This window comes from Halomonas sp. A11-A, from assembly GCF_003182195.1.
GTDB lineage: Bacteria > Pseudomonadota > Gammaproteobacteria > Pseudomonadales > Halomonadaceae > Halomonas > Halomonas alkalicola.
Map to the genome: position 1 here is coordinate 22,803 of NZ_QGTM01000010.1, position 55,908 is coordinate 78,710.

A 55,908-nucleotide genomic window follows, 5' to 3' on the forward strand; every position below is an offset into this window, starting at 1 on the left:
GGCGCGACGGCGCCATCAACTTCGCCACCGGCATGCTGGTCAGCGAGCTGCAGCTGCAGACCCAGCCGCGCCAGGCCACCGCCGCCATCAACCGCTTCCGGCCGATCAGCGTCTCCCTCGGGGACATGAACCTCGAAGGTGAGTACGCCCTGCTGGTGGCGCCTAACCAGCTGGGCGTCGCCCTGCGCTACTGAGCCGTGACGCACAGGCCGCGACGTCGGATCTAACTTGCCTGCACCGGAGACAATGCTTTGGTCCATCACGGTTGAGCCCCGCGCCTGCGGGGATCGGGGTTCGCGCCGTCCGGAGAGTCTACTTCTAGACGGTTGAGCCCCGCGCCTGCGGGGATCGGGGCGGCGTTGCGCTGGTGGTGGAGGCGCTCGACGGTTGAGCCCCGCGCCTGCGGGGATCGGCTGGCCGCCGGCAGAGCCGCATCCCACGCACACGGTTGAGCCCCGCGCCTGCGGGGATCGGTACCACGTCTGGAAGCGTTCCACGGCCGGCATCGGTTGAGCCCCGCGCCTGCGGGGATCGGACCAGCGACATCAACCTGCCCAGCCGCACCATCGGTTGAGCCCCGCGCCTGCGGGGATCGGATCTCAGGCGTGCCCGGCGACCCCTACGCTGCCGGTTGAGCCCCGCGCCTGCGGGGATCGGGCGAGGACTTCGCGCGTCACATCGAAAAGGAACGGTTGAGCCCCGCGCCTGCGGGGATCGGGCACTGGCCGGGAGGAAGGGATGAGATCTGGTCGGTTGAGCCCCGCGCCTGCGGGGATCGGCGCATCCGCGGCAATCAGGCCGCCATGCTAGCCGGTTGAGCCCCGCGCCTGCGGGGATCGGCTGGGCGCCATCAACGAACTGCACAGCCTGGCCGGTTGAGCCCCGCGCCTGCGGGGATCGGCTCCGCTGTCGCTGATCGACCAGCCGGGGGAACGGTTGAGCCCCGCGCCTGCGGGGATCGGGCGCTGCATGCTGTAGATGCGCTGATACGCCTCGGTTGAGCCCCGCGCCTGCGGGGATCGGCGATGGCGAATAAGATTAATGTGCTCATGATGCGGTTGAGCCCCGCGCCTGCGGGGATCGGTCACCATAGGTGGCGCGTAACCCGTCCAGGGTCGGTTGAGCCCCGCGCCTGCGGGGATCGGTCATCCTCAGTATAAAGATATTCTCTATCCGGGGGTTGAGCCCCGCGCCTGCGGGGATCGGATTGCCGCACAGCGACTAACAGAGGCAAAGGACGGTTGAGCCCCGCGCCTGCGGGGATCGGTTTCTCGTCACGCTTCCGCTGCTCGGCTGCGGCGGTTGAGCCCCGCGCCTGCGGGGATCGGGGCCCCGAGGCGCTATGCACCTCGGGGCCTTCCGGTTGAGCCCCGCGCCTGCGGGGATCGGGAGGCCCCAACTTATCAAGAGCTGGAAGAGTGCGGTTGAGCCCCGCGCCTGCGGGGATCGGCTAAACATGGCGTCTACAGGGTCGGTATCATGCGGTTGAGCCCCGCGCCTGCGGGGATCGGGCACTGGCTATATCTACGCCAACCATTACCAGCGGTTGAGCCCCGCGCCTGCGGGGATCGGGCCCCGCCGCCCGGCACCTATGGCACCTATCACGGTTGAGCCCCGCGCCTGCGGGGATCGGATCTAGCCGCATGGGCCGACGCCAACCGTCACCGGTTGAGCCCCGCGCCTGCGGGGATCGGCGCTAGCCCGCACAATCCACGCCGAGACGGGGCGGTTGAGCCCCGCGCCTGCGGGGATCGGATATGGATGCCGTCTACATGCTTGCTCATGGTCGGTTGAGCCCCGCGCCTGCGGGGATCGGGACAGGCTGGCGTGTTGGCGCCACGGTTGCCCCGGTTGAGCCCCGCGCCTGCGGGGATCGGGAAATCATCCAAGCCACCCTAGCGGCAGGGTACGGTTGAGCCCCGCGCCTGCGGGGATCGGGTAGAGTCTCTCGCTCTCCGCAAGGGAGGGATACGGTTGAGCCCCGCGCCTGCGGGGATCGGTACTTGGACACTGTAAGGTTCAGCTCTTACGGCGGTTGAGCCCCGCGCCTGCGGGGATCGGACTAATTGTAGATAGTTGATCTACAAAAGGAAAATCGCCGGCAGAAATTCCACCGGCGATTTTGCCTATTTTTTATACAGACTGATTTTTTAAAGAGCTTGAATTATCAGTCACTTAGTCTCGATAGGTAGAAAGCGTACCAAACGCAGCCCATCGTGATCCCAGGGCGCACGCCGGTTCGCGCCATAGGTCTGGAACTCGAAGCCGGATTCCTGGTTGCTGGCCCAGGCCATAGCGACGTTACCATCCTCCGCCAGGGCATTGATCTGCTCCCAGATCATTTCCCTGATCCGTCTGCTGACATCACCGACATAGACGCCGGCTCGAATCTCCAACAGCCAAATGGCGAGCCGTCCGCGCAGGCGCGGCGGTACAGCTTCAGTCACGACGACGAGCATGGCCATCATCCACTCCTGTGTCCGGCATCACCGATAGAGGGCGGTTCAGGAATCGCCGGAGGCACGGCTTCCGGAGCAGGGGGAGGCGGCTCGATATCCCCCGCCGCAAGGACCTCCTCGATCATGGGAATCAACCGCTGCAAAATCTTGGCCTGCTTGAAGGCATCACGACACGCGATACGGACTTCGCGCTCCGGCATGGGCGGGTTGCGTGCCGCAACACGAAACGCCGCGGGCACGACCGTCTCGAATTTGACGATATCGGCGATATCGTAGACGAAGCTCTTCGGCTTGCCGGTATGCAGAAAGCCAATGGCCGGGGCATAACCCGCCGCCAGAATGGCAGCCTCACTGATGCCATACAAGCAGGCGGTGGCCGCGGAAAGACACTGGTTGGCAACGTCGGAGGCATCCCATTGGGAGGGATCGTAGCGGCGCCCCGACCACTTGACGCCGTATTGCTTGGCGATCAACTGGTAGGTCTTGCGTACCCTGGCGCCCTCCATTCCGCGGAGCTGCTCGACACTGCGACGCGACGGCGGCGGCTCGCCAAATCGCAGCTCGAACATCTTGCGTACGACCTTCAAGCGTAGCGAGTCGTCCAGCGCCAGCTGTGCCTGGTAGAGCAGCTTGTCGGAGCGTGCCCCACCAGGCTGACCGGCGCTATAGAGCCGCACCCCCGCGTCGCCAACCCAGATCAACAGGGTGCCCACGGTCGCCGCCAACTTGACGGCCGCATGGGAAACCCGGGTGCCTGGCTCCAGCAACAGGCAAGCGACCGAGCCCACTGGGATATGCATGCGCTCGCCATTGACCTCGTCGATGACCACGAAGGCGCCGTCTCGCACATCGATCTGCCCCATGCCGACGAAGATCATCGACATGCGATCCTTCATGGGAATCGGCTTGAGCGGAATAAAGCCCATACTGGCCTCCCTACCCGTGAGTATCGCTATGGCCGGCGGATCAACATCAGTCCACAACCAAAGGCCTTGGCACGCCCGATGCCCCGGGCCAAAGTCTCGATCAGGCGGCCCGGGTCGGCGACCTCCAGCAAGCCCTCGTAGTCCACGCTGGAGTATTGAATGGCGTCACGCCGACCAGGCTTCTGCAGGACATGCTGACGATAGGCTCCAACCTCCGGATCCACCGGTAGCCGGAAGCCCATCGTTTCTGCCCTCATATGCAGCCAGTCTCGCGCCGCCTGATCCATCGCCTGGACGCATTCCGGGCTAGTCCGCTGGCCCGGTGGAAAGGGTTTCTTTGCGGCCATCAGCACATCGCTACGGGGCGAGTGCCTGGCCCCCTCCACTCGTCGCGCCACCGTCGGATTGGCACGCAGCCGGAATGCCAGTTGCTCGCCTTCCCGCAGCGTCGGCGCAAAGGGCTTGCACTGCACATCGAGCAGGCCCGCGATGGAGATAGGCTCCCGGTCGGAGAGCACATAGAAGAGTGGCAGCCCCTTCGGGGGCTTGCCCTGCTCGGTGTCCTCTTCCAGCTCCTGACGAAACAGGAAGGGACGGGCACCCTCGTGGCCGGGAAATGCCTGCCAGAGCAGTTGGTGAGCGCCATAGGCGCCCCCCTGCATGATGTCGAACAGGGCTTCGCGGGAGAGGCCGTTGAGATCGACTCGAACACGTGAAAGATACATCAGCGCCCCTCCTCTGCACGCACATACCGCCGGAACTCGGTACGTGGCCCGAATTGCCAGCGACGCCGATTGAGTGGCCGATCCCACACATCGCTGGACTCCACGCCGCGACTCTCACCATCCAACCGCTCGACTCCACCCTCCCAGGCGTACATCACATCACCTGGGAGTCTTAACGCGACTTCCTCAGCTTTTCTCTCTTTGCCAACCAGCACGGGAAACGCCGTATCCAGAGCCTCACGCAACTGCCCGGCCTGGATCACTCGGGGGGCCAATGGCGCCGCCAGGGGGCAGGACTTGCGACCGAGGTAGAGCGGGTATTGCGGTCGAAGCAGCGCTGCCTGCATCGCTTCGAGGGATATCTCTGCACTCTCAGTAGCCCACACCGCAACAGTCCAGAGGCCGTCGCAGCGGTAGTCACGACTGGAGAGAATGGTATTGATCACCTTCTGTGGGGCACCCAATTCATCGCGTCGCGTGCGATAGGTCACGCCCTTGCGATCACCCGGCACCTGGGCGGTGTGGTAGTCGCGCAAAAGAGTGCCGGGAGAGCGCTGCTTGATGGCAATACACACGCTATCCCCTAGGGCTTTCTGGCCGGCATCGTCCTCGCGCCTGATGCCAAGGGCTGCACCCAGCAGCCCCAGGATGGCGCCGCGTCCGGGATGCGTGGCAGTAGGGCGCGTCTCGCCTACCGCTGCCTCACCCCAGCTGGCAAGTGGAGCATAGAGCCGAAAGACAAGATATTCCGTCATAACGGCTCCTTAATGGTCGGCGCTGAGAAACTCGATCAGCCCATCGAGGTTACCCGTGACGACCTCGCCCTCGAGCTTGGTGCCCTGGTAACCAGGCAAGGCAGAGACGATATAGCGATGATCGGCACCCGCCCCATAGGCTCCATCGAAGGCATTCACCTGAGTCTCGAGCCGTTCCACCGCATCACCGGCCTGATCTTGACCGGCCACCGGTCGCAGGAAGGCCACCGACAGCGAGCGCGGCTGCTGGTCACCCTTCTCGGCCAATACATAGCTGGCATGAGCGCGAGAGCCGAAGCTGTTCTGCTTGCCTTTCGGTGAAGTACGCACGGCGGCCTCCACCAGGGCAGCAATGGCCCGATCGGCCAGCTCGGTATCGCCGCTGAGGTTATCGACCAATTGCTGCCGATCGATGCAGATGTAGCTATAGAACAGTCCGGCCGCGAAGCCTGCCTCGCCGACATGGGCCGCGCCACGATGCTCGTCACCGGTATTGAGATCGTCCACGGCGGTGAAGTAGTCATCCTCCACCTCTGCCGCATGAACGGTGATGGCATGGGCAACCTGGCAGGCCGCCTCGACGTTATACTCCGGTACCGCCGCCAGCATGCGACCGAACAGGGCGATATCCGCGGCGGCCGGCTTGTGGCGCAGGAGATCCAGTTCGGCCTTCTCGGGCGCGCGATTCTCGGCGGCCAGCGTGTCGACCAGAGCATCCACCGCCGCCTGCTCCTCGGGTCCGATATGCACCAGTTGACTGGTCGCCAGCTCCCCCTTGGCGACATCGCCGAATACCTTGGCGATTTCCGTGGCCCAGGCACGCGCCTCTTTCTCCTTCACACCTTTTTCGATCAGGCGTTGCTCTGCCTCGAGACCCACGCGCTTGGTACGCTGGCCGCGGTGCTGACCCAGTGCCTCTTCGAACAGGGCGGAAGTGCGCCAGGTCCGCTTGAGGCTCTGGGAGGAAACACGCAGGCGCTTGGCACCGCCCATGATGGCGGTTTTCGGGCGCCCCAGGTCGTCACGGTTGAGGTTGGCCGGGGGATAGGAGGTCAGCAGATGCAGTTGAATGAAGTGGCTCATGCGTTCAGTTCCCTGTCTTGGATGGAAGTTCGATCAGTCGCTGGCGCGCTGATAGCGGGACAGCGCCTCGAAATAGTCGTTGGCCCATAGGAAGCCGAGGCGTCCCGTAGGCTGGGGTGCCAGCACCCCTTGAGACTCACGCCACCAGAGCGCGATATTGTCGGCGAGATGAACAACGCTGACTCCCTGCTTGTCGATCAGCGCCAAGGCGCGTCGTAATCGCTGCACCAGCTCTTCCGGTGTCTGACAGGTCAGCATCTGCTGGAAACGCAGCTCGCTCATATGGGGTTTGCCGGTTTCCTTCTTCTGTTTGCCTAGCTGGCTGCCCAAGGTGGCACTGGGGGTCTCGGCTCTTACCTCGGCCAGCACCAGCGCAATGCAGGCCCAGGTCTGCAGCCGCAGATTGCGTCGCTTCTCGCTTTGGCCTTCGGACTCCGGCAGCCGGTGCCAAAGATGCCGAAAAGCCTCGGTCAGCATAGCGGCCTCCGGCGATTCACAGCGCCGCAGCATGGCTCGCACCCCCTTCGGCCAGGGGGGCGCCGAGGTAAAGGCCTTCAGTTCCTCGGCGGGCAAGGTCAGGCGCTGCCACCAGCGGCGCACGGCAAAGGCTTCTTCAGGCGTGAGTGCCCGCAGTCGTTCGGGCACCACTGGTGTCGCTTTCTCCACCTGTGGTTCTGCTGTCTCACTCATGGCGCGACCTCCTCCGTTGTTGTGCTTTCCTTGCTACCCGTTAACGCGAATCCACCCTTCTTGGCGAACTGGGTGATGACCTTGCTGCCCTTGCTGCGCCCGGAGAGCCAGGCCTGCAGATTGCGCCGGGCCCCGGTGATGCGTTTCATATCGAGCTCGGCCACAGGACCGCTCAGGGCTTGTGTATCGAACAACCGCAGGGCTTCCCGTTGGAGCACGCGATACCAGCCCTCGGCGATCTCCGTCGGCATATGCGTGCTCTTGCCGTCGAGCAACGCCCGCTGCATGCCAAATAGGGCATGGAAGAAGCCAGCCTGGGTCGCCTCATAGAACTGGCTATCGATGGGGCTCATGTCCCCCTTGGCATCGGCAGGGCGCGAGAACCAGGCAGCCTTGATCTGGTTGCGTAGCATCCACGCCACCTGGCGAGCCAGTTCGGTCACGTCCTGAACCCAGGATCTGAGCACTTCTTGCTGCTCGGACGGCACCGCCACTAGCGGCATCTCGACGCTATACCAGCCGCGAGGCTTCATGTTGTCCATGTCGTAACCGAAGGCCCAGAGCCTGGCATGCCGGAGCAGCGGCTCGAATGCCTCACCTTCGCGCCGCGCCTGCCGATTGGCCGGCACCTTGCCATGCAGGTAGTCATGCACCACGGTTGCAGGCAGGGCGCCACTGTTCTCAGTATCCTCGAGCACCAGGTGCGACCAGTGCCGATACCCCAAGCCTCCCGGCTGCCCCTTGGTGGAAAGCGGCGGCTCGTTGGGTTTCTTGGGGTCACGACGATAGGGGGTCAAAGGGTGCTGCCAGGGGCCGTCGTAGTTGGCGCCATAGTTCTTGGCGCGAATCTCGGCGACAGATCGTGAGGTTTCCCGCCCGCAGAGATCGCACCGGCAGGGGGCGTCCTCGAAGAGCAGGCGAAAACGGCGCGGCATCGCCCAGTAGGCGTGCAGGGCATGCATGGCATCCGGGACGACCACGGCGCCTTTCCTATCGCTGAGCCGAGTTGGCCCCATCCAGGGAAAGAGAGAGTCGTCGTCAGGTCGCGGCGCCTCGGCCTTGCCCTGCCGTGAAAGGGATTGGCTTGGCATCACATTCAGCCATAACCGCTGCCAGAGGCTGGCCTGAGCATCCTCCGGCAAGACCAGAGTCGTCAACGGGCCACCGCCACGCAGCCCCACCCGGTAGCCAGCGCCACCGGATGGGGCATTGATCTGTAGGGTAAACAGGGCCAGGGCCGCACAATCAGGGCAGATCGCCTCGACTCGCCCCCGCTTGACGAAGTGATCGGTGTTGAGCTTGAGGCCATTGGCACCGGGGGAGTCGATCAGCAGCCCCGAGACGGACGTCGGCTTGGCATCCTCCAGAGGATCCCGGTCCTGCATAAAGCGCGGGCCATCGCCATCGAGCTCGAAGGCCGGCGCCAGGTGTTCAAAGGCTGCCTCGAGCGCCTCGCGACTCGGTGGTTCGTCAACGCGATCCAGCCAGTCATCGTGATCCCCGGGAAGAAGCGCGGTCTGCAGCAGGCCTATCAGCCACTGGTAGGCGGCGCCCTGGAAGTCCGCCCGGGGCAGTGCCAGATCGATGACCTCGGGGTCGGCGATGGCCAAGGGTGAGCGGTAGGCGATGCTGCCATCCCTGAAGCGGAAGGGTAGCCACGTGCTTACGAGCAGATTCATGCCACCTCCAATAAATTTGTATATTCAGCTCCAACAACATAGACCATACTTCTCAAGCGGCAACCTCCTCGCTGGCACGGGGCTGAACCGTTTGTGTATTCGAGAGCCGCACAGATCCCCGCCGGGGCGGGGCTTTTTCTCGCTGGTCCAACAACGCCACCGCGCTTATGATGTCCAATGACCGATGTAGCAAGAGCCTTGGAGCCATGTAATGTCGACTCATTACGATCAGGACACCTACGCTTGGGCACTGGAGCAGGCAACACTGCTGCGTTCTGGAAAGCTGGATCAGCTCGATGTCGAACATCTTGCTGAGGAGATCGAGAGCATGGGCAAGAGCGAGCGCCGCGCCCTGATCAGTCAGCTGGCCCGACTCCTGATGCATTTGCTGAAATGGGAATATCAACCTGAGCGCCGCTCGCGCAGCTGGCGCCTGACTATTCAGGATGCTCAAGTTAAAGCCTCTCGACTGCTTGCCGACAACCCAAGCCTGAAGGCAACACTGCCCGAGCTGATGGCCAGTGCTTACGACGATGCGCGGCGGGCCGCCGCCATCGAGACCGACATGGAGCCGGATGCCTTTCCCGATACCTGCCTGTACAGCTTCGATGAGGCCATGGCATTCAAGCCCGATACCCATTGAGGCTTATCTCATCCAACCCCCGAGAACATGAGCCCAAACCGGACGTCATACAGAGCCCCCACCTCGCTCTCAGCCAACCACGGCTGCACAAAGCGCAACGCCTTGTAGCGCTCCTGTAGGGCTTCCCACTGGGCCTGATACTCACCCGGGAGACGTGTCAGCTTGCTTGCCTGACTCTGGCGCAACTTGATCTGGCTGAGCATATCGGCATGGCGCTCGCCCTCGGCCCAAAGCGCCAGGGCATCCTCGGCATCGCGCTTGAGCAGCGCCACATTGACCGTTGGCTCATCGACCTGGCGGGTGCCGATCTCCTGCTCCTCCTGCCACTTGTGGCGATCCCAGACGTAACCAGCCTCGAGCTCCAGGGCATTGAAGTTGGCCATCGAGGTGGCGACCCCCTGGATACCTTTCTGCTCCCAGCGAGCCCCCCGCAGGCCGTCCGGCACCAGGTCGATCACTTCACCATAGACGCCCTCGATCAGCTGGCGCGCCTGCTCGGGCATGCGGATTGCCCCAAGCTCGCGCAGGACTCGTTGGGTCAGCCACAAGAGGGAAGTGTCCCGATAGACGGCATTCGTTCCGGGTAGAGCACGCTTCATCCACTGTTCATCCGGCGCGTCTGACCACTCGGGGGCCAGCACATGGAGAACGGGCAGGCGGCGCGGCCCACGCACGTGGCGCTGAAGCCGCCCGGCACGCTGAATCAAGAGGTCAATGGGAGCGAGATCGCTGATCATCAGGTCGACGTCACAGTCCAGGGACTCCTGGAAGACCTGAGTGCTGATCAGCACCTGCCCGCGACGACGCTCCGGCGTGGACTTTTTGCCCAATCGCTCGATGACATCCGACTCGATACGCTGGCGATCCAGCATGGCGAAGCGGCTATGGAACAGCAGACAGCGCTGCGGCTCGGGGTGGCGCTCACGTACCGACTCGAAGGCGCGGATGGCGTCATCTACAGTGTTGCGCACCCAGGCAACGCACTCGCCGGCCTCGACGGCTGCCAGAATGGTCTCGATGGCCTGCTCTTCCTGGGTCAGCCATTCGACCCGCACCTCCCGCGAGACTTCCGGCCGCGAGCCCAGCGGCACCTCACGAGACGTCTCCTGATCGATCTGCGTCAGCAGCGGAAAGTCACTACGCTCAAGAGCGGCTGGCTCTCTATCCAGTCCGCCACGCCACGCCGTTGCCAGCGATTCGCGCATCGCATTCGGCAGCGTCGCGGTCAACAGGATGGCGCTGCCGCCCTGGCGGGCGTGATAGCTCAGCAACTGGTTGAGCAGGGTCTGCATGTAGTGGTCGTAGGCATGCACCTCATCGACGACCAACACCTTGCGCGCCAGGCCAAAGAGGCGCAGCGATTGATGTCGGAACGGCAACAGCCCCATGAGCGCCTGGTCGATGGTACCTACGCCCACCTCGGCCAGCAGCGCCTTCTTGCGCGAATCGGCGAGCCAGCGGTTGCAATGAGCCGTCGCCGTGGCTTCGCCGGGCTCATAGTCACGGTCACCCGGCTGCGGCCTGTCGATCGCCAGCGAGAACGATTCGTTCAGCCTGCTGGCACCATGGGCCAGTACGAAGGAGGGATGGGAATCAACCGTGAAGAAACGGCGATGCAACAAGCCGAGACGCTCATACATCGCGTTGGAGGTCGCCATGGTGGGCAGCGCGAAATAGAGCCCCTCTGCATGCCCGGCCGCCAACAGTCGCTGGGTGAGGATGCAGGCTGCTTCGGTCTTGCCGGACCCCGTGATGTCTTCGAGGATGAACAACTGAGGCCCAGGCGAGATCGGCAGGGTCTCGGCCTCGCTCTGCAAGGGAGTCGGAGTGATCGGCCCACCATCGAACCAGGCCTCGAGCCCGCTATAGGCAAGCGGCTCCGGCAGTCGATCGAAGCCGGTATCACGCAGCGCCGCCTCGGCGCGCGGCAATGCATAACACTCCCAATACTCGGCGAGCGGCATCTCCTTCTGGCAGTAATGGAAATGCTCCTGATTCGAGCCCAGCCAGTCGCTGAGCGTCGCCCAGCCGGCAATGGTCCAGCTCAGCGTCAAGAAGACTTCTAGCCACTCGCTCGAGACCAATTTCTCCACCGGCCACTCGATGTCGATAAGGCCGGCCCACTCTTCGACGAACTGCCTGGCAGCATCCAGGTCGTTACTATGGGCGTCCTTGGCAAAGAACTGCTCGAGCCGCAGCTGCTCAGCTTCGACCGGCTGGCCATGGTGGCCAAAGAAAGGCGCCAACGATGCCTGCATAGCCTTGCGGCGTTGGCGCACCTCGGAGCGCTCGAGGGACACCTCGGGCCAGCGCAGGATTCCGTCCTCCAGCCAGTCAAACCAACACTCCTGCCATAATAATGCTCCCAGCCGATCATGGCGTACGGTGTATTCGTATCGCTCAATGGGTGGAGCCAGCCCCACACTATCCGGTCGTGCCAGCCCCTGAAAGGTACGGGAGAACTTGCCAAGGTCGTGCAACCCCAGCAGGAAAACGAAGAGGCGGCGCAGCGTCTCAGGCCGCATAGCGAGGCGCTCTGCCAGCAGTTGAGTAAGCGGCCGCTCGGGAGCAAGCAGATACCAGCCCACGGCGGCCACATCCAGGCTGTGGTAAGGCAGAAGATGGCAGCTATCACCTTCATTCGCCGGTTTCGCCTTGCCCCAATAGAGGTAATACGACATCCCTGTCTCCTGTGGTTCTGTTACGTTTTTCTCCTCATACAAGCACCCCTCGCTCTAGCCTGCCAGCCTTGTGGCGCCGCAGCTAGGAGGCACGGCTCGGCTCTCTGGCCGTGAACACCGCCGCGGGGCTGCTGATCGCCGTGGGCGACGGCCGCGAACGCGACGGCGCCATCAACTTCGCCACCGGCATGCTGGTCAGCGAGCTGCAGCTGCAGACCCAGCCGCGCCAGGCCACCGCCGCCATCAACCGCTTCCGGCCGGTCAGCGTCTCCCTCGGGGACATGAACCTCGAAGGTGAGTACGCCCTGCTGGTGGCGCCGAACCAGCTGGGCGTCGCCCTACGCTACTGACCCTTGCCAGGCTCCTCCCCGGGCCGCTCGGGAACGGTGGCCATCCGCCGCTTTGTTATGTTATAACCTTCGCCATTCCGACGGAGGTTTCCCCATGGCACACCGTGCACACCGGCACCGCCCGGAAGGGCCCTGCCACTTCTCGCTGATGTCGCTCTCCGCTACCCGCCGGCTGCTGCTGGCGGCGGCACTGCCCCTGGCCGGGCTCTGGCTGGCGGTTTCCTGGGCCGCCGGGTGGTGGTCCTGATGTCGCGCCTGCAGCTCGAGGACCTGCAACTCGCCCGGGGCGGACGCACCGTGCTGGAGCATCTGGATGGCCGCTTCCAGGATGGCGCCATCACCGCCCTGATCGGCGCCAACGGCGCCGGCAAGAGCACCCTGATCAGCGCCATCATGGGCATGCTGCGTCCGGTGGCCGGCCGCGTGGCCTGCCAGGTGCCCCGGGAGCGCTGCGCCTGGCTGCCTCAGCAGCTGGCCCTGGACCTCACCTTCCCGATGAGCGTGGAAGAGCTGATCATGACCGGCACCTGGCCCAGCCACGGCGCGCTGAAGGGCTACTGTGCGGCCCACTACCGCCGCGGCCGCGAGATCATGGCCCGCCTGGGAATCTCCCACCTGGCCCACCGCCAGCTCGGCGAGCTCTCCGGCGGCCAGCGCCAGCGCGCCCTGCTCGGCCGCACCCTGATGCAGGAGGCCGAGCTGCTGCTGCTCGACGAGCCCTTCGCCAACGTCGACATCGAGACCGTCGACGTGCTGATGGAGGTGCTGCGCGACATGGCCCGACAGGGCGCCACCATCATCGTGGTGCTCCACGACATGGAGCAGCTCTCGCGCCTGGCCGACGACGTGCTGCTGCTGGCCGGTGGCCACGGCCGCTGGGCCAGCCCCGAATCACTGCTCGAACGCTATGCCGGCCAGCCGCCCCGCGCGCCGCGCCTGCCCCTCACCTTCCCGGATACCCTGCATGCTGGAACTGCTTGACGCCTGGCTGCTCGCCCCCTTCGACTACGGCTTCATGAGGCGCGCCCTGGTGGCGGGCCTGGCCCTGTCGCTGGCCGCCCCGCCGCTGGGGGTCTTCCTGATGCTGCGCGGCATGAGCCTGATCGGCGATGCCATGGCCCACGCCATCCTGCCCGGCGTGGCGCTGGGCTTCCTGTTCGCCGGCTTCTCGCTACCTATCATGAGCCTGGGCGGCGTGCTCTCGGGCCTGCTGGTGGCGGTGCTGGCCGGCAGCGTCTCCCAGATGACCGGCCACCGCGAGGACTCCGCCATGGCCAGCTTCTTCCTGATCTCCCTGGCCGCCGGGGTGATGCTGGTATCGCTGGGCGGCAGCAGCGTGGACCTCACCCACGTGCTGTTCGGCTCGATCCTGGCCGTGAACACCACCGCCCTGGTGCTGATCGCCGCCATCAGCAGCCTGATCGTGGTGACCCTGGCGGTGATCTTCCGCGCCCTGGTGGTGGAGTGCCTGGACCCACTCTTCCTGCGCGGCCAGGGACTGCACAGCGGGCTGATCCACGGCATCTTCCTGGGCCTGGTGGTGCTCAACCTCACCGCCGGCTTCCAGACCCTGGGCACCCTGATGGCGGTGGGCCTGATGATGCTGCCGGCCACCACGGCGCGCTTCTGGAGCAAGCGCCTGGAGGGGCTGATCGGCATCGCCGTGGCCATCGCCCTGGTCGCCAGCACCGGTGGGCTGCTGCTCTCCTACCACCTGAGCCTGCCCTCGGGCCCCGCGATCATCCTGCTGGCCGGCGCGGCCTACCTGCTCTCGGCGCTGCTGGGCCGCCACCACAGCCTGCGCGAGCGCCTGCAGCGCCGCGCCGCCCCCCTGGGCGCTCCTGAATCCCACTGACGCCTCCGACTCCACCGATACGACACTAGAGGACCCCTGCCCCATGCACATCGTGAACGCCTCCGCCGCCCTGCTCGGCGTCTCCGCCCTGCTGGCCCTGCCCACCGCCTTCGCCGCCGAGCGCGTGCAGGTGGTCACCAGCTTCAGCATCCTCGCCGACATGATCGAGAACGTCGGCGGCGAGCACGTCGAGGTGACCTCGCTGGTGGGCCCCGACAGCGACGCCCACGTCTACTCGCCACGCCCCACCGACGCCCGCGCCCTGGCCGAGGCCGACCTGGTGGTCTTCAACGGCCTGCAGTTCGAGGGCTGGATGGAGCGCCTGATCGACGCGAGCGACTACGCCGGCCCGCTGGTGACCACCACCGAGGGGATCCGCAAGCTGGCGTATCACGGCCACGACCATGGCCATGCTCACGGCCATGACGATCACGGCCACGACGATCACGGCCATGACGATCACGGCCATGACGATCACGGCCACGACGATCACGGCCACGACGACCATGATCATGGCGACCACGGACACGACGACCACGGCCACGACGACCACGGCCACGACGATCACGGCCACGACGACCACGGCCACGACGACCATGATCATGGCGACCAGGATCCCCACGGTTGGCAGGACCTGGCCATGGGCCAGATCTACGTGGCCAATATCCGCGACGGCCTGATCGAGGCCGACCCGGACAACGAGGCGGCCTATCGCGAGAACGCGGAGCGCTACATCGCCGAGATCCAGGCCATGGACGAGGAGATGCGTCGCCTGCTCGGCGAGATTCCCGCCTCCACCAGCGTGATCACCGGCCACGACTCCTTCGGCTACTTCGCCAACGCCTACGGCCTGCGCTTCCTCTCGCCGGTGGGTCTCTCCACCGAGGCGGAGCCGAGCGCGGCCAACATGGCGCGGCTGATCGACGTGATCCGCGAGCAGAACGTCCAGGCGCTGTTCCACGAGAACATGACCAGCCCGGCGATCATCAACCAGCTCGCCGAGGAGACCGGCCTGGCCATCGCCGGCACCCTCTACGCCGACGCCCTGGCCGCGGAAGGCGAGGCCAGCACCTACCTGGGCATGATGCGCCACAACGCCCAGACCCTGCATGACGCCCTGGCCCAGCCCGGCCATGATGATCATGACCATGGGCACGACGACCATGATCACGACAATGGTCATGGGCATAGCCACTGACCGAAAGGCTTGGCCAGCAGACACAGGGGCGCCTCCGGGCGCCCCTTTACGTCTGCGTCAACCCTGCTCCCGCCATCCCGCCAGCCTGGCCGTATATGTCGACTATCGGCCTAATCCATTAGTCTTCTCGATAATACTGCCGCCTGAATTGGCAGGAAATGCAAAAAATATGGCCCGATAGATCAACCCCTCCCCGATCTTTCCTCCTACCATGGGGCCAGAGCATCAAGTCGCCACATGCTCCTCTCCACACAACAACAACGCAAAGGTCTTGCCATGATCACAACCCGCCAGTTCGCCCTGGGTGCCCTCGCCGCCTCCGTCATGCTTGCCAGCCAGGCCAGCATCGCCGAGATCACCGACAACGAGATTCGCATCGGCTACCTAGTCGACATGTCAGGCGTCTACCGCGACCCGATCGGCCCCCTGGGGCTCGACGCCATCCAGATGGCCATCGAGGACGTCGGCGGCAGTGTGGCGGGTGCCGATATCGTGGTGTTCAGCGCCGATGACCGCAACAGTGCCGACGTAGGCTCCAGCGTCGTTCGCGAGTGGATCGACCAGCAGAACGTCGACATGGTCACCGGCCTGGTCGCCTCCTCCGTGACCCTGGCCGCCGTCCGCCTGCTGGAAGAGGAGAACCGCCTGGGGCTGGTCAATGGCGCGGTCTCCTCCGGGGTGACCAACGAGAGCTGCTCGCCCAACCATATCCACTGGGTCTACGACACCTGGGCCATGTCCAACGGCACCGCCCGTGCGATCACCCAGGAGGGGAACCCCAACTGGTATCTGCTCAGCGCCGACTACTCCTTCGGCCACGCCCTGGAGAGCGACGTGGAGCGGGTGGTCCTCGAGAACGGCGGCAACATCGTGGGCAAGGCGCGCCACCCCTTCCCGAGCACCGACTTCTCCTCCTTCATGCTCCAGGCCCAGGCCTCGGGCGCCGACGTCATCGCCCTCAACAACGCCGGTGGCGACACCATCAACGCCATTGCCACCGCCAGCGAGTTCGGCATCACCCAGGCGGGCCAGATCCTGGCCGGCATGGTGCTGTTCAGCACCGATGTGCGCAGCATCGGCCTCGAGGATGCCCAGGGCCTGCAGTTCACCAAAGCCTGGTTCTACGACCGCGACGAGGAGTCCCGCGCCTGGGCCGAGCGCTTCCGCGAGCGCACCGGCAGCATGCCGACCATGGTCCACGCCGGCCTCTACTCCAGCACCCTGCACTATCTGCAGGCGGTCGACGCCATCGGCACCGACGAGGCCCAGGCGGTGCGCGAGCAGATGGCGGCGACTCCCATCAACGACATCTTCGCCAAGGGAGGCTATATCCGCGAGGACGGCCGCATGGTGCACGACATGTACCTGGTGGAGGTGAAGTCACCGGAAGAAGCCGCCGACGAGGACGACCTCTTCCGGCTGGTACGCACCATCCCCGCCGAGGAGGCCTTCCGCCCGCTGTCCGACAGCCAGTGCCACCTGGTCAACAACGGCGCCTGAGGGGGGAACGACATGAGCCTCAACCCGAAGATCCAGCAGAACACCATCGGCGCCGCCCTCAACCGCAGCGCCCGCAAGCACGCCGACCGGCTGGCCCTGGCCTTCCACGACCGCGAGTGGCGATACGCCGACCTGAACCGGGCCGTGAACCGGGTGGCCAACGCCCTGCTCGGCGCCGGCCTCGCCCCAGGCGACCGCCTGGCGGTCTACGGCAAGAACTCCGATGCCTACGTGATCGCCTGGCTGGCAGCGACCCGCGCCGGCCTGGTGCATGTGCCGGTGAACTACGCCCTCACCGCCGACGAGCTCGGCTACATCCTCGAGCAGTCCGGCGCCGCTGGCCTGCTCAGCGATCTCGGCCTGGCCGACACGGTGGCCGCCGCCACCGAGGGCATGACGCTGACGCTGTCGGGCACCCTCCATGCGGGGGAGAGCAGCGGCTTCGACGTGCTGGCCACGGCCGTCGGCGAGAGCAGCGCAGCCGAGCCGGAGATCGCCGTGGAGGGCGCAAGCCTCGCCCAACTGCTCTACACCTCCGGCACCACCGCCGCCCCCAAGGCGGCGATGATGACCCACCAGGCGCTGCTCGCCGAGTACCTGGCCTGCATGGTGGAGCTGGACCTCAAGGGCGACGAGCCGATGCTGGCCGCCCTGCCGCTCTACCACTCCGCCCAGATGCACGTCTTCCTGATGCCGGCGCTGCTGCTGGGGGCGCCGGTGCACCTGCGCGAGGCGCCGCTGCCGGACGACTGCCTGGCCCAGATCAGCCGCCAGGGCATCGCCTCCTTCTTCGCCCCGCCCACGGTGTGGATCAGCCTGCTGCGCCACCCCGACTTCGCACGCTCCAACCTCAGCCGCCTGAAGAAGGCCTATTACGGCGCCTCCATCATGCCGGTGCCGGTGCTGGAGGAGCTGCGCCAGCGAATCCCCGGCGTGGGGCTCTACAACTGCTACGGCCAGAGCGAGATCGCCCCCCTGGCCACGGTGCTGCGCCCGGAGGAGCACGACGCGCGGCCAGCCTCGGCGGGCCGCCCGATCCTCACCGTGGAGACCCGCATCGTCGACGCCGAGATGAACGACGTCGCCCCCGGGGAGCACGGCGAGATCGTCCACCGCTCGCCCCAGCTGCTCACCGGCTACTGGGACAAGCCAGAGATGACCGAGGAGGCCTTCCTCGGCGGTTGGTTCCACTCCGGCGACGTGGGCTACTTCGACGAGGCGGGCTACCTCTACATCGTCGATCGCATCAAGGACGTCATCAATACCGGCGGCGTGGTGGTGGCCAGCCGCGAGGTGGAGGAGGGGCTCTTCCAGCACCCCGCCGTCTCCGAGGTGGCAGTAATTGGCCTGCCCGACGAGAAGTGGATCGAGGCGATCACCGCCGTGGTGGTGCTCAAGGAGGGCGAGGAGGTGAGCGAGGAAGCGCTGATCGCCCATGCGAAGGGCGTCATGGCGCCCTACAAGGTGCCCAAGCGGGTGCTCTTCGCCGACGCCCTGCCCAAGAGCACCGCCGGCAAGATTCTCAAGCGACACCTGCGCAAGGAGCTGAACGCGTGACCGAGGCCATCCCCCAGGACGAGCTGACCCCGCTCTTCCACGACATGATCTGCCGCTTCCTGGAGCAGGAGGTGGCGCCCCACTACGAGGCCTGGGAGGCGGCCGGCGAGCTGCCCCGCGAGCTCTGGCAGCAGATGGGCGAGGCGGGGCTGCTGGGCATCGACATGCCGGAGCCCCTGGGCGGCGCCGGGGTCGACTTCACCATCACCCAGCTGGTCATCGAGGAGATCTCCCGGCAGGGCTTCGGCGGCCTGGCCAGCGCCTACAACATCCACGCCAATATCGTGATGCCCTACCTGCTGCATATCGCCACCCCGGCCCAGCAGCAGCGCTGGCTGCCGGCCATGGCCCGCGGCGAGGTGATCGGCGCCATCGCCATGACCGAGCCCGGCGCCGGCAGCGACCTGGCCGCCATGAAGACCCGCGCCCAGCGCACCGAGGGCGGCTGGCGACTGGACGGCAGCAAGCTCTTCATCACCAACGGCCAGGTGGCCGACCTGGTGATCGTCTGCGCCAAGAGCGACCCGGAGGCGGGCGCCAGGGGGGTCTCGCTCTTTCTCGTCGACACCACCCTGCCCGGCTTCTCCCGGGGCCAGCCGATCAAGAAGATCGGCCAGCACGCCAGCGATACCGCCGAGCTCTTCTTCGACGGCATGGAGCTCCCCGCCGACGCCCTGCTCGGCGAGGAGGGCCAGGGCTTTGCCTACCTGATGCAGGAGCTGCCCCGGGAGCGGCTCGGCGTCGGCGCCCAGGCCCTGGGCGCCATGGAGGGGGCCCTGGCGCTGACCCTCGCGTATGTCCAGGAGCGCCGCGCCTTCGGCCAGCGGGTGGGCGACTTCCAGAACACCCGCTTCACCCTGGCCGAGGTGCAGGCCGACATCGAACTCGGCCGCGCCTACCTCGAGAAGTGCATGGCGCAGTATCGCCAGGGAGAAATGGGGCCCACCGAGGCCGCCATTCTCAAGCTGCGCCTCACCGAGATGCAGTGCGCCACCGCCGACACCTGCCTGCAGCTCTTCGGCGGCTACGGCTACACCCGCGAGTACCCCATCTCGCGCTTCTATCTGGATGCCCGGGTACAGACCATCTACGCCGGCACCTCGGAAATCATGAAGGAAGTCGTTGCCCGCTCGCTGCTGGGCAAGGCCTGAACCGGGAGAGACCTCATGCAACTGGACTCCGTTGTCATTCTGGGCGGTGCCCGCACCGCCATCGGCGGCTTCGGCGGCAGCCTGGCCGGCCTCGCCCCCCACGAGCTCGGCACCATCACCGCCCGGGAGGCGCTGGCACGCTCGGGCGTCGAGGCGGCGGCCATCGACCACGCCGTCTACGGCCATATCATCACCACCGGCCCCGAGGACGCCTACCTGGCGCGCCATATTGCCAGGGAGGCCGGCGTGCCCGACGAGGCCGGCGCCTTCAACGTCAACCGCCTGTGCGGCTCCGGGGTGCAGGCGCTGCTCTCCGCCGCCCAGCAGATCACCCTGGGCGACAGCCGCCTGGCACTGGCCGGCGGCGCCGAGTCCATGAGCCGCGGCGCCTACCTGCTGCCGCCCCAGGCGCGCAGCGGCCTGCGCATGGGGCACGCAGCGGTTGCCGACCTGACCCTCGGGATTCTCAGCGACCCCTTCGGCAGCGGCCACATGGGCTGCACCGCCGAGAACATCGCCAGCCGCCACGGCCTGACCCGCGAGGCGGTGGACCGCTTCGCCCTGGAGAGCCACCGGAAGGCGGCAAGGGCCATCGCCGAGGGCCGCTTCGCGGAGCAGATCGTGCCGGTCACCGTGCGCGAGGGCCGCCAGGAGCGCGTCTTCGCCCAGGACGAGCACGTGCGCGACGGCGTCACCCTGGAGGACCTGGCCCGACTCCGACCCGCCTTTCAGAAGGAGGGCATCGTCACCGCCGGCAACGCCTCGGGCCTCAATGACGGCGCGGCCAGCCTGGTGCTGGCCCACGCCGACGAAGCCGAGCGGCGCGGCCTCTCGCCCCGCGCACGCTTCCTGGTAGGCACCACCGCCGGGGTCGAGCCCCGTCTGATGGGGCTCGGCCCGATTCCCGCCGTGCGCCGCTGCCTGGAGCAGGCCGGCATCGCCATGGCCGATATCGACGTCATCGAGTCCAACGAGGCCTTCGCCGCCCAGGCCATGGCGGTGGCCGACGAGCTGGGCTTCCCGGCCGAGAAGCTCAACCCCAACGGCGGCGCCGTGGGGCTGGGCCATCCGGTCGGCGCCACCGGTGCCATCCTGACCATCAAGGCGCTGGCGGAGCTGGAGCGCACCGGCGGCCGCTTCGGCCTGATCACCCTCTGCATCGGCGGCGGCCAGGGCATCGCCCTGCTGATCGAGCGCTGCTGAAGGAACCCCGGACAACCACGAGGAGACACGCCGATGACCACCGTCCACCCGAAGATCCTGCCGCCCACGCCCTCGGCCACCAACCCGCCGCTGCTGATCGGCGAGCTGCTGGAGAGCGGCGTGCGCATGGCCGGCGACAATCCCATCGTCTACCGCGACCTGAGCCGCCACAGCTACCGCCGCTTCCGCGAGCGGGTGCACCAGCTCGCCCACCTGCTCACCGCCCGGGGCGTGCGCGCCGGCGATGTGGTGGCGGTGCTCGACTGGGACAGCCACCGCTACCTGGAGGCCTTCTTCGCCATCCCCATGCTGGGGGCCATCCTGCACACGGTGAACGTGCGCCTCTCGCCGGAGCAGGTCCACTACACCATGGAGCACGCCGAGGACGACTTCGTGCTCGTGCATCGTGACTTCGTGCCGCTACTGGAGGGGCTCCACGAGCGGCTGCCGCGCATTCGCGGCTACCTGCTCTGCCAGGAGGAGGAGGCGCCCCTCGAGACCCGCCTGCCCCTGGTGGGCGAGTACGAGACGCTGCTGGCCGAGCAGCCCGGCCACTACGACTTCCCCACCTTCGACGAGAACGCGGTGGCCACGCTGTTCTACACCACCGGCACCACCGGCAACCCCAAGGGGGTCTACTTCACCCACCGCCAGCTGGTGCTGCACACCCTGGGCGAGGCCAGCACCTTCCAGGCGCCGGGGTTCGAGCTGCTCGACCGCGACAAGGTCTACATGCCGATCACGCCGATGTTCCACGTGCATGCGTGGGGCGTGCCCTACACCGCCACCCTGCTCGGCGCCACCCAGGTCTACCCCGGGCGCTACGAGCCGGAGATGCTGGTCAAGCTGCTGGTCAGCGAGAAGGTGGACTTCTCCCACTGCGTGCCCACCCTGCTCGGCATGGTGGTGGGCGCCGAGCCGGTCGCCTCGGGCCGGGTCGACCTCTCCGGCTGGAAGCTGCTGATCGGCGGCAGCCCCCTGACCCAGGCGCTGGCCCGGCGAGCCCATGAGCTGGGCATCGACACCCGCAGCGCCTACGGCATGTCGGAGACCTGCCCGCTGCTCACCGCCGACATCCTGCCCCGGGATATCGCCGAGGCCGACTTCGAGACCCAGCTGCCGTGGCGCTGCAAGGCGGGCGTGGCGGTGCCGCTGGTGCACCTGCAGGTGGTGGACGAAAGCGGCACACCGCTGCCCCAGGACGGCGAGAGCGTCGGCGAGGTGCGCGTCCGCGCCCCCTGGTTGACCCAGGCCTACTACAAGGAGACCACCCGCAGCGAGGAGCTGTGGCGCGACGGCTGGCTGCATACCGGCGACGTGGCCACCCTCGACGAGCGCGGCTTCCTGCAGATCCGCGACCGCATCAAGGACGTGATCAAGACCGGCGGCGAGTGGATCTCCTCCCTGGAGCTGGAGAACCTGATCGCCCAGTGCCCCGGCGTGGCCGAGGTGGCGGTGATCGGCATGCCCGACGAGCAGTGGGGAGAGCGCCCCGCCGCCCTGGTGGTGCCCCTTGACCTCAACGCCCCGCCCACCGGCGACGAGGTGCTGACCTTCCTCAAGCAGTTCGTCAACGAGGGGCGCATCAACCGCTGGGCGCTGCCCTCCTCCATCCGCTTCGTCGACGAGATCCCCAAGACCAGCGTGGGCAAGCTCGACAAGAAGCGCATCCGCCAGGAGGCGTAAGGGACGAGCGCTGGCTTCACCGGGGTACCGCCAACGCCCGCCGATAGGCGGCGGGCGTATCCCCGGTCCAGCCGCGGAAGGCGCGGCTGAAGCAGGCCTGGTCCTGGAATCCCAGCGACTCGGCCAGGGTCGTCAACGGCTGCTCGCTGCGGGTCAGCGCCTGGATAGCGAAGTCCCGCCGACACTCGTCCTTGACCGCCTGGAAGCGGGTCCCTTCCGCCGCCAGGCGCCGCGAGAGGGTGCGCACCGACAGGTGCAGCGCCTCGGCCACCTCCGCCACGCTGGCCGAGTAGGCGCCGTGGCGGGTCAAGTGCTCGCGCACCCGGTGGGCGAGCAGGCGCTCCTCGAAGGAGACATAGAACCAGTCCGCCGGGGCGCGCTGCAGGAAGGCGCCCAGGTGCTGCTTGGTCTGGCGGATCGGCTCGTCGAGCACCGCTCGATCGAAGTAGATGGCGGTCTGGGGACAGTCGAAGAGCACCCGGCCCGGATAGAAGTAGCGATAGTCGGCACTATGAGCAGGCTGGGGGTAGGCGCACTCCATCAGCAGCGGTGGAATCTTGCGGGCAATCATCCACGACGCGATGCCGTGGAGCAGCTTCAGCATCAGCTCGTGCACCAGGATGCGGCTGCCCGCCGGAGCGCGGTGCTCCACCAGGCCGATGCGCACCCGCTCGTCACCGTGGCTGACCTCGTAGCCGAAATCATCCAGCAGGATGCGGAAGAACAGCCGATAGCGGTGGAGCGCCACCCTGAGGGTCGGCGCCTCCAGCAGGCTCAGGCAGAGCAGCTTGAGGGTGCCGCCACGCAGCGGCCGGGAGAAGAACCCCGGCGTCTCGTCATCGCACTCGTTGACCAGCAGGCGATAGAGGGTGGCAAACTGCTCCACGGTGACTCGCCCGTGCCGGGTGTCCAGCCAGCCCGGCGAGATGCCGGCGCGGCGCAGCAGGCTGCCGCGCTCGCGGTGAAGCTGTGGCACCCCCCGAAACAGCTCGCCGACGAAGTGTCTCGACACCGTGACCGTCACTCTGCCCTCCCTTGGCCATCAGGCCGCATGCCCCGGCATGCCCTCGGTTATACGCGATCGCCTTGCCGGCTTCACTTCTCCGTGAGTCGCCTGTGGCGGCGGAACGTTCTGTGCCACCATGCCGGAGGGAACGCCACCGGGAACTCCCCATGCTCGAATTTCGCCAGGTCCACAAGGCCTATGCCACCCCCCAGGGGCCGCTGACGGTGCTGGACGGCGTCGACCTGACCCTGGCGGCCGGGCAGAGCCTGGCACTGATGGGCGAGTCGGGCAGCGGCAAGTCGACCCTGCTGCACCTGGCGGCGGGGCTCGACCTGCCCGATGCCGGCGAAGTGCGCCTGGCCGACCGGCCGCTGTCGGCGCTGGCCGAACCCGACCGGGCCCGGCTGCGGCGCGAGGCGCTGGGCCTGGTGTTCCAGCAGTTCCACCTGGTGCCAAGCCTCACCGTGATCGACAACCTGCGCCTCCAGGCACGGCTGGCCGGTGTGGAGGATCCCGACTGGACCGCCGAGCTGGTGAGCCGGCTCGGCCTGGCCGGACTGGAGAAGCGCTATCCGGAACAGCTCTCCGGCGGGCAGCAGCAGCGCCTGGCCATCGGCCGTGCCCTGGACCCGCGCCCCGCCCTGCTGCTCGCCGACGAGCCCACCGGCAACCTGGACGAAACCACCGCCGGCGAGGTGCTGGCCCTGCTGCTGGAACTGGTACGCAAGACCGGCTGCAGCCTGCTGGTGGTCACCCACAGCCCCCAGGTGGCGGCGCCACTGGACCGCTGCCTGGTGCTCTCCCACGGCCAGCTTCACCCGCCGACGGACCGCTGATGGCCACGGTTCTCACCACCCTGTTCTCCCACTATCGGCGCCACCCCGGCCAGCTGCTGATGCTGCTGCTCGGCCTCTGGGTGGCCAGCGCCCTGTGGAGCGGCGTCCAGGCGATCAACGCCTCGGCCCGGGACAGCTACGCCCGCGCCGAGGCGCTCTTCACCACCGGCCTGGACCGCCTGGAGCGCCGCGACGGCCAGGCGCTGACCCGGGAGGAGTTCACCGCCCTGCGCCGGACGGGGGTGCCGGTCTCGCCGCTGCTGGAGGGCGAACTGGAGCCTGCGAACGGCACCCGGCTGACGGTGATCGGCATCGACCCGCTGACCCTGCCCGGCGACAGCGCCTTCGCCACGGCCGACAGCCTCTCTTCAAGCCCGGGCGAACTCACCGGCTTTCTGTCACCCCCCTGGCAGACCCGAGTGGCCCCGGACTCCCTGGCCGCCCTGGGCGTCACGCCAGGCGATGCCATCGGCAGCGAGCCTGCGCTGAACGACGGGAAACGCCTGCCGCCGCTGAGCCTGGCGCCCTCGCTGCCGCCGGACACCCTGGTGATGGACATCGCCGCCGCCGCGGCCCTGCTGGAGAGCGGCGAGCGGATCAGCCGGCTGGTGGTGGCGCCCGGCGCGCTTGCCGAGGCCCCGGACGGGCTGGTGCTGACGCCCGCCACGACCCTGGCCTCGCCGGGCCAGCTCACCGAGAGCTTCCATCTCAACCTCACCGCCCTGGCGCTGCTGGCGCTGGTGGTGGGGCTGTTCATCGTCCAGGCCGCGCTGGGCCTCGCCCTGGAGCAGCGCCTGGAGATGCTGCGCACCCTGCGCGCGCTGGGCGTGACCGGCCGGGCCCTGGTGGGCCTGCTGGCCCTGGAGCTGCTGATCCTGGGCCTGGTCGGGGCGCTGGCAGGCATCGCCAGCGGCGTCTGGTTGGCCCGGGCACTGCTGCCCGACGTGGCGGCCACCCTGGGCAGCCTCTACGGGGCGGGGGTCGGCGCCGAGCTGCGGCTGCCCTGGCACTACTGGCTGGGCGGGCTGGCGGTGACCCTGGGCGGCCTGCTGCTGGCCGGCGCCGGCGTGCTGTGGCGGGCGGCCCGGCTCAGCGTGCTCGACCTGGGCCAGGCCCAGGCATGGCGGGCCGGCTTCCACCGCCAACTGCGGCTGATGGCCATGGCCGGCGGCCTGGCGGCGCTTGTCGGCCTGGCGCTGTGGGCCTGGCTGGCCCGCCTGCCGCCGGGCGAGGGACTGCTGGCCGGCTTCGGCCTGGTGGCCGCCCTGCTGCTGGCCAGCGCCCTGTGGCTGCCGCCGGTGCTGGCCGCGGCCCTGGCCGGTCTGGCGCACCTGGCTCGGCGACGCCCGCTGGCCCAGTGGGCCCTGGCCGACCTGCAGCTGCAGCTGCCGCGGCTCACGCTTGCCATGATGGCCCTGCTGATCGCGCTCTCCGCCAACCTGGGGGTGGGCAGCATGGTGGGCGGCTTTCGCCTCACCTTCCTCGACTGGCTGGACCAGCGCCTGGTCGCGGACCTCTACCTGCGCCCGCCGGCGGAACGGTTCGACGAGGTTCACGCCTGGCTCGGCGAGCATCCGGGGGTGGCCGAGCGGCTGGCCACGCGGCGCAGCGAGGCCACCCTGCTGGCGGCCGAACGCGAGGGGGCCTCGCGGCCCCTGGAGCTGCCGGTCGGCCTCTACGGCATCACTCCCGGGGCGACCCTGATGCCCGCCTGGCCCCTGCGGGAGACCCTGGCGGGGCGCCAGGCGGCCTGGTCGGCGTTCGCGGCCGGCGACGCCTTCATCAACGAGCAGCTGGCCACCGCCGAGGGGCTCGCCCCCGGCGACCGCCTCACCCTGGCCGGCGCGGGCGCCCGCGGCGGAGCCCGCCAAACGCTGACCGTGGTGGCGGTCTACCCCGACTACGGCAACCCCCGCGGCGAGGTGCTGCTGGCCACGCCCCGGCTGGCCGAGCGCTTCCGGGCGCCGCCGGGCTCGGTGGGCATCGTGCTGGCGCCGGGCGCCGACGCGGATGACCTGCGTCGCGCCCTCGCCGAGCGCTTCGCACTGGGCCGCGACAGCCTGCTGGACCAGCGCGAGGTGAAGCGTGTCGCCACCGGCATCTTCGAGCGCACCTTCGCCATCACCCGGGCGCTCAACGCCCTGACCCTGGGCGTGGCGGCCCTGGCGCTGCTGGCCAGCCTGCTCGCCCAGGCACGCGAGCGACGGCGCCAGCTGGCGCCGCTGTGGGCGCTGGGCGTGCCCCGCGCCCGGCTGGGCCACCTTCAGCTGGCCCAGCTGGGCGGGGCGGCCCTGGCCACGGGCCTGCTGGCGGTGCCGCTGGGCATCGCCATCACCTGGGGGCTGGTGGCGTTGATCAACGTGGCGGCCTTCGGCTGGCGCCTTCCGCTGCACGTCTTTCCCGGCGAGATCATTCTGACCCTGGCCACCGCGGTGGCGGTGGCGCTGCTGGCCGCCGCGCTGCCCGTGCTGCGGCTGTGGCGGGCACCGCCCCGCACGCTGCTGGCCGAGGAGAGCGCATCATGAGCGCCCCGACCCGCGGCCCGTTGGCGGCACTGGCGCTGGGCCTGGCCCTGCTGCTGGGGGGCTGCGAGGAGGGTACTGCGCCCGAGCCCTCCGCCGGCTTCGCCGGCCTGGGCGAGAGCGCCGAGGGCTTTGCCCAGGCACGCCCCGGCACGCCGCTGCGCTTCCCGGAGGACCACGGCGCCCATCCCGACCACCGCATCGAGTGGTGGTACCTCACCGCCAACCTGGAGGACCAGGCCGGCGAGCCGCTGGGCCTGCAGTGGACGTTGTTCCGCCAGGCCCTGGTGCCCCCTATCGAGCGCCCTGCCCCCGGCCCCTGGGTCGCCGACCAGCTGTGGATGGCGCACCTGGCGGTCTCCCGGGGCGAGCGGCACGCCGTGGCCGAGCGCTTCGCCCGCAGCCACTCCGCCGACCCGAGCGAGGGCCGCGCCGGCCAGGCCGGCGCCGTGGCCCAGCCCTTCCGCGCCTGGCTCGACGACTGGACGCTGGCCACCCGGGTGGAAGACCCGGACGCCGACACCTTCGAGCGCCTCACCCTGACCGCCTTCGACGGCGAGGGGCAGGAGCGCGTCGGCTACCGCCTCGAGCTCACCGCCGAGGGCCCGCTGGTGCTGCACGGCGACGCCGGCTTCAGCCAGAAGTCCGCCGATGGCCAGGGCTCGATGTACGTCAGCCAGCCCTTCTGGCGCGTGGAAGGCGAGGTGGTACTGGCAGGAGAGACCCATGCGGTGAGCGGCCAGGGCTGGCTCGATCGGGAGTGGAGCAGCCAGCTGCTGGGCCCCGAGCAGGCGGGCTGGGACTGGTTCTCGCTGCACCTGGAGGACGGTCACCGGCTGATGGCCTTCCAGCTGCGCGGCGGCGGGGAGGCCGGCGGTGACTACCGTTCCGGCACCTGGATCTCGCCCGAGGGGGAGCCCCGGGCGCTGGCACCCGGCGAGCTTGCCCTCACGCCGCTGGCCACCTCGTCGGTGGCCGGCCGCGAGGTGCCTACTCGCTGGCGACTCGAGGTGCCCGCAGCGGGGCTTGACCTGATCGTCGAGGCGCCTCATGCCGAGCGCTGGATGGCCACCACGGTGCCCTACTGGGAGGGCGAGGTGGTCGCCCGAGACCCGCGGAGCGGTGAGCGGCTGGGGGTCGGCTACCTGGAGATGACCGGCTACTGAGCCGCTTGCGGGGCGGGGAACACAGGATTATCGCCGAGTGAGCGATAATGTTTCTCGCCAAACCCCGATTATCTTCTCCCGGGGTGCTGGTAGAGTGGCCGGCATCACCGACGTCACCCATCCAAGGAGAGCCAAGATGCTGCCCAGCCTGTTCATCTCCCACGGTTCACCGATGCTGGCCCTGACCGAGACTCCGGCCCATGACTTCCTGCGCGGGCTCGGCCAGCGGCTGCGCCCGAAGGCGGTGGTGGTGGTCTCGGCCCACTGGGCCAGCCGCCAGCTGCTGGTGAGCACCAGCGCCCACCCCGAGACGATCCACGATTTCGGCGGCTTCCCCCGGGAGCTCTTCGAGTGCCAGTACCCCGCCCCCGGCGAGCCCGAGCTGGCGCTGCGCCTGGCCCGCGAGCTCAACGCCGTCCCCACCGAACGCGGCCTGGACCACGGCGCCTGGGTGCCGCTGTCGCTGATGTTCCCGCAGGCGGAGGTGCCGGTGGTGTCGCTGTCGCTGCCAGTGCAGTGGTCCAACGCCGAGCTGGCGGCCCTGGGCGAGCGGCTCGCCGCGCTGCGGAACGAGAACATCCTGGTGATCGGCTCCGGCAGCCTGACCCACAACCTCTACGAGATGCAGGCCCGCGACGCCGCCATGCCGGCCTGGGTGGGCGAGTTCGCCGACTGGGTCGAGGCGCGGCTCGCCGAGGACGATCGCGAGGCCCTGCTGGCCTGGGAGTCGGCCCCGAAGGCCCGCGAGAACCACCCCACGCCGGAGCACTTCCAGCCCCTGCTGGTGGCCATGGGCGCCGGCGGCCAGGCCGAGCGCCTGCACCACAGCGTCGAGCACGGCGTACTGGCCATGGACGTCTACGCCTTCGGCTGAGGCAAGCGCCGGCCCTGAAACGCACGACGGCGCCGCCCCGGTGGGGCGGCGCCGTCGCATCGGGCCATGCCCGGGTCAGTCGCCCAGGGCGGCCAGCCGGTCGGCCTGGACCACCTCGATCCAGTAGCCGTCGACGTCCTTCACGAACACCACGTTCTTCATCTTGCCCTGGTCTGCGCGCTTGACGAACTCCACGGCGTTGGCGTCGAACCAAGCCTCGGCGGCCTCGAGATCCGGCACGCTGAAGCAGATATGGCCGAAGCCCTGGGGCTCGGCATTGCCGTCATGGTAGGAAAAGTCGGCCTGGTTCTCGGTGCCCCAGTTGTGGGTCAGCTCCAGCACCCCCTTCTGGCTGAAGGTCCAGACGGTGCGCTCGCCGGTCGCCTCGGGGACCGGCTCCCCCTCCTCCACCCGGGCCAGGAAGTAGAGCGAGAACTGCATCTCCTCGAAGTCGAGGCGGCGCAGCACTCGCATGCCGAACACCCGGGTATAGAAGGCCAGCGCCTTCTCGGGGTCCTTCACCCGCAGCATGGTGTGGTTGAGGCGAAAGCCGGCGCTATCGGCGGTGGGGGTCTGGACGCCGGGATGCTGCTCTCCCTTGAAGCTCATGGGCTACTCCTGTCTGCCATGGGGAAACTGTCTTGTGTAGATGGGGACAGCGGCAGGAGTTTTCCAGTTCCGGCGGCAGGCGATTTTTACGGTTCTACGCAGACTGGCGTGAAAACGAAGTTATCTTAGGGAGCGGTGGGGCACGCCATGACGCCAGACGAGATGCTCGCCAACGGGACTCGCATCGCCTTTCGCTGAGGCTTTCCGAGCCAGGCGGCAGGCGCTAATGTAGCGGCATGTCCGTCTCTGCGGAGCTCCCCGCATGCCCACCCCCCGTCCGGCCGCCTGGCGGCTCACCGCAGCCCTCGCACTGCTCCTGCTGCTGGCCGGCTGCGCCGGCCGTGAGCTTGCCGTGCATGACCCGACCCCCGCAGAGGGGCTCTCCATCGAGCGGGCGCTGATCCTGGCCGCTGCCCAGAACGCCCTGGGCACCCCCTATCGCTTCGGCGGCAACTCCCCCGCGGGGCTCGACTGCTCGGGTCTGGTGGAGCTGGCCTACCGCGCCGCCGGCATCCCGGTGCCGCGCACCGCCGACGACCAGTTCCGCGCCCTGCCCGCCACCCCCAGGGCCCGCCCCGGGGACCTGCTCTTCTTCGATATCACCGGGCGCGGCAAGGCCAGCCACGTGGGGATCTACCTCGGCGACGGCCAGATGATCCACGCCCCGGGCCGAGGCCGCCAGGTGGAGACGGCGCCGGTGGAGATCGCCTACTGGCAGGAGCGCTTCCTGGGCGCCGCCGCCGCGGCGCCCTGAGCCTTCGACAGGGGCCCCGCCGGCAGCCAGACCCGGGCCGCCAACCCGCCGAGTGCTGCGCGCCCGAGCGTGAACCGCCCCCCGTACAGGGCCACCAGATCGCCCACGATGGCCAGGCCCAGGCCGCTGCCGGGCTCCTGCTCGTCGAGCCGCACCCCTCGCGCCATGGCCTGATGCCGCTGGCCCTCGCTCATGCCGGGACCATCGTCCGCCACTTCGAGCCAGCACTCGTCCCCTTCCTCGCCGCCGCTCAGCAACACCCGGGTGGCCGCCCAGCGCAGGGCATTCTCGAGCAGGTTGCCGACCAGCTCCTGGAGGTCCTGGGGGTCCATGCGCAGCGTCATCGCCTCCGGCAGCGAGTGGCTCAGGCGGATGCCGCGCCGCTCGGCCAGCCGGCCCAGCCCCTCCAGCACCGGCGCCAGCACCTCGAGGCAGCGGCTCGGCCGATGCAGCCCGGCGTCGCCGGCGGCGGAGGCCCGGGCCAGATGGTGGCGCACGGCCTCGTCGATGCGCCGAAGCTCGGCCTTCATGCGCTGGCGCTGCGGCGCCTCGAGGCCATCCGCCTGGGTCGAGAGGACGCTCACCGGGGTCTTCAGCGCATGGGCCAGGTTGCCGGCGGCGTGGCGGGCCCGCTCCATCAGGCGCCGATCCCGTTCCAGCACGCCGTTGATGGCACCGGCCAGTGGCGACAGCTCGGCGGGCAGCCGGGTATCCAGGCGCTCGATCTCGCCGTTCTCGACCTCCCGGAGGCTGGCCTGCAGCCGGCGCAGCGGCGCCAGGGCCCAGCGTACCTGAGCCGCCAGCGCGGCCAGCAGCAGCAGGGCCAGCCCCAGCAGGGAGAGCACCAGCAGGCGGGAGAAGCCGGCGAGCTCGGCATCCAGCTCCTCCCGGCTGAGCGCCACGCCGATGTGCAGCGGCGCCTCGAGCGGGGCCAGCCGGATGTCGCGCTCGATCAGACGCAGCGGCACCCCCCTTGGCCCCAAGACGTCACGCACCTCGGGGCCCGAGGCCGGCACCACCGGCAGCCGCTGGTCCCACAGCGAACGCGATGTCAGCACCCGATCGGCGCCGTCGCTGACCTGCCAATACCAGCCGGAGAAGACCTGCTCGAAGCGCGGATCGCCCAGCGAGCGCTCGTGCTGGAGCCGCTGCTCCAGCTCGTCGTAGCGCACCTCGACGATGACCACGTTGAGCAGGGCCTCGAGGCGCTCGTCGAAGGCGGCGGTGGCGGACGCGCGAAAGTGGTGGGCGAGGCCGAGGCCCGCCAGGGGCAGCGAGACCAGGATCACCAGCAGGGCGGCCACCAGCAGGCGGGTGGCCAGGGAGGCGTGCGCCAGCGAGGGCAGGCGACTCATCCGCTCTCCTCGCCGCCCGTCAGCCGGTAGCCCTGGCCACGCAGGGTCTCGATATGCGCCGCACCCAGCTTGCGGCGCAGCCGGCTGACCTGGACATCGATGACGTTGGAGTCCGGCTCGTGGTCGCGGTCGTAGACGTGCTCGGCCAGCTCGCTGCGGCTGACCACCCGCGGGGCGGCATGGGCCAGGTAGGCGAGCAGCCGCGCCTCCTGGGCGGTGAGGCTCACCGGGCAGCCGGCACGGGTCACGCTGCCGGTGTGGGTATCGAAGGCCAGGTCGCCGATGCGCAGCACCGGATGGGCGTGGCCATGGCTGCGCCGCACCAGGGCACGCAGCCGGAACAGCACCTCGGCGGTCTCGAAGGGCTTGGTGACATAGTCGTCGGCGCCCGCCGTGAACCCCGCCGCCTTGTCGGCCCAGCGGGTGCGAGCGGTGAGCACCAGCACGGGCAGCTCGATGCCGTCCTCGCGCCACTGCCCCAGCCAGCGGGTGCCGTCGCCATCGGGCAGCCCCAGGTCGAGGATCACGGCATCATAGGTCTCGGTGCGCACCAGGAAGTCGGCCTCGCCGCCGCTGGCCGCCCGCTCGACCAGCACCCCGCCGCCGGCCAGCGCCTCGCCCAGCGCCTCGGCCAGGGCGCGATCATCCTCCACCAGCAGCACCTTCACGGGCGGCGCCTCATGTCGTCGATACCCACCCCCTCGATGCCGATGAGCTCGCCGCTGGCGGCGTCGAACTCGGACTCGACCCGCTGGCCCCGAGGACCGAGCATCTCCACCTCGTACACCAGCCGGCCATCCTCGCGCTCCAGCTCCACCTCCAGCACCTGCCCGGCGTAGTGGGCTTCCAGCCAGTCGAGGACGGAAACCATGGGCACCAGCTCACCGCGACTCACGCGCCCATGGAGGTCGTGCCAGTCGTTGTCGGCCGACGCCAGGGGCGGCAGGCAAGCCAGCGCCAGCGCAAGGAGCAGGACGGCGCCACGACGGCCCTGATGGAACGGACGGGGAGAGAGCTGGCATCGAGTCATGGAAAGAGCTTGCCACTCGGAAGATGAATGCAGCATGAACGACGCCGTCAGCTTCCGGCAAGGTCGCGGGTGATACAAGGGTGTCGTACCCAACAGAGAGGAGTTCACCCCATGACCATCAAGATGCTGATTGCCGGTTCCCTCACCGCCCTGGCGCTGGGCGTCACCGCTGCCCATGCCGGCGATGCCCTGCCCGCGGGCAGCCTCGACGCGGTGCTGGAGCGAGGCGCCGCCTACGGCTTCACCCACTATCTGGAGATCGAGGCCAAGGAGCGCGGCCAGGTGGAGATCGAGGGCTGGCTCGACGACGAGTGGCAGGCCGAGGTGCGGCTCTCCCTGGAGAGCGGCGAGCTCTACAAGGAGGAGCGCAAGCGCAAGGAGGACGGCCCCTGGGGCATGAGCGAGGCCGAGGTGCGGCTGGCCATGGAGGTCGCCATGGCCGAGGGCATGGCCGAGTTCGAGGAGATCGAGTTCAAGCGCGACGACCTGATCGAGATCGAGGGGCGCGACGAGGACGGCCGCGAACTCGAGGTGACCACCCGCCGGGGCGAGGAGGAAGCGCTGAAGGTCGAGCGCGACTGACCGACAGCCGACCACCGCAGGAAGAGGCCCGGGGCGCCACCAGCGCCCCGGGCCTCTTTCATCCGTACGCTCGGAAGCCCCTCGAATCGCTTAAGCCTTCGTTAAGCTGCCGGGGCCAGGGTATCGATGACACGTCATGGAGACGCCCCGATGCCCGACTCGAAATACCCTGCCTGCCTGCCGGCGGCGCCGACGCTGCACTGGCAGGAGGCCCGCCACTGGACCCAGCGCCGACGCCTGGCGCACCTGGTCCGCCGCCGCTTCGCCGAGGAGCATGACGCCACCGTCACCCAGCTGCTGCCGCGCCTCTTCGGCCTGTGGCAGGGCGGCTGGCCCCAGGCCGCAGTGGGGGTGCGCTCGGCGGCAAGCGGCCCGCTGTTCCAGGAGCGCTACCTGGACATCGCCGCCGAGCGCCTGCTCGCCGAGCGCTTCGCCCGCCCGGTGGCCCGTCACCAGGTCGCCGAGATCGGCAACCTGGCCAGCCGCCGTCCCGGCCTGCAGCGCCCGCTCTTCCTGCACCTGGTGGACCAGCTCGGCCGCGAGGGCATCGGCTGGCTGCTGTTCACCGCCACCCCCGAGGTGGCCAACGGCATCCGCCGCCTGGGCCTCACCCTCGAGCCGGTGATGGTCGCCGACCCGGCACGCCTGGGCGACGACCAGGCCCACTGGGGCCGCTACTATGAGCGCCGCCCCTGGGTCATGGCCGGCGACCTCACCCGCGCCCACCGGGAGCTTGCCGAACGCGGCCTGCTGCCCTCGGCGCCTCCCCGCGCGACGGAGATGGCCCATGCGCACCTCGCCTGAGGCCTTCCTGGCGCGGCTGGCCCGCCACGCCGAGGAGCGGCCGACCACCATCGCACTGGACGACGGCGCGCGCCACGTCATCTTCGCCGAGCTGCCGGGCGAGATCGAGGCGCGCCGGCAGCGCCTGGCCGCCGCCGGGGCGACGCGGGTCGCTCTGGCGCTGGACAATGGCATCGATTGGGCGCTGTGGGATCTGGCGCTACTGCGGGACGGCCGCGTGGCGGTCCCGGTGCCCGGCTTTTTCAGCCAGGCCCAGCGATGCCACCTGGTGGCGAGCGCCGGGCTCGACGCCTGGATCGGCCACGGTGGCGAGGCCCACGGCTTCGCCGCCACGCGGGACCCGGCCATCGCCACCCGGCGCGTCACCTCGCCCCCGGCCCTGCACGCCGGCACCACCCGCATCACCTTCACCTCCGGCACCAGTGGCACGCCCAAGGGGGTCTGCCTGGATGGCCTTGCGCCGCTGACCGTGGCCGAAAGCCTCGCCGAGGCGGTGGCCGGGCTTGCCATCGAGCGCCACCTGGCGATGCTGCCGCTCTCCACCCTGCTGGAGAATATCGGCGGCCTCTACGCACCGCTGTGGCTGGGGGCCAGCGTCCACCTACCCGGGGTGGCGGCGCTGGGCTGGCGAGGCGCCAGCGGCTTCGACCCACGGCGGGCACTGGCCACCCTCGACGCCTGCCGCCCCCACAGCCTGATCCTGGTCCCCCAGCTGCTGCAGGCGCTGGTGGAGGCGCGCCCGAAGGCCCCCGAGAGCCTGCGCTTCGTGGCCGTGGGCGGGGCGCGGGTCGCCGGCACCCTGCTGGGGCGCGCCCGTCGGGGCGGCTGGCCGGTGTTCGAGGGCTACGGCCTCTCGGAGTGCGCCTCGGTGGTCTGTCTCAATCGCCCCGGCGAGCCCGCCCGCGGCGTCGGCCGGCCGCTGCCCCATGCCGAGGTGCGCCTTGATGCCAGCGGCGAGGTGTGGGTGCGCGGCGCCACCATGCTGGGCTATCTCGGTGAGTCGGCGCCCACCACCCCCTGGCACGCCACCGGCGATCTGGGCCGCTGGGAGGGCGATGCCCTGGTGCTGGAGGGGCGCCGTCGCGAGGTCTTCATCACCGCTTACGGCCGCAACGTCGACCCCCAGTGGGTGGAGGGCGAGCTCTGCGCCCGCCCCACCATCGCCCAGGCCCTGGTCCATGGCGAGGCGCTGCCCGCCAACCGCGCCCTGCTGGTGCCCGCCTCGGCGGAGGTCGACGACGCGGCACTTGCCGCCGCGGTGGCCGAGGCCAACGCCGGCCTGCCGGACTACGCCCGGGTCCACGAGTGGCGCCGCAGCGCCCCCTTTACCCCTGAGAACCGCCAGCTGACGGCCAACGGCCGCCTGCGGCGCGACGCCATCCTCGCCGCCCATGGCGACTGGCTGCGCACTACCTCGTCCTGCCCACGGCTCGAACCGAGCTCGACCCTCAAGAAGGAGTGCCCCATGACCCCCTACCAGCAACTGCAGCAGGCCACCCGCGACGAGCGCGACTGGCTGCTCGCCACCCCGCTGCTGACCCGCGCCCTGGAAGGCCGCGTCAGCCGCGACGAGTACCTCGCCTTCCTCGGCCAGGCCTACCACCACGTGCGCTTCACGGTGCCGCTGATGATGGCCTGCGGCGCCCGCCTGCCCGACCGGCTGGGCTGGCTGCGCGAGGCCCTGGTGGAGTACATCGAGGAGGAGCACGGCCACGAGCGGTGGATCCTCGACGACATCCGCGCCGCCGGCGGCGATGCCGAGGCGGCCGCGGCAAGGCCGGCGGATCCCGCCACCCGGCTGATGGTGGCCACGGTGCGCGACACCATCGAGCACGGCAACCCGGTGGGCTTCTTCGGCATGGTCCAGGTGCTCGAGGGCACCAGCACGGCGCTGGCCACCCAGGCCGCCGAGAAGCTGCAGGCGAGCCTCGCGCTGCCCGACGAGGCGGTGCGCTACCTGACCTCCCACGGCAGCCTGGATATCGGCCACCTGGCCTTCTTCGAGGGGCTGGTGAACCGCCTGGAGGCCGACGACCTGGCGGCGGTAGTCGACACCGCGAGGCTGGTCTACCGCCTCTACGGCGCCATGTTCCGCGGCGTCGAGGCACGCTGTGCCGGCGGCAGCGCCGCCCGGGAGCTCTGCGATGCGCTGGCCTGATCGCCTCACCCGGCACCCGCGGCTGCCGGCGGGGGGCTGGCCCGCCCAGCGGGTGCTGATCACCGGCGCCAGCGGCGGCATCGGCCAGGCGCTGGTGGACGAGCTGGCCGCCGCCGGGGCGCAACTGCTGATCACCGGCCGCCGCGCCGAGGCCCTGGCGGCCACGGCGGCCCGCCACCCCGACCGGGTCACCGCGCTGCCCGCCGACCTGACCCGCGCCGAGGAACGCCAGCGGCTGGTGGCCGCCGCGGACCAGGCAGGTATCACCATGCTGATCAACGCCGCCGGGGTGAACCGGGTCGCACTGTTCACCGAGGGCTCGGATGCCGAGCTCGAGCGGCTCATCGCCCTCAACCTCACCGCCACCCTGCAGCTGACCCGGGCCCTGCTCCCCCGCCTGATGGCGGCGCGCCAGGGCTGGGTGATCACCCTGGGCTCCACCTTCGGCACCCTGGGCTACCCCGGCCAGGTCGGCTACTGCGCCACCAAGTTCGCCCTGCGCGGCTTCAGCCAGGCCCTGCGCCGGGAGCTCGCCGACACCCGGGTGCGGGTGCTGCATGTCTCGCCCCGGGCCACCCGCACCCCCATGAACGCCCCCGAGGTGACGGCCATGAACGCGGCCCTGGGCAACGCCATGGATAGCCCCGCCCGGGTCGCCCAGGCGGTGCGCCGCGCCGTGGAGCGCGGCCGGCCGGAGGCCCAGCTGGGCGGACCCGAACGCCTCTTCGTTCGCCTCAACGCCCTGCTGCCGGGGGTGGTCGACCGCGCCCTGGCCCGCCAGCTTCCCGTCATTCGCCGATTTATCGGCACCCCGGAGACCACGCCATGAACGCTGGACGACGCTTCCACTTTACCCTCCTGCGCCTGGCCGCCATGCTGCTTGTCGCCGGCCTCGGCGGCCTGTTCGCCATCGCCGCCCTGGCCGCGGGCGACGAGACCGTCACCGACCCGGCGGTGGTCCGGCTCCAGGCCCGCTGGGCCGAGATCCGCTACGAACTGCCGGACGACCAGCATGCCAGGGCCCTGGCCGCGCTGGGCGACGAGGCCGAACGCCAGCTGGCCGAAGCCCCCGACTCCGCCGAGCGGCTGATCTGGGCCGGCATCGTGCGCTCCAGCCAGGCCGGCGCCGAGGGCGGGCTGGGGGCGCTCGGCCTGGTCAAGCAGGCGCGCCGTCACCTGGAGGCCGCCCTGGCGCTGGACCCGCTGGCGCTGGAGGGCTCCGCCTATACGAGCCTCGGGGCGCTCTACTATCAGGTACCGGGCTGGCCGCTCGGCTTCGGCGACGACGACAAGGCCGAGTGGCACCTCAGGCGGGCGCTGGCCATCGACCCCGACGGGCTCGACAGCCTCTACTTCTGGGGCGACTATCTGCACCAGCAGGGTCGCGACGCCGAGGCGCGCCAGGCCCTGGAGAAGGCCCTACAGGCGCCGCCCCGACCCGGCCGCGAGCTCGCCGATGCCGGCCGCCGCGAGGAGATCCGCCACCTGCTGTCACGACTGGAGAAATGACGACCCGATGCGCATCCTGCTGGTCGAGGATGACCCGAGCCTGGCCTCGGGCATCCGCCTGGCCCTCAAGCCCGAGCACTACACCGTGGACCACCTCGCCGACGGCGCCATGGCGCGGGCCGCCCTGCAGGGCGACGAACCCTTCGACGCGGTGATCCTCGACCTGGGCCTGCCCGGGCTCGATGGCATGCGGGTGCTGGAGGGCGCACGGCGCGACGGCAACCGGGTGCCGGTGCTGGTCCTCACCGCCCGGGACGCCGTGGACGACCGCATCAAGGGCCTCGACGCCGGCGCCGACGACTACCTGGTCAAGCCCTTCGAGGTGGCCGAGCTCAAGGCGCGACTGCGCGCCCTGCTGCGCCGCAGCCAGGGCCAGGCGAGCCCGCTGCTGGAGTGTCGCGGCATCCGCCTCGACCCCGCCAGCCGGGAGGTGAGCTACCAGGGCGAGGCGATCGTCCTGTCCCGCCGCGAGTTCACCCTGCTCCAGGAGTTCATGGGACACCCGGGGCGGGTCTTCACCCGGGACACCCTGACCCGGCTGGTCTACGGCTGGGAGGAGGACGTGGAGAGCAACGCCATCGAGGTGCATGTCCACCACCTGCGCCGCAAGTTCTTTCCGGGGCTGATCCGCACGGTGCGCGGCATCGGCTACGTGCTGGACCGCGCCCCCCGGGAGGCCGAGGCGTGACCTCCATCCGGCGCCGCACCCTGGGGCTGGTGCTGCTGGTGTTCGGGGTCAGCATTCTGGCCATCGGCCTGGTCAGCTACCGCTACGCCGCCCACGAGATCGAGGAGCTCTACGACGCCAGCCTGGCCCAGAACGCCCGCCTGCTGGAGGGGCTGATCCAGGCGCCGCTGCCGGAGGCGCAGCGCGAGGCGCTGCTCGCCAGCCTGGAGAGCGCCCTGGCGCGCGCCGACCAGTCGGACAAGGACCTGCCCGGCCACCGCTACGAGAGCAAGCTGGCCTTCCAGCTGTGGGAGGGGGAGCGGCTGCTGCTGCGCTCGGCCAGCGCCCCGCCCGAGCCCTTCACCGAGGCGCCACCCGGCTACGCCAGCAGCCGGGTGGCGGACCACGACTGGCGGGTCTATGTGCTGGACGTGGCCGCGTCGTCGCGGCGTATCATGGTCGCCGAGCGCGACGATGTGCGCGGCGAGCTGACTCGCGCCGTGGCCCTGCGCACCCTGCTGCCGGACCTGGTCGGCCTGCCGCTGCTGGCGCTGCTGCTGTGGTGGGCCACCGGCCGGGGGCTGCGCCCGCTGTCGCGGCTGGCGGCGGCGATCCGCCAGCGCGACCCCCACAACCTGCAGCCTCTGGTGATGCGCCCCCTGCCCCGGGAGCTGGACACCATCGTCGGCGCCCTGAATCGGCTGCTGGAGCGCATCCGCCGGCTGCGGGTGCGCGAGAAGCGCTTCATCGCCGACGCCGCCCACGAGCTGCGCACCCCGCTGGCGGTACTCGACCTGCACGCCCAGAACGCCCTGGCCGCCGAGGACCCCGCCGACCGGCGCGAGGCGCTGGAGGAGCTGCGCAGCGGCGTGGCCAGGGCCACCCGGCTGGTCACCCAGTTGCTGACCCTGGCGCGCCTGGAGCCCGAGGAGGAGGAGCAGGAGGCGGGCGCCCGGGTCGACGGCGACCTGCTGGCCGAGGTGCGCGAAGCGCTGGCCGAGCTCTCGCCGCTGGCGGTGGAGCGCGACCAGACGCTGGATCTCGCCGCCGACGAGGGCAGCGACTGGCGGCTGGCGACCGAGCCGGGCGCCATCGCCACCCTGGTGCAGAACCTGGTCGGCAACGCCCTGCGCTACACCCCGGACGGGGGCCAGGTGACGGTGACCCTGGCGGCCGACGACGCCCGGCTGATACTGAGCGTGGACGACCAGGGCCCGGGGATTCCCGCCGCGGAGCGCGAGCGCGTCACCGAGCGCTTCCATCGCGCGGGTGCCGGGGCCGGCGCCGGCCTGGGGCTCTCCATCGTCGAGCGCCTGCTGGCCCGCCACGGCGGCACACTCCGCCTGGAGGAGGCACCCGGTGGCGGCCTGCGCGCGGTGGCGACGCTGCCGCGGGCCGACAAGGCCAGCCGGGCCTGACACCTGCTCGTGAGCGGGTTATAAGGGTTCGTTAAGGCGGGTCCCTCAGCATGGCTGCGTTGCCTTTCCGGACGCCACCATGACACCCCTCGACACTCGCCCTCTCGACCGGCCCATGAGTCTTCCCCCCATGCCTGAGTCCACTCGCTCTCCCCTGGAACGCTTCCTGCGGTTCCGCTCGAGGCTGCCGGCACTTTCCCCCCAGGCCCTGACCCTGTTCGCCTGCCTGGGCTTCACGCTCTTCTACAACCGGCGCTTCTGGTCGGCGGTGATCGCGGCCGAGCCGCCCGGCGGGCTTGGCGACTGGGGGCAGCTGGTCGGCTACGGCGTGGTGATGACCGCCCTTCATCTGGGGGTCTTCCTGCCGCTGGTCGGCCGCATAACCGTCAAGCCGCTGCTGACCGCCCTGGTGCTGGTCGCCGCCGCGGTCAGCTATTTCACCGGCCACTACGGCACCTACTTCGATACCCACATGATCGATAACGTGCTGCAGACGGATACCCGGGAGGCCGGGGAGCTGCTTACCCCGGGCCTGGCGCTCTATCTGCTGCTGTTCGGCCTGCTGCCACTGTCACTGGTATGGGGCTGGCCGCTACGCCGGCGCAGCTGGCAGCACGGCCTGGGGGCCGGCGCACTGTGGTGGCTGGGTAGTGTCATCGTGCTCGCCGGGGCGCTGCTGCTCTCGTTCCAGAGCCTCTCCTCACTGATGCGCAACCATCACGAACTGCGTTATCTGGTGACACCGGGCAATGCCATTATCTCCACCGGCCAGGTAATGGCGGCGCCGCCGCCACTGCCCGAGGAGCGCCTGCCCATCGGCGAGGATGCACGACGCCTGCCGAGCGCCGACGGCACGCCACGGCTGCTGGTGCTGGTGGTCGGCGAGACGGTGCGCGCCGCCAACTGGGGGCTGTCCGGCTATGCCCGGCAGACCACCCCGCGGCTGGCCGAGCGAGATGTCATCAACTTCCGTGAGGTGGCCAGCTGCGGCACCAGTACCGCCGTCTCGCTGCCCTGCCTGTTTTCCCCGCAGGGGCGAGCCGACTACGACGAGCGCTTCACCCGCAGCCACGAGTCGCTGCTGGACGTGGTGCAGCGCGCCGGCTATCGCGTGGAGTGGATCGACAACCAGTCGGGCTGCAAGGGGGTCTGCGACGGCGTGGAGCGAGCGTCACCGACGCCTGGCGATTACCCCGGGCTGTGCGAGGCGAGCGGCTGCCTCGATGGCGTGCTGGTCGAGGAGCTGGCAAGGCGCATCGGCGCGATAGGCGAGGATACGGTGATCGTGCTGCACATGCTGGGCAACCACGGCCCGAGCTACTTCCAGCGCTACCCGGAGAGCTTCCGGGCCTTCACCCCCACCTGCGAGTCGGCCGATCTGGCCCAGTGTGCCCCGGAGGCGATCGTGAACAGCTACGACAATGCGCTCCTGTATACCGACAGCGTGCTGGACGGGATCATCGGCGTACTGGAGGAGAGCCAGCCCCTGGCCACGGCCATGCTGTATGTCTCCGACCACGGGGAGTCGCTGGGCGAGAAGGGGATCTACCTGCATGGCCTGCCCTATGCCATCGCCCCCGAGGAGCAGACTCGGGTGCCGATGATGTGGTGGGCCTCCGAGGGTTTCCTGAATAGCCAGCAACTGAGCAACGACTGCCTCGCCGCCCGGCGCGACGCCTCACTGAGCCATGCCCACCTGTTCCATTCGCTGCTGGGGCTGCTCGGCGTGCAGAGCGAGGTCCGCCAAGACGCCCTGGACCTGGCAGCCAACTGCCGCGCCCCGGAGGACTGAGCCCCCGGGACGCGATCATAGCGTCGTGATCAGGCCACCGGGCTCACAGCTCGTGGCCGGTCACCACCCGACAGATATCGGCGAAGCTGTGCGCCAGGGGCACACCCGGCGCGGCCCTGTCGCCGGCTCCCATCGCGCGGCGGATGTCGGCCGCCGAGACCAGGCCGCGAATCCACTCCTGCCCCTGGTTGTCACGCTCGGTCACCAGCAGGTGCTGGTCGGCCATCGACTCCAGTGACAGCAGCAGGTCCTCGATGGTAAGCGAGGCAAGCTGCTCCAGCGACATGGCCGCCAGCTTGTGCCAGGGGGTCATGATCATGCCCACAGTGATCTCGTCACGGGGCAGGTCGCGCTCTTGCATGGCGAGCGTGATGCGCCGGTCGCCGATCACCTCCCGAGCGGTCAACGCCCCGAGGCAGTGCCTCTGCTCGTCGATGACCAGCAGCAGGCGAATGCCTCCAAAGCGCATGATCAGGTGCGCCTCGTCGACGCCGACCTCCGCATCGATGGTGCGTGGCATCAGCTGAGAGAAGTCGGTGAGCACCTCGAGAGCGGAACTCGATGCGCTCAGCCGCGGACGGTACGGGGTAACCAGCGACGGCGGGGCCGCGAGCTGGCGAAGCGGCTTGTGGGAAAGGTGCAGGGTGTTCATGGGAGGAACTCCTCATCAGGGTAAGCGGGGTGCCAATGGCACCTCTCGCCCCCAGGCTTTCAGAGCTCGCTTAAGGCAGGCTTAAGCCGGCGATACACCCGGCCTCGCGTGGGGCCTCCCTGTCTGTCCATCACGTCCTGTCCCCAGACCGGCGCAGCGGCGCCACACGACCGTGAACGTCGCTGGGTGGCGCCGCTGCCTGGCTTAGGCCATGCGTTTCAGGGTGTTGTCATGCAGCCAGAACTGGTGGGCCAGGCTGGCCAGCACGTGCACGCCGATCAGCAGCCACAGCAGGTTAGCCAGCACCTCGTGGGTCTCCTCGGCGGCCTCCTCCAGCCACTCGATCTCCGCCCCCGGGGCGAACAGTGGCAGCCCGAAGAACTCCACGCCGTGGCCGCTGCCCAGGGCGGCGAGCAGGCCGCTCGCGGGGATCAGCAGCATCGCCGCATAGAGCGCCAGGTGCCCCAGCCGTGCCGCCCACTTCCAGTGCGCATGGGCCTCGAGCCTGCCGTGGTTCACCCCGCGCCACAGCAGCCGGAACACCAGCAGCCCCAGCAGCAGCAGCCCGACGCTCCTATGCAGCGACATCGCCTCCCGCTCGCTCATCCCGAAGAGCTCCGCCAGCCACTCCGTGCCGAGCATCAGGATCAGCAGCACGGCCATGCCCCAGTGAAGCGCCCGTGAGACGGCGCCGTAACGTTGTGCGGAATCCAGCCAGTTCATGTCGTCATCCTCCTCGTTCGATGGACAACGACAGTCTTACGCCAGCGCGGCTGTCAGGAACCTTAACGCCCCGTTCATGGGGCGTTCATCCTTGCATCACGCCGCCCATGACGGCTCCGAGCCGCGCAATCCGCAACGGCGGTGTCACACGCCGGTCATGCCGCCGTAAGCCATCCTTAAGGAAGGGGCGCCACAGTCGGAGGTGATGACCGATCCCTGACGCGAGGCAACGCCATGACCCGGAGCGCAACGCTGTTACTCGATGCCACCCCCATCACCGAGACTCGCGCCATCCTGCCGCTACTGCTCGCCGGCCTGGCGCTGCTGGCACTTGGCGTGCTGGCCGCCGGCTGGGATCCCGTGGAGCTGCCCATGGGCCTGGTCGCCCTGGGGGCCGCAACGGCCGTCCTGATGGGCCCCGAACCGTGGCGGGGCGAGGAAGCGCTGGAGGCCACCAACTGCCTGGTGCTGGCCAGCCTGATCACCCTGGTGGGCTTCCACCTGCTGGGCTGAGCCACCGCCCGAGAACTCGCTGCCCTCGCGGGTCGACCCGCAGGGCCAGGCGTGCCGACTCCTTTTCCATGATTATTCTCCTCGGTCGATTAACATGGAACGTCAATGTGCGAACGACACGCAGCGAGGATCCCCGGCATGGCACGCACCCCTCTGCCCTTCAAGCTCCCCGGCATCGCCACCGGCCTGCGCGCGGCCTGGCGAGACGGCTACGGCCTGGGCGACCTGCGTCGCGACGTCCTGGCCGGCCTGACCATCGGCACCGTGGCCGTGCCGCTCTCCATGGCCCTGGCCATCGCCACCGGCGTGCCCCCCCAGCACGGGCTCTACACGGCCATCGTCGCCGGCGCCATCATCGCGCTGACCGGCGGCTCACGCTTCAACGTCTCGGGGCCGACCGCGGCCTTCGTGGTCATCCTCTTCCCCATCGTCCAGCAGTACGGCCTGGGCGGCCTGCTGATTGCCACGATGATGGCGGGGCTGATCCTGGTGGCGCTGGGCCTCAGCGGCATGGGGCGGCTCATCCAGTATGTCCCCTATCCCGTGATACTGGGCTTCACCGCGGGGATCGCGGTGGTGATCGCGGTGCTGCAGGTGCCCGACTTCCTGGGGCTGGAGGCCGGCCCGCTGGGCGAGCACTTCGTCGACAACCTGGGGCGCATCCTCGCCGCCCTACCCAGCCTGAGCCCGCTGGAACTGGGGGTCGGCGCCTTCACCCTGGGCATCATGCTGCTCTGGCCGCGGCTGCAGCTGCCGATTCCGGCGCCCCTGATCGGGCTGGTCGTGGGTGCGCTGGCCGCCTATGCCGTCAACCACGGGATTGGCGACCCGAGCACGGGGAATCTGGTGGAGACCATCGCCTCGCGCTTCACCTGGGAGGCCCACGGCGAGGCGGGCGCGGGCATCCCCCCGATCGCCCCGAGCCTGGTGGCCCCCTGGCACCTGCCCGGCGCCGACGGCGACCCCCTGGTAGTGGATTTCGCGCTGATTCGCGCCCTGCTGGGACCGGCGTTCGCCATCGCCATGCTGGGGGCCATCGAGTCCCTGCTCTGCGCGGTGGTCTCGGACGGCCTGACGCGCACCCGCCACGACCCCAACGCCGAGCTGGTCGGCCAGGGGCTCGGCAACCTCGTCGCACCGCTGTTCGGCGGCATCACGGCCACCGCCGCCATCGCCAGGACCGCCACCAATATCCGCAGCGGCGCCCGCTCGCCGATCGCGGCGGTGGTGCATGCGCTGGTGGTGCTGCTGGCGGTGGTCGCCCTGGCGGGGCTGCTGGGGCTGGTGCCGATGGCCGCGCTCGCGGCGCTGCTGTTCATCGTCGCCTGGAACATGAGCGAGGCCCGCCACTTCCTGCATACCCTGCGTTCGGCCCCGCCGGGCGACGTGGCCATCCTGGTGACCTGCTTCACCCTGACCGTGCTCTTCGACATGGTGCTGGCGGTAGCGGTGGGCATCGGCCTGGCCGCCGCCCTGTTCATCCGGCGCATGTCGCTGCTGACGGAGACCCGCCGCGTCGATGCCGAATCGCCGGCCGCCAGCGGCGAACTGCCCGAGGCGGTCGCCCTCTACGATATCGATGGGCCGCTGTTCTTCGGCGCCGCCGAGAAGGCGCTCACCTCGCTGCACCTGGTGGCCCCGAAGGTAAGGGTCGTCATCCTCGACATGCACGACGTGCCAAGCATGGACGGCACGGCGATCGTCGCCCTCAAGTCCCTGGTCGACGAGATGCATCGCGAAGGCGTCGGGCTGGTGATGGTCGGCCTGCCGGCGCGGATCATCGTCAAGCTGCGCCGCGCGGGGCTCCGCAAGACCGCCGGCCGGCTGACCTGGTGCCGCGAGCTGTCCCACGCCCGCGCCGTGGCGCGGCGCTGGCTCGACCGCGCCGGCTGAGGGAGGGCCGCGCCGATGGTGGGCATCGGCCGGCCCCGGGCCTTTACAGCGGCGCGGCGGCCGGGGATAGTGGCCCTGACGACAGGGGCGCCGCGGTGCAGAACCGCGGCTGAGAGGCACCCTTGGAACCTGACCCGGATAATGCCGGCGTAGGGAGTCGTGCGGTCCCGGCCCTGGCGCCTGCCCGCACCTCCCGCGCCCGGGAGGACGCATGTCCCACACGACGTTTCCCTCGATCGACCCCGCCGCCCACCTGGCGCGGGTGCGCGAACGCAGCCCGCTGATCCACAACATCACCAACCTGGTGGCCATGAACACCATGGCCAACGTGCTGCTGGCCATCGGCGCCTCGCCGGCCATGGTCCATGCCCGGGAGGAGGCCGCGGAGTTCACCGCCATCGCCGACGCCCTGACGGTCAATATCGGCACCCTCTCGCCCCACTGGGTGGAGGCCATGATCGAGGCCGCCGAGGCGGCTCGCCTGGTGGGCAAGCCCTGGGTGCTGGACCCGGTGGCGGTGGGGGCCACCGCCTACCGCCGCGAGACCGGCGCGCGCCTGCTGGAGCGCCTGCCCACGGTGGTCCGCGGCAACGCCTCGGAGATCATCGCCCTGGAGGCCGGCGGCGCCGGCGGGCGCGGCGTCGACAGCAGCGACCCGGCCGAGGCCGCCGAGCAGGCCGCCGTCCGCCTGGCCCGCCGCACCGGCGGCGTGGTGGCGGTGACCGGCGAGGTGGACCTCGTCACCGACGGCCGCCGGCTGGCCCGGGTGCGCGGCGGCCACCCGCTGATGCCGAGGGTCACCACCCTGGGCTGCTCGCTCACCGGCGTGGTGGCCGCCTTCGTGGCCGGCGCCGAGGATGCCTTCACGGCTACCGTCGCTGCCCTGGCCTGCTATGCCGCGGCAGGCGAAATCGCCGGCGAGACGGCACGCGGGCCCGGCAGCTTCGCCGTGGCCTTCCTCGACGCCCTGCATGCCCTGGAGGGCGAGACCCTGGGGCCCCGCCTGCTACTGGAGATGACCGATGCGACTTGATCTATCCCTGTACCTCGTCACCGACCCCGGCCTGTGCGCCGAGCGCGGCCTGGTGGAGACCGTGGTGGCCGCGGTGCGCGGCGGGGTGACGGTGGTGCAGCTGCGCGACAAGCACGCCGCCGACGGGGAGATGATCGACCAGGCACGGCGGCTGAAGGCCGCGCTGGCCGGCAGCGGCGTGCCACTGATCATCAACGACCGCCTCGAGGTGGCCCTGGCCGCCGAGGCCGACGGCCTGCACCTGGGCCAGGACGACGGCGACGTGGCCGCCGCCCGCGCCGCCCTGGGCGAGCGGGCACTGCTCGGGCTCTCGGTGCAGACCCACGAACAACTCGCCCGCCTCGACCCGGGCCCGCTCGACTACCTCGGCCTGGGGCCGGTCTTCGCCACCCACAGCAAGCACGACCACGCCAGCCCGCTGGGCGTCAACGGCCTGACCTCGCTGGTCGCCGCCAGCCCCCTGCCCGCGGTCGCCATCGGCGGCCTCAAGGCCGAACACGCCGGCGCCGTGCGGTCATCGGGGGCCCGGGGCCTGGCGGTGATCTCGGCGATCTGCGGCCAGCCCGACCCGGAAGCCGCGGCGCGGGCCTTCTTCACCCGCCGCTGATCGCGCTCAGGAGGAGGGGCGGCGCTTCAGGGTCGTGCGGCGGTCGTGGTAGGCGATCGCCAGGCCACTGCCGATGATCAGCAGGCTGCCGACGAAGACCCACAGATCCGGCATCTCCCCCCAGAACCACCAGCCCAGCAGCACTGCTGTCGCACTGGCACCCGATCGTATGTCGCAATGACGGGGCGGTAGCAGACATCCGTCGATTCCAAGGCACACAGCCAGAACCTTGCAGGAGCTTCAGTGAATCATGCACCAAAACAACAAAATCCTGATGAGCTACCGTAGAAAGAAGCACCAGAAAGAAGCACTAGGCCACTTTAGATTGCCTCAAACCTTAGTTTTGTCATCCGGTGATTGCTCGATCAATTTCTGGGGGATATGCTAAATCCCAAAAGGAAGACAACCACATAACATGCCAAGATGAAGGGTTGTTCTAAAAGAGCCAGATGAAAAAGTGGTTATATGACCAACTATAACAGGAACAATAAAATGAAGATCCTCTATTTTCCCAAGAAAAAAGCAACGATCGCGACACTTCTGTGCGCCTCCGCCATAATCCTGCCCGGCGTCTCTACCGCTCAGGACAGCGAGACGATCAACATCGGGCTCAACGTATCATGGCCCGGGTTTTCCTTTCTGGAAGTGGCGCGACAGAAAGGACTCGCAGGCAACCATGATCTCAACCTCACTATCTTCGAGGATCCTCTTGGGGGCCATGCAGCGCTGGCAGCAGGCCAAATAGACGTATACCTCAGTACCGCTGAATATGCCCCATTTGCCATTGAACGTGGTACGGACACGGTTCTGGTTTCACACCTCAACATCTCTTACGGCGTCGACAAGGTACTGGTTGTCGAAGACATGACGACGGAGGAGCTGAAAGGACAGAAAGTCGGCGCGCCACAAGCCTACATCGGTGAAATATTGATGGGCATGTGGCTCGACAAGGAAGGCCTTACGCCGGACGACGTGGAGTGGGTCAACCTGAATGCCGACGAGGCTGTCGGGCCGGTCATGTCGGGAGATCTGGCGGCGGCTTACATGTATGAACCCTGGGTAACGCGTGTTCTGGACAATCTCGATACCGCCGAGATTGCGGCGGATACGGCTGATCCCTATTACCTCGATACCGGCATCTTCATGGATGCAATGTACATGAACAAGACGTTCATCAAGGAGCAAAGGGAAGCGGCCGTGGACATGATCCGGGCCCGCTTCGATGCCTTGCAGTACTGGCATGACCATACCGAAGAAGTGAATCAGTTGTTTTCGGACTATCTCCAGTGGCCGGTGTCCGATATCGAGTCGGTCGTGGGTACCAATGGCAAGTACCTGGACGATGGACTATATATGCTGGATTTTGACGAAACGGCGCGAATTTGCGGTGCGCTTGACGGAGAACCGCCGCATGGCATCGAGCAGGGTTCCATCGTCCAGAGCGTCGCACAAACCAACGAGTGGTGGGTCAAGCTGGGCCTGATGGATGGAGTGCAGGACGCAGCGAAGGGCGTCGACTGCAGCCTGATTGCCGACCTGGTCGACAGCGGTTATCGCCAGTCAATGTCTGCACGTTGATGCCGTAGGGTGAGCATCGGTGCCAACGGTGCTTCCCGCGACATGATCCAATCCGGCCGATGGGCCGATAGCATCTGACAGATGGGGAATGGGAATGGCGGGTGAATCCAGACAGGGTGCCTATCGATCACGCTGGTTCGAGTTCCTAGCGCCGATACCGAAGGGGTGGCGCCTCATCCTGGGCGCGCTGGTGTGGGTGATATTTTTCGGTCTCTGGGAAACAGCGGTATTACGCGGCTGGGTCAATACCTTGCTGGTACCTTCACCCCTCGAGGTGGTCGGCACGCTCTATGAGTTGTTCGCAGAGCGCGGTTTCCTGGGGGATGTCGGCATCAGTATTGCGCGCATCGTCGGTAGCTTTCTGGCGGCCTGTCTTATCGCGATCCCCCTCGGCATCCTGATGGGATCCTTCAAGACGGTCGAAGCGCTGTTCAATCCCTTCGTTTCGGCATGGCGGTATCTGCCGGCCCCCGCCTTCATTCCCATTCTGCTGATGTGGTTTGGCACGGGCGAGGCGCCCAAGCTGGCTCTGTTGTTTCTGGGGGTCATTTTCTTTCTGATTACCTTGATCATGGATCATACGAGCCAGGTGCGTGCAGAGCTTATCGAAACCGCGATGACACTTGGCGGCAAGCGGTGGCAGATCCTCTGGACGGTCGTGGTGCCAGCAGTGATGCCCAACATCGTGACGTCCATGAGACAGATGCTGGCGATCGCATGGACCTACCTGGTCATTGCCGAGATCATCGCCTCGACGACCGGCATAGGCGCGATGATGATGCGGGCACGCCGTTTCCTGAATACTGATGAGATAATGGCCGGAATCCTGATCATCGGTGTGCTTGGGCTAGCCTTCGACCTGCTTTTCCGCTGGTTGCAGCGCACCCTATTCCCCTATCTCAGCCAGGAGGGTGACTGATGAACGGCACAGTGAATGATGCAATGCTCTCCACAGCCGACCAGACATGCGCCATCAGCCCCCCCCCAAACTCAGGCTAAAAGAGGTCGGCAAGTCGTTTCATGTCCCGCGCGGGGAAGACATCCAAGCAATCGCGAACGTGAGCTTCGACACCCATGAAAATGAGGTGTGCGTGTTGCTGGGTCCTTCCGGCTGCGGTAAGTCGACCGTGTTGCGCATGGTGGCGGGTCTTGAGCAACCCACCACGGGCGAGCTCATGCTGGACGGGGAGAGGATCATTGGCCCGGCTCAGGAACGGGGGATGGTGTTTCAGGCCTACACCTCCTTCGACTGGCTGACCGTCCAGCAGAATGTCGAATACGGCATGCGATTGAACCGCGTTCCCAAGCAGGAGCGACGCGATCGCGCCGAGCACTTCATCGAACTGGTCGGGCTGAGTCGTTTCGCGGGGACGTACCCCCGTCACCTTTCCGGCGGCATGAAACAGCGAGTGGCGATCGCCCGAACGCTTGCCAACCAGCCGGCAATCCTGCTGATGGATGAGCCCTTCGGGGCACTGGACGCTCAGACACGCTGGCAGATGCAGGAACTGATGATGAATATCGTCGAGGCGGCCAATACGACAGTGCTGGTGGTGACGCATGATATCGAGGAAGCCATCTTCCTGGCCGACAGGATCGAATTCATGTCACGACATCCGGGCAGGGTTCATGAAGAGATCATCCCGGCCTTCAAGCAGGGACAGCGGATCGGCCAGAAGGAGGATCTGATCGGCCTGGCCGGGTACGGCGACCTGGAGCGCCACATCCTGCAGCTGATGCGCGAACAGGGCACCGATGAGACGTCACCGTGACATCGCATGGCGGTCGTGAACCGGATCAACAGAGAGGTCCCATGAAACAGGCGACGGTATTGATGGCAGAAATGACGTGGCCGGAGTTCGGCGCGCGTCTGGAGAACGAGCCGGTCGTGTTTCTCCCGACCGGCATGCTGGAGCAGCACGGACCGCATCTTCCCATGGGCGTGGACCACCTGTTGCCCACCGCCATCGCGGAGATGGTGGCGCAGGAAGTCGACGGTATCGTGGCCCCACCGATCAATTATGGTTACAAGTCGATGCCTCGCACCGGGGGAGGTCCCGCGTTTCCCGGCAGCACCGGACTCGACGGAACCACGCTGATCCATATAGTGCGCGACGTGATCCGTGAACTGGCGCGCCATGGTGTGCGTCGCATCTGCGTCATCGACGGTCATTTCGAGAACCTGTGGTTCCTCAACGAAGGGATCGACCTGGCAATGCGCGAGGTTGGTAGCACCGGGCTGAGGGTGATGTGTCTTCAGCACTGGGAGTTTCTGACTCGGCATACCCTCGATCTGGTCTTCCCCGATGGCTTTCCAGGGATCGAACTGGAACATGCCGCGGTACTCGAGACGTCACTGATGATGCATTTCTATCCCGACCTGGTGCGTACCGACCGAATTCCCGACAACGCCCCCATGGAAGCCCCGCCCTATGACGTCTGGCCGGCACACACGGAGTGGGTACCGGCATCGGGCGCACTCACCTCGGCTGCCCTGGCCTCGCCCGAGAAAGGGGCGGCCATGGCGAAGCAGTATCGCGACGATATGGCGGCTGCCGTGCAGAGAGAGCTCCTCTCGTGAATGGGCCACAGACGAGATGTCCTCGCATTCCACTTGAGGTAGTGGCACCCAGGTCCGGTTCGGGAGGGAATGATGGCGATTTCCTTTGATTTCAGTGGCCAGACGGTGCTCGTGACCGGGGCCAGCCGCGGCATCGGATTTGCCGTGGCGAAGGCTTTCGCTACTACCGGGGCGCGAGTCTGTGTGCTAGCCGATGATGCCGGCATCGTTCAGGCGGCGCGCCTACTGGCGGCGGAAACCGGTAGCGAGGTCTGGGCCCAGCGCTGCGACATCACCGATCGCCATGCCGTCAAGAGCGCCCTGGAGGGTATCGAACGAGTCGATGTGCTGGTCAACAATGCCGGCGTGGAACTTCCGACGCCGGTGGAAGAGGGCCATGACGACATCGATGACGCCTTCGAGCGCATCATCGACGTGAATGTCCTGGGCACCTGGCGGGTGACGCGGGCCGCGCTGCCGAAGATGACCGCAGGGGGTCGCATTCTCATCACGTCGTCGATCTGGGGGCGCACCGCCGTTCCCGGTTTTGCCGCCTACGTGGCCTCCAAGCATGCGTTGATCGGCCTCGCGCGGACCCTCTCCCGGGAGCTCGGGCCACGCTCGATCCACGTCAATGCCGTCTGCCCGGGGTGGGTGCGCACCGAGGCTTCGCTTCGCTCGCTGGCGGTGATGGCCCGGGAGCAGGCGGTCAGCGAGGAGGCGCTGGCCGACTCGATTGCCGCCGACCAGTCCCTGGGCGGCCTGATGGAGCCTGACGATGTGGCGGGACTGTACCTGTACCTCGCCTCCGAGGCCGCCGCCAACGTGACAGGGCAGGCGATCCCGATCGACCGCGGGGAGGTGATGGCATGAATGACTCACTGACAGGCGTTCGCATCCTGGTGACCGGAGGGTCACGGGGTATCGGACGTGCTACCGCCGTCTCGCTGGCCTCGGCAGGGGCCCGCGTGGCGTTTGGCTATCACGGTGATGACGCCGCAGCGGCGGTCACCCTGGCCGAGGTGCAGGCACACGATGCGTCGGCATTCTCGATCGAGTCGGATGTCGCGGTGGAAGCCGAGGCCATCGAGATGGTACAGCGTGCCGTCGAGGGGCTCGGTGGTCTCGATGTGGTGGTCAACAATGCCGGCATCCTGCATGAAGCGAGCTTGCTAGAGACTTCCATCGATGCCTTCGACAAGGTCATCGCGGTGAATCTTCGCGGTACCTTCGTGGTGGGACGTGAGGCAATCCGACACATGGTCCAGCAAGGCAGTGGACGCGTGATCAATATCGCTTCCGACCTGGGCTATCTCGGCAGGGAGCGCAACAGCGCGTATTGCGCATCCAAGGCTGGTATCGGTGCCATGACGCGCGCCTGGGCCTTGGAGTTCGCGCCGCAGATTCTGGTCAATGCCATTGCGCCAGGCCCCATCGACACCGACATGCTCGGAGCCGAGGTGATGAGCGAAGCTCAGCGCCAGAAGGAAAGCACTATCCCGCTGGGGCGCATCGGCCGTCCCGAGGAGATCGCCAACATGGTCACCTTCCTGGCAGGGCCACAGGCCACCTTCATTACCGGCCAGACCTACGGCGTCAACGGCGGTAGCGTCATGTTATGAACACACTGACAACCCATAAAGGACAATGACGATGGCTCACGACGCCGCTTTTTTCCGGCCACTTGGGGGCAGCGAAGTGCCGCGCTTCGCAGGACGCTCCACCTTCATGCGACTGCCACAGATCGAGGACCCGTCAGAGGTCGATATCGCCCTGGTAGGCCTGCCCTGGGACAGCGGCTCGACGAATCGCGTCGGTCAGCGTCACGGACCTCGCGAGATCCGCAACAATTCGACCATGATGCGGCTGGTGCACCAGGCGAGCCGCATCGCGCCCTACGACCTGTGCCGCATCGCCGACCTGGGGGACGTACCGGTCAACCCGATCGATATTCGCGATACGCTCGAACGGACCCGTGCGTTCTATCGACAGATCCACAATGCCGCTGCCGTACCGTTGACCGCCGGCGGTGACCATCTCGGCACCCTGCCGATACTGCGGGCCATCGCCCGCGATGAGCCCATGGCGCTGGTCCAGTTCGACTCGCATTCCGATACCAACGACACCTACTTCGGCGATAATCCCTATACCCACGGCACGCCGTTCCGACGAGCCATCGAGGAAGGCATCATAGACCCGGTGCGCATGATCCAGATCGGCATTCGTGGCTCTCTGTATGGGACTACTGACCTGGATTGGGCACGAGAACAGGGCATTCGCATCATCGAGATTGATGAATATTTCGATCTGGGCCCGGCAAAAGTGAATGCAGAAATCGCCCGCGTGGTCGGCGATGTGCCGACCTACGTCACCTTTGATGTCGACGCCCTAGACCCCGTCTACGCGCCAGGCACTGGCACGCCCGAGGTAGGCGGTTTCACCACGCGTGAGGCCCAGCTGATGATACGCGGCCTGCGGGGACTCAACCTGGTGGGGGCAGACGTGATGGAGGTGGCGCCACCGTTCGACTCCTCGGGCATCACCGCCCTGACCGGGGCGACACTGATGTTCGAGTTGCTGTGCGTCCTGGCGGACGCGATCTCCAGGCGAGACGCGTGATGCAGGGGCCCCTGCTCTTGCTTTTATCATGCCCTCGATGTGCCGGCATGAACGGCGAGCATATTGTCCCGCCTTGACCTCAAGGGCCTGGTGGCCGGCGGAGCACGCCCGAACTCCGCCGCCGCCTATCACCGCTTCGCCACCGGCCACAGCGGACCCCGTCAGGATGCGGCGTCTGCCCTGTCCGACAGCACATCGATCATGCAGTCACGGAGCAAATCGGCCGAGCGGAAGCTATGATGCTTGCTGGTGCAGATATAGAAACGCGTTTCATTCCCGAGGGTATCGGGCAGAAGCACCCTCATGTGGCCCGCGTCGACCCAGTACTCGGCATAGTGTGCTGGCAGGTAGCCGATGTAGCGTCCACTGAGTATCAGTAGGGCATTGCTTTCCATGTGGGAAACCGTCGGCCGCTCGATGGAGACGCAAAGGTCATCGTTTTCGGGAAAGGACACGTAACTCTTGCCCGTCAACGTCGTGCTCTTCAGTGCCTCCAGGATTCGAGCAGGATCGGATTCGTAGAACAGCGGGTGGTCGGCCCCGCAATAGAGCTGTTGGGACTCCGTGAAGACGGGCACGCTGTCGACAGAGTCGTGAGCCGGTTCGACGGGTGTCAAGATGCAATGATATCGCCCCTCGACCAGCCCCTGGATGAGCTCTTCCGGGGAGGAGATATCAACGTAAAGATGCACCTCGGGCGCAAGCTCGGTGAAATTCTGGAACCCCCTGGGCAAGGGTGCCACCCGATTCGTCGCCAGGGCGTCCACGACGCCGAAATGCAGATCGCCGGTCAGATGACCGCGTACCTCCGCCACCACGTCGCAAAAGCCGGCGACGGAATCGAATAGCGGTTTCAGGCTCAGGTGGATCCGCTCACCCTCCTCCGTCAGGGCGAAGCCTTTCCTCCCACGCTCGCAGAGGGTGAATCCCAGGCGTTCCTCGAGCGTTTTCAGCTGGACACTGATCGTCGAAAGCGACAGCCCCAGCACCTGCTGGGCCGGAGCGAGCCCCTGAGCCTGCACCACAGCATGAAAGACGCGAAGCAGTTTGAGGTCGAAGTCGGTCAGATTCGGAACATTGGAATGACGTGCAGTCATGAGAATCGCCAGAGTCGGCCAGTAGGAGTCGCCGGACAGTCCGTTGCCACGACGATCAACTTAGCAAAGAGGTATGTCCAATGGAACGTGCGCCATGGAAATGACCGAGATGACGCCTGCCGAGCACCGCGCGGGCGGGACCCTGGACCGGCGGTCTCCGGTTCCAGAGGGGCATCAGTCGTCGTTTCAAGAGGTCGGCCGGCGCTTGAACGAGGTGCGGCCCTCCCGGTAGGCGATAGCCAGGCCGCTGCCGATGATCAGAGCGCTGCCGACGAACACCCAGAGGTCCGGCATCTCGCCCCAGAACCACCAGCCCAGCAGCACCGCCCAGAGCATGGCGGTGTAGTCGAAGGGGGCGGCGATGGCCGCCGGGGCATGGCGGAAGGCCAGGGTGATGAAGGCCGTGGCGCCGACGCCGAACAGCCCCGAGCCGAGAAAGCCCAGCCAGTGCCCGGGGTGGGGCGTCTGCCACACCCAGGGCAGCGCCAGGCCGGTGATCACGAAGGGCACCAGGGTCATGTAGAAGACCATGGCCCAGAGGTGCTCGCTGCCCCCCCAGCGCCGCGCGGTGATCATCATCAGCGCATAGAAGACCGCCGCCCCGATCAGCACCAGCGACCCCGGATGGAAGGCCTCACCGCCCGGCCGTACCACGATCAGCACGCCCAGAAAGCCCACCAGCGACGCCACCAGCACCGGCCCCTCGATGCGCTCGCCCAACAGCGGCACCGAGAGCAGGGTGACGAACAGCGGCGCCACGAAGGCGATGGCGGTGGCCTCGGCCAGGGGCAGCAGGGTCAGCCCCAGCACGAAGCAGAACATGGTGCCGGTGTAGATCAACCCGCGCAGCAGGTGCACGCCTGGTCGCCGGGTGCGCAGCTTGCGCAGGCCGCCACCGAAATAGGCCAGCAGCGCAATCAGCGGCAGCGAGACCAGGGTGCGGAAGAAGATGATCTGCAGCGGCGAGTGCACCTCGCCGAGCCACTTGGCGATGGCATCACCGATGGCCAGGCAGAGGACGCCCAGGCACATGAAGCCGATTCCCTTGAATGACGATGACATGCTCCCTCCCTGCACGACGCAACCGCGAACCCAAAGCGACCACCCCGCCGACCAGTGGGCGGCGGGGTAGTGGTCCCGTGAGGCTAGCGACTCTGCCGGCAGGCGGCAAGGCTGTGCGGGGTCGGGTCAGAGGCCGGCGTTGATCACCATGCAGTCGATGCCCTCGCGCGCCAGGTTGCGGCAGGCGCGATAGGCCTGGTTCTCGTCGAGGTTGACCAGCCGGGCGCGGAAGATGGCCTGGGGGCCGCTTACCTCGTTGATATCCACCCGAGCATTGAAGAGCTCCTGGCTCAGGCGGTCGGCGGCGCGGCTGGCGTGCTGGCGGGCGTTGTCGGGATTGGAGAAGGC

The 55,908-nt window shown here is 68.2% G+C and carries 53 protein-coding genes, 2 pseudogenes, 1 CRISPR repeat array and 1 riboswitch (1 of these 57 cut by a window edge); of the genes and pseudogenes, 36 read left to right on the forward strand and 19 right to left on the reverse strand.

From position 1 onward, the window contains the following. Positions 1–194, forward strand: a pseudogene (locus DER72_RS08815) (hypothetical protein); the annotation flags it as partial. A gap of 68 nt (positions 195–262) precedes the next feature. Then, a CRISPR array of direct repeats spans positions 263–2,061; the repeat unit is 29 nt; unit sequence CGGTTGAGCCCCGCGCCTGCGGGGATCGG. Between the two features lie 110 nt (positions 2,062–2,171). Here DER72_RS08815 and cas2e read toward each other — a convergent pair. From cas2e to casA, 7 genes are read right to left on the reverse strand one after another with little or no spacing between them, the layout of a single operon-like run. After that, the gene (gene cas2e, locus DER72_RS08820) at positions 2,172–2,465 is read right to left on the reverse strand and encodes a type I-E CRISPR-associated endoribonuclease Cas2e (RefSeq protein WP_110069626.1); all 294 of its coding nucleotides are present in this window, start codon (positions 2,463–2,465) and stop codon (positions 2,172–2,174) included. Then, on the reverse strand, positions 2,465–3,385 hold the full coding sequence (gene cas1e / locus DER72_RS08825) for a type I-E CRISPR-associated endonuclease Cas1e (protein ID WP_110069627.1): 921 nt from the start codon (positions 3,383–3,385) through the stop codon (positions 2,465–2,467). The genes cas2e and cas1e overlap by 1 nt, the downstream gene beginning before the upstream one ends. Before the next feature lie 26 nt (positions 3,386–3,411). Further along, the gene (cas6e, locus tag DER72_RS08830; protein ID WP_110069628.1) at positions 3,412–4,110 is read right to left on the reverse strand and encodes a type I-E CRISPR-associated protein Cas6/Cse3/CasE; all 699 of its coding nucleotides are present in this window, start codon (positions 4,108–4,110) and stop codon (positions 3,412–3,414) included. Beyond that, the gene (gene cas5e, locus DER72_RS08835; protein ID WP_110069629.1) at positions 4,110–4,865 is read right to left on the reverse strand and encodes a type I-E CRISPR-associated protein Cas5/CasD; all 756 of its coding nucleotides are present in this window, start codon (positions 4,863–4,865) and stop codon (positions 4,110–4,112) included. The genes cas6e and cas5e overlap by 1 nt, the downstream gene beginning before the upstream one ends. A 9-nt stretch (positions 4,866–4,874) precedes the next feature. Then, on the reverse strand, positions 4,875–5,948 hold the full coding sequence (cas7e, locus tag DER72_RS08840) for a type I-E CRISPR-associated protein Cas7/Cse4/CasC (protein ID WP_110069630.1): 1,074 nt from the start codon (positions 5,946–5,948) through the stop codon (positions 4,875–4,877). Between the two features lie 33 nt (positions 5,949–5,981). Further along, positions 5,982–6,638, reverse strand: a complete 657-nt coding sequence (gene casB / locus DER72_RS08845) for a type I-E CRISPR-associated protein Cse2/CasB (protein ID WP_110069631.1) — start codon at positions 6,636–6,638, stop codon at positions 5,982–5,984. Then, entirely contained in the window at positions 6,635–8,317 is a 1,683-nt protein-coding gene (casA, locus tag DER72_RS08850; RefSeq protein ID WP_110069632.1) for a type I-E CRISPR-associated protein Cse1/CasA, read from the reverse strand. Before casA ends, casB begins: the two co-directional genes overlap by 4 nt. 211 nt (positions 8,318–8,528) lie before the next feature. Between casA and DER72_RS08855 the strand changes: the two genes are divergently transcribed. Beyond that, entirely contained in the window at positions 8,529–8,960 is a 432-nt protein-coding gene (locus DER72_RS08855) for a DUF29 domain-containing protein (RefSeq protein WP_110069633.1), read from the forward strand. Between the two features lie 8 nt (positions 8,961–8,968). Here the strand turns inward: DER72_RS08855 and cas3 are convergent, their stop codons facing one another. Next, a complete protein-coding gene (gene cas3 / locus DER72_RS08860; RefSeq protein ID WP_110069634.1) occupies positions 8,969–11,641 on the reverse strand; it encodes a CRISPR-associated helicase Cas3' in 2,673 nt (890 codons plus the stop codon). A 110-nt stretch (positions 11,642–11,751) separates the two neighbouring features. Here cas3 and DER72_RS08865 point away from each other — a divergent pair, with 110 nt between their 5' ends. The 10 genes from DER72_RS08865 to DER72_RS08905 all read left to right on the forward strand — a co-directional run bounded on the left by DER72_RS08865 (position 11,752) and on the right by DER72_RS08905 (position 22,141). After that, positions 11,752–11,991 carry a hypothetical protein gene (locus DER72_RS08865; RefSeq protein WP_181395634.1) on the forward strand — a complete coding sequence of 80 codons (240 nt, stop codon included), beginning with the start codon at positions 11,752–11,754 and terminating at the stop codon, positions 11,989–11,991. Between the two features lie 94 nt (positions 11,992–12,085). Then, positions 12,086–12,238, forward strand: coding sequence for a hypothetical protein (locus DER72_RS16155; protein ID WP_162899924.1), 153 nt, complete (start codon positions 12,086–12,088; stop codon positions 12,236–12,238). Beyond that, entirely contained in the window at positions 12,238–12,972 is a 735-nt protein-coding gene (locus tag DER72_RS08870; protein ID WP_110069635.1) for a metal ABC transporter ATP-binding protein, read from the forward strand. Before DER72_RS16155 ends, DER72_RS08870 begins: the two co-directional genes overlap by 1 nt. Continuing rightward, on the forward strand, positions 12,956–13,846 hold the full coding sequence (locus DER72_RS08875) for a metal ABC transporter permease (RefSeq protein ID WP_110069636.1): 891 nt from the start codon (positions 12,956–12,958) through the stop codon (positions 13,844–13,846). Before DER72_RS08870 ends, DER72_RS08875 begins: the two co-directional genes overlap by 17 nt. A 43-nt stretch (positions 13,847–13,889) precedes the next feature. Next, positions 13,890–15,044, forward strand: a complete 1,155-nt coding sequence (locus DER72_RS08880; protein WP_110069637.1) for a metal ABC transporter solute-binding protein, Zn/Mn family — start codon at positions 13,890–13,892, stop codon at positions 15,042–15,044. A 276-nt stretch (positions 15,045–15,320) separates the two neighbouring features. After that, the gene (locus tag DER72_RS08885) at positions 15,321–16,544 is read left to right on the forward strand and encodes an ABC transporter substrate-binding protein (RefSeq protein WP_110069638.1); all 1,224 of its coding nucleotides are present in this window, start codon (positions 15,321–15,323) and stop codon (positions 16,542–16,544) included. Between the two features lie 12 nt (positions 16,545–16,556). Further along, a complete protein-coding gene (locus DER72_RS08890) occupies positions 16,557–18,101 on the forward strand; it encodes a fatty acyl-CoA synthetase (protein ID WP_110069639.1) in 1,545 nt (514 codons plus the stop codon). A gap of 44 nt (positions 18,102–18,145) precedes the next feature. Next, positions 18,146–19,252 (forward strand): acyl-CoA dehydrogenase family protein, encoded by a 1,107-nt coding sequence (locus DER72_RS08895; RefSeq protein ID WP_110069683.1) that lies wholly within the window; start codon positions 18,146–18,148, stop codon positions 19,250–19,252. Between the two features lie 15 nt (positions 19,253–19,267). Next, positions 19,268–20,455, forward strand: coding sequence for a beta-ketothiolase BktB (bktB, locus tag DER72_RS08900; RefSeq protein ID WP_110069640.1), 1,188 nt, complete (start codon positions 19,268–19,270; stop codon positions 20,453–20,455). 33 nt (positions 20,456–20,488) lie between these two features. Continuing rightward, complete coding sequence (locus tag DER72_RS08905) at positions 20,489–22,141, forward strand: fatty acid--CoA ligase (RefSeq protein WP_110069641.1); 1,653 nt, start codon at positions 20,489–20,491, stop codon at positions 22,139–22,141. A 16-nt stretch (positions 22,142–22,157) separates the two neighbouring features. Here the strand turns inward: DER72_RS08905 and DER72_RS08910 are convergent, their stop codons facing one another. Further along, positions 22,158–23,165: an AraC family transcriptional regulator gene (locus DER72_RS08910; protein WP_110069642.1), complete on the reverse strand. Its 1,008-nt coding sequence runs from the start codon at positions 23,163–23,165 to the stop codon at positions 22,158–22,160. A gap of 149 nt (positions 23,166–23,314) precedes the next feature. Here DER72_RS08910 and DER72_RS08915 point away from each other — a divergent pair, with 149 nt between their 5' ends. The 4 genes from DER72_RS08915 to DER72_RS08930 all read left to right on the forward strand — a co-directional run bounded on the left by DER72_RS08915 (position 23,315) and on the right by DER72_RS08930 (position 28,545). Continuing rightward, positions 23,315–23,983 (forward strand): ABC transporter ATP-binding protein, encoded by a 669-nt coding sequence (locus DER72_RS08915; protein ID WP_110069643.1) that lies wholly within the window; start codon positions 23,315–23,317, stop codon positions 23,981–23,983. Beyond that, a complete protein-coding gene (locus DER72_RS08920; protein WP_110069644.1) occupies positions 23,983–26,508 on the forward strand; it encodes an ABC transporter permease in 2,526 nt (841 codons plus the stop codon). Before DER72_RS08915 ends, DER72_RS08920 begins: the two co-directional genes overlap by 1 nt. Continuing rightward, positions 26,505–27,671 (forward strand): lipocalin-like domain-containing protein, encoded by a 1,167-nt coding sequence (locus DER72_RS08925; protein WP_110069645.1) that lies wholly within the window; start codon positions 26,505–26,507, stop codon positions 27,669–27,671. Before DER72_RS08920 ends, DER72_RS08925 begins: the two co-directional genes overlap by 4 nt. Before the next feature lie 136 nt (positions 27,672–27,807). After that, positions 27,808–28,545, forward strand: a complete 738-nt coding sequence (locus tag DER72_RS08930) for a dioxygenase (protein ID WP_110069646.1) — start codon at positions 27,808–27,810, stop codon at positions 28,543–28,545. 75 nt (positions 28,546–28,620) lie between these two features. Here the strand turns inward: DER72_RS08930 and gloA are convergent, their stop codons facing one another. Then, positions 28,621–29,154, reverse strand: a complete 534-nt coding sequence (gene gloA / locus DER72_RS08935) for a lactoylglutathione lyase (protein WP_110069647.1) — start codon at positions 29,152–29,154, stop codon at positions 28,621–28,623. Positions 29,155–29,416: 262 nt separating this feature from the next. Between gloA and DER72_RS08940 the strand changes: the two genes are divergently transcribed. After that, complete coding sequence (locus DER72_RS08940; RefSeq protein ID WP_110069648.1) at positions 29,417–29,908, forward strand: C40 family peptidase; 492 nt, start codon at positions 29,417–29,419, stop codon at positions 29,906–29,908. Here the strand turns inward: DER72_RS08940 and DER72_RS08945 are convergent. The 3 genes from DER72_RS08945 to DER72_RS08955 are packed head-to-tail and all read right to left on the reverse strand — an operon-like array spanning position 29,863 to position 32,293. After that, a complete protein-coding gene (locus DER72_RS08945) occupies positions 29,863–31,263 on the reverse strand; it encodes a HAMP domain-containing sensor histidine kinase (protein WP_110069649.1) in 1,401 nt (466 codons plus the stop codon). The two genes, DER72_RS08940 and DER72_RS08945, sit on opposite strands and share 46 nt — an antisense overlap. Continuing rightward, entirely contained in the window at positions 31,260–31,931 is a 672-nt protein-coding gene (locus DER72_RS08950; RefSeq protein WP_110069650.1) for a response regulator transcription factor, read from the reverse strand. Before DER72_RS08950 ends, DER72_RS08945 begins: the two co-directional genes overlap by 4 nt. Continuing rightward, positions 31,928–32,293, reverse strand: a complete 366-nt coding sequence (locus DER72_RS08955) for a PepSY domain-containing protein (RefSeq protein WP_110069651.1) — start codon at positions 32,291–32,293, stop codon at positions 31,928–31,930. The genes DER72_RS08950 and DER72_RS08955 overlap by 4 nt, the downstream gene beginning before the upstream one ends. 111 nt (positions 32,294–32,404) lie before the next feature. On the opposite strand from DER72_RS08955, the gene DER72_RS08960 reads away from it, so the two are divergent. The 8 genes from DER72_RS08960 to DER72_RS08995 all read left to right on the forward strand — a co-directional run bounded on the left by DER72_RS08960 (position 32,405) and on the right by DER72_RS08995 (position 41,223). Beyond that, entirely contained in the window at positions 32,405–32,875 is a 471-nt protein-coding gene (locus DER72_RS08960) for a PepSY domain-containing protein (protein WP_110069652.1), read from the forward strand. A 150-nt stretch (positions 32,876–33,025) separates the two neighbouring features. Next, complete coding sequence (locus DER72_RS08965) at positions 33,026–33,679, forward strand: thermostable hemolysin (protein ID WP_110069653.1); 654 nt, start codon at positions 33,026–33,028, stop codon at positions 33,677–33,679. Next, on the forward strand, positions 33,663–35,837 hold the full coding sequence (locus DER72_RS16595) for an AMP-binding protein (protein ID WP_110069654.1): 2,175 nt from the start codon (positions 33,663–33,665) through the stop codon (positions 35,835–35,837). The genes DER72_RS08965 and DER72_RS16595 overlap by 17 nt, the downstream gene beginning before the upstream one ends. Then, positions 35,824–36,666 (forward strand): SDR family oxidoreductase, encoded by an 843-nt coding sequence (locus DER72_RS08975; RefSeq protein WP_110069655.1) that lies wholly within the window; start codon positions 35,824–35,826, stop codon positions 36,664–36,666. The genes DER72_RS16595 and DER72_RS08975 overlap by 14 nt, the downstream gene beginning before the upstream one ends. Beyond that, complete coding sequence (locus DER72_RS08980; RefSeq protein WP_219983244.1) at positions 36,663–37,346, forward strand: hypothetical protein; 684 nt, start codon at positions 36,663–36,665, stop codon at positions 37,344–37,346. Before DER72_RS08975 ends, DER72_RS08980 begins: the two co-directional genes overlap by 4 nt. Before the next feature lie 7 nt (positions 37,347–37,353). Continuing rightward, positions 37,354–38,034 carry a response regulator transcription factor gene (locus DER72_RS08985; protein ID WP_110069656.1) on the forward strand — a complete coding sequence of 227 codons (681 nt, stop codon included), beginning with the start codon at positions 37,354–37,356 and terminating at the stop codon, positions 38,032–38,034. Then, positions 38,031–39,431: an ATP-binding protein gene (locus DER72_RS08990; RefSeq protein WP_110069657.1), complete on the forward strand. Its 1,401-nt coding sequence runs from the start codon at positions 38,031–38,033 to the stop codon at positions 39,429–39,431. The genes DER72_RS08985 and DER72_RS08990 overlap by 4 nt, the downstream gene beginning before the upstream one ends. 130 nt (positions 39,432–39,561) lie before the next feature. Continuing rightward, positions 39,562–41,223: a phosphoethanolamine transferase gene (locus tag DER72_RS08995; protein ID WP_181395635.1), complete on the forward strand. Its 1,662-nt coding sequence runs from the start codon at positions 39,562–39,564 to the stop codon at positions 41,221–41,223. A 43-nt stretch (positions 41,224–41,266) separates the two neighbouring features. Here DER72_RS08995 and DER72_RS09000 read toward each other — a convergent pair whose 3' ends face one another. Both DER72_RS09000 and DER72_RS09005 read right to left on the reverse strand, forming a co-directional pair. Beyond that, a complete protein-coding gene (locus DER72_RS09000) occupies positions 41,267–41,875 on the reverse strand; it encodes a cystathionine beta-synthase, core (protein WP_110069659.1) in 609 nt (202 codons plus the stop codon). A 204-nt stretch (positions 41,876–42,079) separates the two neighbouring features. After that, positions 42,080–42,598, reverse strand: a complete 519-nt coding sequence (locus DER72_RS09005; protein ID WP_110069660.1) for a cytochrome b — start codon at positions 42,596–42,598, stop codon at positions 42,080–42,082. Between the two features lie 234 nt (positions 42,599–42,832). On the opposite strand from DER72_RS09005, the gene DER72_RS09010 reads away from it, so the two are divergent. The 4 genes from DER72_RS09010 (at position 42,833) to thiE (ending at position 46,644) form a co-directional block, all read left to right on the forward strand. Next, the gene (locus DER72_RS09010; RefSeq protein ID WP_110069661.1) at positions 42,833–43,111 is read left to right on the forward strand and encodes a hypothetical protein; all 279 of its coding nucleotides are present in this window, start codon (positions 42,833–42,835) and stop codon (positions 43,109–43,111) included. A gap of 138 nt (positions 43,112–43,249) precedes the next feature. Then, positions 43,250–45,004, forward strand: a complete 1,755-nt coding sequence (gene dauA, locus DER72_RS09015) for a C4-dicarboxylic acid transporter DauA (protein ID WP_110069662.1) — start codon at positions 43,250–43,252, stop codon at positions 45,002–45,004. Between the two features lie 73 nt (positions 45,005–45,077). Next, positions 45,078–45,177, forward strand: a riboswitch (TPP riboswitch). 38 nt (positions 45,178–45,215) lie between these two features. Then, entirely contained in the window at positions 45,216–46,037 is an 822-nt protein-coding gene (thiM, locus tag DER72_RS09020) for a hydroxyethylthiazole kinase (protein WP_110069663.1), read from the forward strand. Beyond that, on the forward strand, positions 46,027–46,644 hold the full coding sequence (gene thiE, locus DER72_RS09025) for a thiamine phosphate synthase (RefSeq protein WP_110069664.1): 618 nt from the start codon (positions 46,027–46,029) through the stop codon (positions 46,642–46,644). The genes thiM and thiE overlap by 11 nt, the downstream gene beginning before the upstream one ends. A 6-nt stretch (positions 46,645–46,650) precedes the next feature. Here thiE and DER72_RS09030 read toward each other — a convergent pair. Continuing rightward, positions 46,651–46,791: pseudogene (locus DER72_RS09030) on the reverse strand (EamA/RhaT family transporter); the annotation flags it as partial. A gap of 345 nt (positions 46,792–47,136) precedes the next feature. Here DER72_RS09030 and DER72_RS09035 point away from each other — a divergent pair. The 7 genes from DER72_RS09035 (at position 47,137) to speB (ending at position 53,401) form a co-directional block, all read left to right on the forward strand. Beyond that, on the forward strand, positions 47,137–48,222 hold the full coding sequence (locus tag DER72_RS09035; protein ID WP_181395636.1) for an ABC transporter substrate-binding protein: 1,086 nt from the start codon (positions 47,137–47,139) through the stop codon (positions 48,220–48,222). A gap of 94 nt (positions 48,223–48,316) precedes the next feature. Continuing rightward, complete coding sequence (locus DER72_RS09040; protein ID WP_110069666.1) at positions 48,317–49,141, forward strand: ABC transporter permease; 825 nt, start codon at positions 48,317–48,319, stop codon at positions 49,139–49,141. A 46-nt stretch (positions 49,142–49,187) separates the two neighbouring features. After that, complete coding sequence (locus tag DER72_RS09045; protein WP_110069667.1) at positions 49,188–49,994, forward strand: ABC transporter ATP-binding protein; 807 nt, start codon at positions 49,188–49,190, stop codon at positions 49,992–49,994. Between the two features lie 41 nt (positions 49,995–50,035). Continuing rightward, the gene (locus DER72_RS09050) at positions 50,036–50,803 is read left to right on the forward strand and encodes a creatininase (protein ID WP_110069668.1); all 768 of its coding nucleotides are present in this window, start codon (positions 50,036–50,038) and stop codon (positions 50,801–50,803) included. A 72-nt stretch (positions 50,804–50,875) separates the two neighbouring features. Then, positions 50,876–51,655, forward strand: coding sequence for an SDR family NAD(P)-dependent oxidoreductase (locus tag DER72_RS09055; protein WP_181395637.1), 780 nt, complete (start codon positions 50,876–50,878; stop codon positions 51,653–51,655). Next, positions 51,652–52,404, forward strand: a complete 753-nt coding sequence (locus DER72_RS09060) for an SDR family NAD(P)-dependent oxidoreductase (protein WP_110069669.1) — start codon at positions 51,652–51,654, stop codon at positions 52,402–52,404. The genes DER72_RS09055 and DER72_RS09060 overlap by 4 nt, the downstream gene beginning before the upstream one ends. 31 nt (positions 52,405–52,435) lie before the next feature. Beyond that, the gene (speB, locus tag DER72_RS09065; protein ID WP_110069670.1) at positions 52,436–53,401 is read left to right on the forward strand and encodes an agmatinase; all 966 of its coding nucleotides are present in this window, start codon (positions 52,436–52,438) and stop codon (positions 53,399–53,401) included. A 161-nt stretch (positions 53,402–53,562) separates the two neighbouring features. On the opposite strand, the gene DER72_RS09070 is transcribed toward speB, so the two are convergent. The 3 genes from DER72_RS09070 to DER72_RS09080 form a co-directional block, all read right to left on the reverse strand. After that, a complete protein-coding gene (locus DER72_RS09070; protein ID WP_110069671.1) occupies positions 53,563–54,498 on the reverse strand; it encodes a LysR family transcriptional regulator in 936 nt (311 codons plus the stop codon). Positions 54,499–54,684: 186 nt separating this feature from the next. Next, positions 54,685–55,560 (reverse strand): DMT family transporter, encoded by an 876-nt coding sequence (locus DER72_RS09075; RefSeq protein ID WP_110069672.1) that lies wholly within the window; start codon positions 55,558–55,560, stop codon positions 54,685–54,687. Positions 55,561–55,686: 126 nt separating this feature from the next. After that, a protein-coding gene (locus DER72_RS09080) for a serine hydrolase (protein ID WP_110069686.1) crosses the window boundary here: on the reverse strand, positions 55,687–55,908 show its end. 1,137 nt of this gene lie beyond the right edge of the window; 222 of the gene's 1,359 nt are visible here — the last part of the coding sequence; the start codon falls outside the window, past its right edge; it ends in the stop codon at positions 55,687–55,689.

Excerpts from the sequence above, each read along its gene's own strand:
- cas2e (WP_110069626.1), bottom strand. The coding sequence starts at position 2,465 with ATGGCCATGCTCGTCGTCGTGACTGAAGCTGTACCGCCGCGCCTGCGC.
- cas1e (WP_110069627.1), bottom strand. The coding sequence starts at position 3,385 with ATGGGCTTTATTCCGCTCAAGCCGATTCCCATGAAGGATCGCATGTCG.
- cas6e (WP_110069628.1), bottom strand. The coding sequence starts at position 4,110 with ATGTATCTTTCACGTGTTCGAGTCGATCTCAACGGCCTCTCCCGCGAA.
- cas5e (WP_110069629.1), bottom strand. The coding sequence starts at position 4,865 with ATGACGGAATATCTTGTCTTTCGGCTCTATGCTCCACTTGCCAGCTGG.
- cas7e (WP_110069630.1), bottom strand. The coding sequence starts at position 5,948 with ATGAGCCACTTCATTCAACTGCATCTGCTGACCTCCTATCCCCCGGCC.
- casB (WP_110069631.1), bottom strand. The coding sequence starts at position 6,638 with ATGAGTGAGACAGCAGAACCACAGGTGGAGAAAGCGACACCAGTGGTG.
- casA (WP_110069632.1), bottom strand. The coding sequence starts at position 8,317 with ATGAATCTGCTCGTAAGCACGTGGCTACCCTTCCGCTTCAGGGATGGC.
- DER72_RS08855 (WP_110069633.1), top strand. The coding sequence starts at position 8,529 with ATGTCGACTCATTACGATCAGGACACCTACGCTTGGGCACTGGAGCAG.
- cas3 (WP_110069634.1), bottom strand. The coding sequence starts at position 11,641 with ATGTCGTATTACCTCTATTGGGGCAAGGCGAAACCGGCGAATGAAGGT.
- DER72_RS16155 (WP_162899924.1), top strand. The coding sequence starts at position 12,086 with ATGGCACACCGTGCACACCGGCACCGCCCGGAAGGGCCCTGCCACTTC.
- DER72_RS08870 (WP_110069635.1), top strand. The coding sequence starts at position 12,238 with ATGTCGCGCCTGCAGCTCGAGGACCTGCAACTCGCCCGGGGCGGACGC.
- DER72_RS08875 (WP_110069636.1), top strand. The coding sequence starts at position 12,956 with ATGCTGGAACTGCTTGACGCCTGGCTGCTCGCCCCCTTCGACTACGGC.
- DER72_RS08880 (WP_110069637.1), top strand. The coding sequence starts at position 13,890 with ATGCACATCGTGAACGCCTCCGCCGCCCTGCTCGGCGTCTCCGCCCTG.
- DER72_RS08885 (WP_110069638.1), top strand. The coding sequence starts at position 15,321 with ATGATCACAACCCGCCAGTTCGCCCTGGGTGCCCTCGCCGCCTCCGTC.
- DER72_RS08890 (WP_110069639.1), top strand. The coding sequence starts at position 16,557 with ATGAGCCTCAACCCGAAGATCCAGCAGAACACCATCGGCGCCGCCCTC.
- DER72_RS08895 (WP_110069683.1), top strand. The coding sequence starts at position 18,146 with ATGATCTGCCGCTTCCTGGAGCAGGAGGTGGCGCCCCACTACGAGGCC.
- bktB (WP_110069640.1), top strand. The coding sequence starts at position 19,268 with ATGCAACTGGACTCCGTTGTCATTCTGGGCGGTGCCCGCACCGCCATC.
- DER72_RS08905 (WP_110069641.1), top strand. The coding sequence starts at position 20,489 with ATGACCACCGTCCACCCGAAGATCCTGCCGCCCACGCCCTCGGCCACC.
- DER72_RS08915 (WP_110069643.1), top strand. The coding sequence starts at position 23,315 with ATGCTCGAATTTCGCCAGGTCCACAAGGCCTATGCCACCCCCCAGGGG.
- DER72_RS08920 (WP_110069644.1), top strand. The coding sequence starts at position 23,983 with ATGGCCACGGTTCTCACCACCCTGTTCTCCCACTATCGGCGCCACCCC.
- DER72_RS08925 (WP_110069645.1), top strand. The coding sequence starts at position 26,505 with ATGAGCGCCCCGACCCGCGGCCCGTTGGCGGCACTGGCGCTGGGCCTG.
- DER72_RS08930 (WP_110069646.1), top strand. The coding sequence starts at position 27,808 with ATGCTGCCCAGCCTGTTCATCTCCCACGGTTCACCGATGCTGGCCCTG.
- gloA (WP_110069647.1), bottom strand. The coding sequence starts at position 29,154 with ATGAGCTTCAAGGGAGAGCAGCATCCCGGCGTCCAGACCCCCACCGCC.
- DER72_RS08940 (WP_110069648.1), top strand. The coding sequence starts at position 29,417 with ATGCCCACCCCCCGTCCGGCCGCCTGGCGGCTCACCGCAGCCCTCGCA.
- DER72_RS08945 (WP_110069649.1), bottom strand. The coding sequence starts at position 31,263 with ATGAGTCGCCTGCCCTCGCTGGCGCACGCCTCCCTGGCCACCCGCCTG.
- DER72_RS08955 (WP_110069651.1), bottom strand. The coding sequence starts at position 32,293 with ATGACTCGATGCCAGCTCTCTCCCCGTCCGTTCCATCAGGGCCGTCGT.
- DER72_RS08960 (WP_110069652.1), top strand. The coding sequence starts at position 32,405 with ATGACCATCAAGATGCTGATTGCCGGTTCCCTCACCGCCCTGGCGCTG.
- DER72_RS08965 (WP_110069653.1), top strand. The coding sequence starts at position 33,026 with ATGCCCGACTCGAAATACCCTGCCTGCCTGCCGGCGGCGCCGACGCTG.
- DER72_RS16595 (WP_110069654.1), top strand. The coding sequence starts at position 33,663 with ATGCGCACCTCGCCTGAGGCCTTCCTGGCGCGGCTGGCCCGCCACGCC.
- DER72_RS08975 (WP_110069655.1), top strand. The coding sequence starts at position 35,824 with ATGCGCTGGCCTGATCGCCTCACCCGGCACCCGCGGCTGCCGGCGGGG.
- DER72_RS08980 (WP_219983244.1), top strand. The coding sequence starts at position 36,663 with ATGAACGCTGGACGACGCTTCCACTTTACCCTCCTGCGCCTGGCCGCC.
- DER72_RS08985 (WP_110069656.1), top strand. The coding sequence starts at position 37,354 with ATGCGCATCCTGCTGGTCGAGGATGACCCGAGCCTGGCCTCGGGCATC.
- DER72_RS08995 (WP_181395635.1), top strand. The coding sequence starts at position 39,562 with ATGCCTGAGTCCACTCGCTCTCCCCTGGAACGCTTCCTGCGGTTCCGC.
- DER72_RS09000 (WP_110069659.1), bottom strand. The coding sequence starts at position 41,875 with ATGAACACCCTGCACCTTTCCCACAAGCCGCTTCGCCAGCTCGCGGCC.
- DER72_RS09005 (WP_110069660.1), bottom strand. The coding sequence starts at position 42,598 with ATGAACTGGCTGGATTCCGCACAACGTTACGGCGCCGTCTCACGGGCG.
- DER72_RS09010 (WP_110069661.1), top strand. The coding sequence starts at position 42,833 with ATGACCCGGAGCGCAACGCTGTTACTCGATGCCACCCCCATCACCGAG.
- dauA (WP_110069662.1), top strand. The coding sequence starts at position 43,250 with ATGGCACGCACCCCTCTGCCCTTCAAGCTCCCCGGCATCGCCACCGGC.
- thiM (WP_110069663.1), top strand. The coding sequence starts at position 45,216 with ATGTCCCACACGACGTTTCCCTCGATCGACCCCGCCGCCCACCTGGCG.
- thiE (WP_110069664.1), top strand. The coding sequence starts at position 46,027 with ATGCGACTTGATCTATCCCTGTACCTCGTCACCGACCCCGGCCTGTGC.
- DER72_RS09035 (WP_181395636.1), top strand. The coding sequence starts at position 47,137 with ATGAAGATCCTCTATTTTCCCAAGAAAAAAGCAACGATCGCGACACTT.
- DER72_RS09040 (WP_110069666.1), top strand. The coding sequence starts at position 48,317 with ATGGCGGGTGAATCCAGACAGGGTGCCTATCGATCACGCTGGTTCGAG.
- DER72_RS09045 (WP_110069667.1), top strand. The coding sequence starts at position 49,188 with ATGCGCCATCAGCCCCCCCCCAAACTCAGGCTAAAAGAGGTCGGCAAG.
- DER72_RS09050 (WP_110069668.1), top strand. The coding sequence starts at position 50,036 with ATGAAACAGGCGACGGTATTGATGGCAGAAATGACGTGGCCGGAGTTC.
- DER72_RS09055 (WP_181395637.1), top strand. The coding sequence starts at position 50,876 with ATGGCGATTTCCTTTGATTTCAGTGGCCAGACGGTGCTCGTGACCGGG.
- DER72_RS09060 (WP_110069669.1), top strand. The coding sequence starts at position 51,652 with ATGAATGACTCACTGACAGGCGTTCGCATCCTGGTGACCGGAGGGTCA.
- speB (WP_110069670.1), top strand. The coding sequence starts at position 52,436 with ATGGCTCACGACGCCGCTTTTTTCCGGCCACTTGGGGGCAGCGAAGTG.
- DER72_RS09070 (WP_110069671.1), bottom strand. The coding sequence starts at position 54,498 with ATGACTGCACGTCATTCCAATGTTCCGAATCTGACCGACTTCGACCTC.
- DER72_RS09075 (WP_110069672.1), bottom strand. The coding sequence starts at position 55,560 with ATGTCATCGTCATTCAAGGGAATCGGCTTCATGTGCCTGGGCGTCCTC.